At 71.6% G+C, this 55,208-nt stretch carries 56 protein-coding genes, 1 tRNA gene and 3 pseudogenes (2 of these 60 only partly in view); 36 read left to right on the top strand and 24 right to left on the bottom strand.

Annotation, left to right across the window (positions count from 1 at the left end):
• On the bottom strand, nucleotides 1–1,671 hold the 5' portion of the coding sequence (gene polA / locus ACLJQZ_RS09465) for a DNA polymerase I (RefSeq protein ID WP_410619653.1). Its footprint begins 1,071 nt before the window's first position; the window shows 1,671 of its 2,742 coding nt (coding positions 1–1,671); it begins with the start codon at nucleotides 1,669–1,671; the stop codon falls past the left edge of the window.
• Between the two features lie 100 nt (nucleotides 1,672–1,771).
• Between polA and ACLJQZ_RS09470 the strand changes: the two genes are divergently transcribed.
• Complete coding sequence (locus ACLJQZ_RS09470; RefSeq protein WP_410619654.1) at nucleotides 1,772–2,212, top strand: PaaI family thioesterase; 441 nt, start codon at nucleotides 1,772–1,774, stop codon at nucleotides 2,210–2,212.
• 3 nt (nucleotides 2,213–2,215) lie between these two features.
• A complete protein-coding gene (locus ACLJQZ_RS09475; RefSeq protein ID WP_410619655.1) occupies nucleotides 2,216–3,187 on the top strand; it encodes a LysR family transcriptional regulator in 972 nt (323 codons plus the stop codon).
• On the opposite strand, the gene ACLJQZ_RS09480 is transcribed toward ACLJQZ_RS09475, so the two are convergent.
• Entirely contained in the window at nucleotides 3,153–3,965 is an 813-nt protein-coding gene (locus ACLJQZ_RS09480) for an alpha/beta hydrolase (RefSeq protein WP_410619656.1), read from the bottom strand. The genes ACLJQZ_RS09475 and ACLJQZ_RS09480 overlap by 35 nt on opposite strands.
• 538 nt (nucleotides 3,966–4,503) lie before the next feature.
• Here ACLJQZ_RS09480 and ACLJQZ_RS09485 point away from each other — a divergent pair.
• The 5 genes from ACLJQZ_RS09485 to ACLJQZ_RS09505 all read left to right on the top strand — a co-directional run bounded on the left by ACLJQZ_RS09485 (nucleotide 4,504) and on the right by ACLJQZ_RS09505 (nucleotide 9,333).
• Nucleotides 4,504–5,661: a branched-chain amino acid ABC transporter substrate-binding protein gene (locus ACLJQZ_RS09485; RefSeq protein ID WP_326951256.1), complete on the top strand. Its 1,158-nt coding sequence runs from the start codon at nucleotides 4,504–4,506 to the stop codon at nucleotides 5,659–5,661.
• A gap of 112 nt (nucleotides 5,662–5,773) precedes the next feature.
• Nucleotides 5,774–6,736 (top strand): branched-chain amino acid ABC transporter permease, encoded by a 963-nt coding sequence (locus ACLJQZ_RS09490; protein ID WP_326951997.1) that lies wholly within the window; start codon nucleotides 5,774–5,776, stop codon nucleotides 6,734–6,736.
• Complete coding sequence (locus ACLJQZ_RS09495) at nucleotides 6,733–7,860, top strand: ABC transporter permease subunit (RefSeq protein WP_326951258.1); 1,128 nt, start codon at nucleotides 6,733–6,735, stop codon at nucleotides 7,858–7,860. Before ACLJQZ_RS09490 ends, ACLJQZ_RS09495 begins: the two co-directional genes overlap by 4 nt.
• Entirely contained in the window at nucleotides 7,857–8,630 is a 774-nt protein-coding gene (locus ACLJQZ_RS09500) for an ABC transporter ATP-binding protein (RefSeq protein WP_247054223.1), read from the top strand. The genes ACLJQZ_RS09495 and ACLJQZ_RS09500 overlap by 4 nt, the downstream gene beginning before the upstream one ends.
• A complete protein-coding gene (locus ACLJQZ_RS09505) occupies nucleotides 8,620–9,333 on the top strand; it encodes an ABC transporter ATP-binding protein (protein WP_247054225.1) in 714 nt (237 codons plus the stop codon). The genes ACLJQZ_RS09500 and ACLJQZ_RS09505 overlap by 11 nt, the downstream gene beginning before the upstream one ends.
• 41 nt (nucleotides 9,334–9,374) lie before the next feature.
• On the opposite strand, the gene ACLJQZ_RS09510 is transcribed toward ACLJQZ_RS09505, so the two are convergent.
• Nucleotides 9,375–9,920: a DUF4352 domain-containing protein gene (locus tag ACLJQZ_RS09510; protein ID WP_410619657.1), complete on the bottom strand. Its 546-nt coding sequence runs from the start codon at nucleotides 9,918–9,920 to the stop codon at nucleotides 9,375–9,377.
• Nucleotides 9,921–9,953: 33 nt separating this feature from the next.
• Nucleotides 9,954–10,568 (bottom strand): ANTAR domain-containing response regulator, encoded by a 615-nt coding sequence (locus ACLJQZ_RS09515; RefSeq protein WP_247054229.1) that lies wholly within the window; start codon nucleotides 10,566–10,568, stop codon nucleotides 9,954–9,956.
• Between the two features lie 174 nt (nucleotides 10,569–10,742).
• On the opposite strand from ACLJQZ_RS09515, the gene ACLJQZ_RS09520 reads away from it, so the two are divergent.
• Nucleotides 10,743–10,816 (top strand) — tRNA-Leu (locus ACLJQZ_RS09520).
• A 128-nt stretch (nucleotides 10,817–10,944) separates the two neighbouring features.
• Here ACLJQZ_RS09520 and ACLJQZ_RS09525 read toward each other — a convergent pair.
• From ACLJQZ_RS09525 to ACLJQZ_RS09540, 4 genes and pseudogenes are all read right to left on the bottom strand, one after another.
• Entirely contained in the window at nucleotides 10,945–11,085 is a 141-nt protein-coding gene (locus ACLJQZ_RS09525; protein ID WP_410619658.1) for a hypothetical protein, read from the bottom strand.
• Between the two features lie 83 nt (nucleotides 11,086–11,168).
• A pseudogene (locus ACLJQZ_RS09530) lies at nucleotides 11,169–12,419 on the bottom strand (class F sortase); the annotation flags it as partial.
• On the bottom strand, nucleotides 12,314–12,574 hold the full coding sequence (locus tag ACLJQZ_RS09535; protein ID WP_410619659.1) for a ferritin-like domain-containing protein: 261 nt from the start codon (nucleotides 12,572–12,574) through the stop codon (nucleotides 12,314–12,316). The gene ACLJQZ_RS09535 and the pseudogene ACLJQZ_RS09530, both read right to left, overlap by 106 nt.
• Nucleotides 12,575–12,585: 11 nt before the next feature.
• Nucleotides 12,586–12,963, bottom strand: coding sequence for a ferritin-like domain-containing protein (locus ACLJQZ_RS09540; RefSeq protein WP_410619660.1), 378 nt, complete (start codon nucleotides 12,961–12,963; stop codon nucleotides 12,586–12,588).
• 74 nt (nucleotides 12,964–13,037) lie between these two features.
• On the opposite strand from ACLJQZ_RS09540, the gene ACLJQZ_RS09545 reads away from it, so the two are divergent.
• Nucleotides 13,038–14,054 carry a HoxN/HupN/NixA family nickel/cobalt transporter gene (locus ACLJQZ_RS09545; protein ID WP_410619661.1) on the top strand — a complete coding sequence of 339 codons (1,017 nt, stop codon included), beginning with the start codon at nucleotides 13,038–13,040 and terminating at the stop codon, nucleotides 14,052–14,054.
• Nucleotides 14,055–14,094: 40 nt separating this feature from the next.
• Here the strand turns inward: ACLJQZ_RS09545 and ACLJQZ_RS09550 are convergent, their stop codons facing one another.
• Nucleotides 14,095–14,763: a fasciclin domain-containing protein gene (locus ACLJQZ_RS09550; RefSeq protein WP_410619662.1), complete on the bottom strand. Its 669-nt coding sequence runs from the start codon at nucleotides 14,761–14,763 to the stop codon at nucleotides 14,095–14,097.
• 110 nt (nucleotides 14,764–14,873) lie between these two features.
• On the bottom strand, nucleotides 14,874–16,457 hold the full coding sequence (locus ACLJQZ_RS09555) for a molybdopterin-dependent oxidoreductase (RefSeq protein WP_410619663.1): 1,584 nt from the start codon (nucleotides 16,455–16,457) through the stop codon (nucleotides 14,874–14,876).
• Between the two features lie 198 nt (nucleotides 16,458–16,655).
• On the opposite strand from ACLJQZ_RS09555, the gene sigK reads away from it, so the two are divergent.
• The 3 genes from sigK (at nucleotide 16,656) to ACLJQZ_RS09570 (ending at nucleotide 19,898) form a co-directional block, all read left to right on the top strand.
• Nucleotides 16,656–17,273 (top strand): ECF RNA polymerase sigma factor SigK, encoded by a 618-nt coding sequence (gene sigK, locus ACLJQZ_RS09560; protein ID WP_410619664.1) that lies wholly within the window; start codon nucleotides 16,656–16,658, stop codon nucleotides 17,271–17,273.
• Nucleotides 17,270–17,962, top strand: coding sequence for an anti-sigma factor domain-containing protein (locus ACLJQZ_RS09565; RefSeq protein WP_410619665.1), 693 nt, complete (start codon nucleotides 17,270–17,272; stop codon nucleotides 17,960–17,962). The genes sigK and ACLJQZ_RS09565 overlap by 4 nt, the downstream gene beginning before the upstream one ends.
• A 133-nt stretch (nucleotides 17,963–18,095) precedes the next feature.
• Nucleotides 18,096–19,898, top strand: a complete 1,803-nt coding sequence (locus tag ACLJQZ_RS09570; protein WP_410619666.1) for a GAF domain-containing SpoIIE family protein phosphatase — start codon at nucleotides 18,096–18,098, stop codon at nucleotides 19,896–19,898.
• A gap of 20 nt (nucleotides 19,899–19,918) precedes the next feature.
• Here the strand turns inward: ACLJQZ_RS09570 and ACLJQZ_RS09575 are convergent, their stop codons facing one another.
• Nucleotides 19,919–20,227 (bottom strand): hypothetical protein, encoded by a 309-nt coding sequence (locus ACLJQZ_RS09575; RefSeq protein ID WP_410619667.1) that lies wholly within the window; start codon nucleotides 20,225–20,227, stop codon nucleotides 19,919–19,921.
• Between the two features lie 515 nt (nucleotides 20,228–20,742).
• On the opposite strand from ACLJQZ_RS09575, the gene ACLJQZ_RS09580 reads away from it, so the two are divergent.
• The 4 genes from ACLJQZ_RS09580 to ACLJQZ_RS09595 all read left to right on the top strand — a co-directional run bounded on the left by ACLJQZ_RS09580 (nucleotide 20,743) and on the right by ACLJQZ_RS09595 (nucleotide 24,713).
• Nucleotides 20,743–21,414, top strand: coding sequence for a fasciclin domain-containing protein (locus ACLJQZ_RS09580; protein ID WP_410619668.1), 672 nt, complete (start codon nucleotides 20,743–20,745; stop codon nucleotides 21,412–21,414).
• Between the two features lie 872 nt (nucleotides 21,415–22,286).
• Nucleotides 22,287–23,288 carry a ferritin-like domain-containing protein gene (locus tag ACLJQZ_RS09585; protein WP_326951334.1) on the top strand — a complete coding sequence of 334 codons (1,002 nt, stop codon included), beginning with the start codon at nucleotides 22,287–22,289 and terminating at the stop codon, nucleotides 23,286–23,288.
• Between the two features lie 76 nt (nucleotides 23,289–23,364).
• Entirely contained in the window at nucleotides 23,365–23,706 is a 342-nt protein-coding gene (locus ACLJQZ_RS09590) for a Sec-independent protein translocase TatB (RefSeq protein ID WP_410619669.1), read from the top strand.
• Nucleotides 23,707–23,756: 50 nt separating this feature from the next.
• Nucleotides 23,757–24,713, top strand: coding sequence for a beta-ketoacyl-ACP synthase III (locus tag ACLJQZ_RS09595; protein WP_410619670.1), 957 nt, complete (start codon nucleotides 23,757–23,759; stop codon nucleotides 24,711–24,713).
• A 17-nt stretch (nucleotides 24,714–24,730) separates the two neighbouring features.
• On the opposite strand, the gene ACLJQZ_RS09600 is transcribed toward ACLJQZ_RS09595, so the two are convergent.
• From ACLJQZ_RS09600 to ACLJQZ_RS09615, 4 genes and pseudogenes are all read right to left on the bottom strand, one after another.
• Nucleotides 24,731–25,129 carry an ATP-binding protein gene (locus tag ACLJQZ_RS09600; protein WP_410619671.1) on the bottom strand — a complete coding sequence of 133 codons (399 nt, stop codon included), beginning with the start codon at nucleotides 25,127–25,129 and terminating at the stop codon, nucleotides 24,731–24,733.
• A gap of 88 nt (nucleotides 25,130–25,217) precedes the next feature.
• Nucleotides 25,218–25,698, bottom strand: a pseudogene (locus ACLJQZ_RS09605) (dihydrofolate reductase family protein); the annotation flags it as partial.
• Between the two features lie 42 nt (nucleotides 25,699–25,740).
• Nucleotides 25,741–26,634, bottom strand: coding sequence for an alpha/beta hydrolase fold domain-containing protein (locus tag ACLJQZ_RS09610; protein ID WP_410619672.1), 894 nt, complete (start codon nucleotides 26,632–26,634; stop codon nucleotides 25,741–25,743).
• An 8-nt stretch (nucleotides 26,635–26,642) separates the two neighbouring features.
• A complete protein-coding gene (locus ACLJQZ_RS09615) occupies nucleotides 26,643–27,212 on the bottom strand; it encodes a TetR/AcrR family transcriptional regulator (RefSeq protein WP_410619673.1) in 570 nt (189 codons plus the stop codon).
• Between the two features lie 82 nt (nucleotides 27,213–27,294).
• On the opposite strand from ACLJQZ_RS09615, the gene ACLJQZ_RS09620 reads away from it, so the two are divergent.
• Nucleotides 27,295–27,957, top strand: coding sequence for a HEAT repeat domain-containing protein (locus ACLJQZ_RS09620; protein ID WP_410619674.1), 663 nt, complete (start codon nucleotides 27,295–27,297; stop codon nucleotides 27,955–27,957).
• A complete protein-coding gene (locus ACLJQZ_RS09625; RefSeq protein ID WP_410619675.1) occupies nucleotides 27,951–28,970 on the top strand; it encodes a HEAT repeat domain-containing protein in 1,020 nt (339 codons plus the stop codon). The genes ACLJQZ_RS09620 and ACLJQZ_RS09625 overlap by 7 nt, the downstream gene beginning before the upstream one ends.
• On the opposite strand, the gene ACLJQZ_RS09630 is transcribed toward ACLJQZ_RS09625, so the two are convergent.
• Genes ACLJQZ_RS09630 through ACLJQZ_RS09640 form a run of 3 tightly spaced genes read right to left on the bottom strand, consistent with a single transcriptional unit; the run spans nucleotide 28,954 to nucleotide 32,137 of the window.
• On the bottom strand, nucleotides 28,954–29,391 hold the full coding sequence (locus ACLJQZ_RS09630) for a response regulator (protein WP_410619676.1): 438 nt from the start codon (nucleotides 29,389–29,391) through the stop codon (nucleotides 28,954–28,956). The two genes, ACLJQZ_RS09625 and ACLJQZ_RS09630, sit on opposite strands and share 17 nt — an antisense overlap.
• A complete protein-coding gene (locus ACLJQZ_RS09635; RefSeq protein WP_410619677.1) occupies nucleotides 29,388–30,944 on the bottom strand; it encodes a sensor histidine kinase in 1,557 nt (518 codons plus the stop codon). The genes ACLJQZ_RS09630 and ACLJQZ_RS09635 overlap by 4 nt, the downstream gene beginning before the upstream one ends.
• Entirely contained in the window at nucleotides 30,941–32,137 is a 1,197-nt protein-coding gene (locus ACLJQZ_RS09640) for a PP2C family protein-serine/threonine phosphatase (RefSeq protein ID WP_410619998.1), read from the bottom strand. The genes ACLJQZ_RS09635 and ACLJQZ_RS09640 overlap by 4 nt, the downstream gene beginning before the upstream one ends.
• 316 nt (nucleotides 32,138–32,453) lie before the next feature.
• Between ACLJQZ_RS09640 and ACLJQZ_RS09645 the strand changes: the two genes are divergently transcribed.
• The gene (locus ACLJQZ_RS09645) at nucleotides 32,454–32,858 is read left to right on the top strand and encodes a hypothetical protein (RefSeq protein ID WP_410619678.1); all 405 of its coding nucleotides are present in this window, start codon (nucleotides 32,454–32,456) and stop codon (nucleotides 32,856–32,858) included.
• 25 nt (nucleotides 32,859–32,883) lie between these two features.
• Here ACLJQZ_RS09645 and ACLJQZ_RS09650 read toward each other — a convergent pair.
• Nucleotides 32,884–33,120 (bottom strand): annotated as a pseudogene (locus tag ACLJQZ_RS09650) (dehydrogenase); the annotation flags it as partial.
• 90 nt (nucleotides 33,121–33,210) lie between these two features.
• On the opposite strand from ACLJQZ_RS09650, the gene ACLJQZ_RS09655 reads away from it, so the two are divergent.
• On the top strand, nucleotides 33,211–35,253 hold the full coding sequence (locus tag ACLJQZ_RS09655; protein WP_410619679.1) for a cellulose binding domain-containing protein: 2,043 nt from the start codon (nucleotides 33,211–33,213) through the stop codon (nucleotides 35,251–35,253).
• Between the two features lie 119 nt (nucleotides 35,254–35,372).
• Nucleotides 35,373–35,765 (top strand): hypothetical protein, encoded by a 393-nt coding sequence (locus ACLJQZ_RS09660; RefSeq protein WP_410619680.1) that lies wholly within the window; start codon nucleotides 35,373–35,375, stop codon nucleotides 35,763–35,765.
• Here the strand turns inward: ACLJQZ_RS09660 and ACLJQZ_RS09665 are convergent.
• Entirely contained in the window at nucleotides 35,649–36,155 is a 507-nt protein-coding gene (locus tag ACLJQZ_RS09665) for a hypothetical protein (protein ID WP_410619681.1), read from the bottom strand. The genes ACLJQZ_RS09660 and ACLJQZ_RS09665 overlap by 117 nt on opposite strands.
• A gap of 132 nt (nucleotides 36,156–36,287) precedes the next feature.
• On the opposite strand from ACLJQZ_RS09665, the gene ACLJQZ_RS09670 reads away from it, so the two are divergent.
• From ACLJQZ_RS09670 to ACLJQZ_RS09680, 3 genes are read left to right on the top strand one after another with little or no spacing between them, the layout of a single operon-like run.
• Nucleotides 36,288–36,713: a hypothetical protein gene (locus ACLJQZ_RS09670; RefSeq protein WP_410619682.1), complete on the top strand. Its 426-nt coding sequence runs from the start codon at nucleotides 36,288–36,290 to the stop codon at nucleotides 36,711–36,713.
• 12 nt (nucleotides 36,714–36,725) lie between these two features.
• Nucleotides 36,726–37,214: an exo-alpha-sialidase gene (locus ACLJQZ_RS09675; protein ID WP_410619683.1), complete on the top strand. Its 489-nt coding sequence runs from the start codon at nucleotides 36,726–36,728 to the stop codon at nucleotides 37,212–37,214.
• A 21-nt stretch (nucleotides 37,215–37,235) separates the two neighbouring features.
• On the top strand, nucleotides 37,236–37,466 hold the full coding sequence (locus ACLJQZ_RS09680; RefSeq protein ID WP_410619684.1) for a hypothetical protein: 231 nt from the start codon (nucleotides 37,236–37,238) through the stop codon (nucleotides 37,464–37,466).
• A 44-nt stretch (nucleotides 37,467–37,510) separates the two neighbouring features.
• Here the strand turns inward: ACLJQZ_RS09680 and ACLJQZ_RS09685 are convergent, their stop codons facing one another.
• Both ACLJQZ_RS09685 and ACLJQZ_RS09690 read right to left on the bottom strand, forming a co-directional pair.
• Entirely contained in the window at nucleotides 37,511–38,698 is a 1,188-nt protein-coding gene (locus ACLJQZ_RS09685) for a cytochrome P450 (protein WP_410619685.1), read from the bottom strand.
• The gene (locus tag ACLJQZ_RS09690; protein ID WP_410619686.1) at nucleotides 38,695–40,143 is read right to left on the bottom strand and encodes an MFS transporter; all 1,449 of its coding nucleotides are present in this window, start codon (nucleotides 40,141–40,143) and stop codon (nucleotides 38,695–38,697) included. Before ACLJQZ_RS09690 ends, ACLJQZ_RS09685 begins: the two co-directional genes overlap by 4 nt.
• A gap of 162 nt (nucleotides 40,144–40,305) precedes the next feature.
• Here ACLJQZ_RS09690 and ACLJQZ_RS09695 point away from each other — a divergent pair, with 162 nt between their 5' ends.
• The 5 genes from ACLJQZ_RS09695 (at nucleotide 40,306) to ACLJQZ_RS09715 (ending at nucleotide 44,894) form a co-directional block, all read left to right on the top strand.
• Nucleotides 40,306–40,881 carry a TetR/AcrR family transcriptional regulator gene (locus ACLJQZ_RS09695; protein ID WP_410619687.1) on the top strand — a complete coding sequence of 192 codons (576 nt, stop codon included), beginning with the start codon at nucleotides 40,306–40,308 and terminating at the stop codon, nucleotides 40,879–40,881.
• Nucleotides 40,882–41,063: 182 nt separating this feature from the next.
• Nucleotides 41,064–42,086 (top strand): amidohydrolase family protein, encoded by a 1,023-nt coding sequence (locus tag ACLJQZ_RS09700; protein WP_410619688.1) that lies wholly within the window; start codon nucleotides 41,064–41,066, stop codon nucleotides 42,084–42,086.
• A 9-nt stretch (nucleotides 42,087–42,095) separates the two neighbouring features.
• A complete protein-coding gene (locus ACLJQZ_RS09705) occupies nucleotides 42,096–43,007 on the top strand; it encodes an amidohydrolase family protein (protein ID WP_410619689.1) in 912 nt (303 codons plus the stop codon).
• A 22-nt stretch (nucleotides 43,008–43,029) separates the two neighbouring features.
• Nucleotides 43,030–44,385 (top strand): MFS transporter, encoded by a 1,356-nt coding sequence (locus tag ACLJQZ_RS09710; protein ID WP_410619690.1) that lies wholly within the window; start codon nucleotides 43,030–43,032, stop codon nucleotides 44,383–44,385.
• 77 nt (nucleotides 44,386–44,462) lie between these two features.
• Nucleotides 44,463–44,894 (top strand): ATP-binding protein, encoded by a 432-nt coding sequence (locus ACLJQZ_RS09715; RefSeq protein ID WP_410619691.1) that lies wholly within the window; start codon nucleotides 44,463–44,465, stop codon nucleotides 44,892–44,894.
• Between the two features lie 28 nt (nucleotides 44,895–44,922).
• Here the strand turns inward: ACLJQZ_RS09715 and ACLJQZ_RS09720 are convergent, their stop codons facing one another.
• Nucleotides 44,923–45,336 (bottom strand): STAS domain-containing protein, encoded by a 414-nt coding sequence (locus ACLJQZ_RS09720; protein WP_410619692.1) that lies wholly within the window; start codon nucleotides 45,334–45,336, stop codon nucleotides 44,923–44,925.
• Nucleotides 45,337–45,974: 638 nt separating this feature from the next.
• Between ACLJQZ_RS09720 and ACLJQZ_RS09725 the strand changes: the two genes are divergently transcribed.
• On the top strand, nucleotides 45,975–46,382 hold the full coding sequence (locus ACLJQZ_RS09725) for a histone-like nucleoid-structuring protein Lsr2 (RefSeq protein WP_410619693.1): 408 nt from the start codon (nucleotides 45,975–45,977) through the stop codon (nucleotides 46,380–46,382).
• Nucleotides 46,383–46,559: 177 nt separating this feature from the next.
• Here ACLJQZ_RS09725 and ACLJQZ_RS09730 read toward each other — a convergent pair whose 3' ends face one another.
• Nucleotides 46,560–47,144: a TetR/AcrR family transcriptional regulator gene (locus ACLJQZ_RS09730; protein ID WP_328451882.1), complete on the bottom strand. Its 585-nt coding sequence runs from the start codon at nucleotides 47,142–47,144 to the stop codon at nucleotides 46,560–46,562.
• Nucleotides 47,145–47,345: 201 nt separating this feature from the next.
• Between ACLJQZ_RS09730 and ACLJQZ_RS09735 the strand changes: the two genes are divergently transcribed.
• The 6 genes from ACLJQZ_RS09735 to ACLJQZ_RS09760 form a co-directional block, all read left to right on the top strand.
• Nucleotides 47,346–47,798, top strand: a complete 453-nt coding sequence (locus ACLJQZ_RS09735; RefSeq protein WP_410619999.1) for a (2Fe-2S)-binding protein — start codon at nucleotides 47,346–47,348, stop codon at nucleotides 47,796–47,798.
• Nucleotides 47,785–48,747 (top strand): FAD binding domain-containing protein, encoded by a 963-nt coding sequence (locus ACLJQZ_RS09740; protein ID WP_410619694.1) that lies wholly within the window; start codon nucleotides 47,785–47,787, stop codon nucleotides 48,745–48,747. Before ACLJQZ_RS09735 ends, ACLJQZ_RS09740 begins: the two co-directional genes overlap by 14 nt.
• On the top strand, nucleotides 48,744–50,933 hold the full coding sequence (locus ACLJQZ_RS09745; RefSeq protein WP_410619695.1) for a xanthine dehydrogenase family protein molybdopterin-binding subunit: 2,190 nt from the start codon (nucleotides 48,744–48,746) through the stop codon (nucleotides 50,931–50,933). The genes ACLJQZ_RS09740 and ACLJQZ_RS09745 overlap by 4 nt, the downstream gene beginning before the upstream one ends.
• Before the next feature lie 312 nt (nucleotides 50,934–51,245).
• Nucleotides 51,246–52,628: an FAD-binding oxidoreductase gene (locus ACLJQZ_RS09750; RefSeq protein WP_410619696.1), complete on the top strand. Its 1,383-nt coding sequence runs from the start codon at nucleotides 51,246–51,248 to the stop codon at nucleotides 52,626–52,628.
• Nucleotides 52,625–54,064, top strand: coding sequence for a carboxylesterase/lipase family protein (locus ACLJQZ_RS09755; RefSeq protein ID WP_410619697.1), 1,440 nt, complete (start codon nucleotides 52,625–52,627; stop codon nucleotides 54,062–54,064). Before ACLJQZ_RS09750 ends, ACLJQZ_RS09755 begins: the two co-directional genes overlap by 4 nt.
• A 133-nt stretch (nucleotides 54,065–54,197) precedes the next feature.
• Nucleotides 54,198–55,208 carry the 5' portion of a sensor histidine kinase gene (locus tag ACLJQZ_RS09760; protein WP_410619698.1) on the top strand. It continues 267 nt past the right edge of the window, so the window shows 1,011 of its 1,278 coding nt (coding positions 1–1,011); the start codon lies at nucleotides 54,198–54,200; the stop codon falls past the right edge of the window.

Raw genomic sequence — 55,208 nt, forward strand, 5'->3', positions numbered from 1 at the left:
GACCTCGTACGCGGCTTCGGCGGCCTGCGTGACGCGGCTCAGGTAGTGCGCCTCGAGCGTGGTCAGCTGCTCCAGGTCGACGGCGACCCCGGCGACCTCCAGCGCGGTGATCACCTCCAGCAGCGGCAGCTCCAGCTCGGCGAGCAGCTTCGCGCCGCCGATCTCGTCGAGCTCCTTGTCGAGCGCGCCGGCCAGCTCGAAGACGGCCCGCGCCTTGACGAGCTCCTCCTGGATCTCCTTCTGCTCCAAGCCTTCGGCACCGCCGTCGAGCAGCGACAGCTGCCCGTCGCCGCCGTCGGTCTCCGAGCGCAGCTCGCGGTGCAGGTAGCGCAGCGCGAGGTCGTCCAGGTCGAACGTGCGCTGCCCCGGCCGCACCAGGTACGCGGCCAGCGCGGTGTCCATCGCGAGCCCGGCGAGCGCCCACCCGCGGGCGTGGATCGCGTGCAGCGCGACCTTGAGGTCGTGGCCGGTCTTGTGGATCGCCGGGTCGGCGAACCAGGCGGCGAGCGCCGCGTCGTCGGCCTGGTCCATCGCCGTGACGTCGACGTAGGCGCCTTCGCCGTCGGCCGTCGCGAAGGCGACCGCGCGCAGGTCGGAGCGGACCGAGGTGCCCATGGTGCGGAAGGACAGCGCCACCGGCTCGGCCGGGCCCGCGTGCGCGGTGAGCCACGCCGCCAGCGCGCCGGGGGTCAGCGCGTCACCCGAGACCTCGAACCCTTCGTCGGCCTCGGGTTCGGCGCTCTGCAGCGTCGCGAACAGCCGGTCCCGCAGCACGCGGAACTCCAGCTCGTCGAACAGCGCGTGCACGGCCTCGCGGTCCCACGGGCGCAGCTCCAGCCCGCTCGGGCCGATCTCCAGCTCGACGTCGCGGATCAGCTCGGTCAGCTGGCGGTTCAGCTGCACCGAGCTGAGGTTCGCGCGCAACGCCTCCCCCGCCTTGCCCTTGACCTCGTCGACGCGGTCGATCAGGTCGTCGAGCGAGCCGAACTGCTTGATCCACTTGGCCGCGGTCTTCTCGCCGACGCCGGGGATGTTCGGCAGGTTGTCCGAGGGGTCGCCGCGCAGCGCCGCGAAGTCCGGGTACTGCCGCGGGGTGAGCCCGTACTTCTCCTCGACGGCCTCCGGGGTGAACCGGGTCATCTCCGAGACGCCGCGCTTCGGGTAGAGCACGGTGACGTGCTCGGTGACCAGCTGCAGCGCGTCGCGGTCGCCGGTACAGATGAGGACGTCGAAGTCCTCCGCGGTGGCCTGCGTCGTGAGCGTGGCGATGATGTCGTCGGCTTCGAAGTTCTCCTTCGTCAGCGACGGGATGCCGAGCACGTCCAGGACCTCGCGGACCAGGTCGACCTGGCCGCGGAACTCATCCGGCGTCGCGCTGCGGTTCGCCTTGTAGTCGGCGAAGGTCTCCGACCGGAACGTCTTGCGCGAGAGGTCGAACGCCACCGCGAGGTGGGTCGGCGCTTCGTCGCGCAGGAGGTTGATGAGCATCGACGTGAACCCGAAGACCGCGTTCGTGACCTGCCCGGTCTTGGTCCTGAAGTTCTCGGCGGGCAGCGCGAAGAACGCGCGGTAGGCCATCGAATGGCCGTCGATCAGCAGCAGCTTCGGCCGCTCCGCGACTGCAGTCGTTCCTGTGGCGTTGGCAACGGTCGTCTTCTCACTCGGGCTCACGTGCCCGAGTCTAGGCTGGGGGTACGACACTCTTTGGAACAAGGCATCATCGCCATGTTGGCGACGACTCTTACGTGTCGCATCAGCAGAGGAGCAGTGAGTGACGGAACGTCCCGCCCCCATCGACGTGGACCGGTTGGCGGGCATCGACCCGGCGGCGGCCGACCAGCAGCTGAACGACAAGGTCGGGATGCAGCTCATCGAGGTGACGCCCGAGCGGGTGGTCGGCACGATCCCGGTCAAGGGCAACCTTCAGCCCTACGGCCTGCTGCACGGCGGCGCCAACGCCGTGCTCGCCGAGGCGCTGGGCTCCACGGTTGCCGCGCTGAACGCCGGCCCCGGCCGCGCCGCGATGGGGCTCGAGCTGTCCTGCACCCACCACCGGGCCGTCCGCTCGGGCAAGGTCACCGGGGTGGCGACGCCGCTGCACGTCGGCCGCGGCACCATCACCGCCGAGATCGTCCTGACCGACGACGAGGGCCGCCGCACCTGCACCGCCCGGCTCACCTGCGTCGTCCGGGACGCACCCCCGGGCTCCTGAGCCGTGGACCTCGACATCGCCCAGGTGCGGGCGTTCACCGTCACCGCGGAGCTGCGGCACTTCGGCCGCGCCGCGCAGACGCTGTTCCTCACGCAGCAGGCGCTGTCGAAGCGGGTCCGGAAGCTCGAAGACGCCCTGGCGGTGCCGCTGTTCCTGCGCACCAACCGGTCGGTCGAGCTGACCGCCGACGGCGAGCGGTTCCTGCCGCACGCGCTCGAGCTGCTGCGGGTGGCCGACGCCGCCGTCGCCGCGATGGGCGCCGACGACCGGCCGCTGCGCCTGGACGTCGTCGACTTCCGGCTCGCCCCGATGTTCCTGCTGCGCCGGCTCGCCGAGCGCGACCCGGCGCTGCGGATCGACCGGGTCGCCGGCGGCGGGTTCGCGCACGCCGTCGAGCCGCTGCTGTCCGGGGAGCTGGACGTCGCGGTCGGCCGGGTCACCGGGTTCGGCAAGCCCCTGCCGGACGAGCTGGAGCACCGGCCGATCCGGCTGGAACCGCTGGTCGCGCTGCTCGCCCCGGAACACCCGCTGGCCGTGCTGGACGTGCTGCCCCTCGACGAGCTGCGCGCCGACGGGATCTGGCTGCCGGGGCACGGCGGGGCCGCCGAATGGCAGTCGTACGTGGCCGAGCTGTGCGGGACGTTCGGCGTGCCGATCGACGACTCCGGCGTCAGCTACGACCTGCGGCACACCCTCGAGCAGACGCGCTACGGCAAGCGGCGCGTCACCCTCGCCGGGGCGGACATGGAGCTGGCGCCCGACCTCGACCTGAAGGTGCTGCCGTTCGAGCCGTCGCCGCTGTTCCCGTGGTCGCTGGTCTGGCGGCGCGGGAAGGCGCGCCCGGCGCTGCGGCGGCTGCTGACGCTGGCCTGGCGCACCGGCCGCGAAGAGGACTGGTGCGCCTACGACCCGGACCGCGCCTGGCTGCCGGAGGGCGACCTCAGCGTCGCAACCGCGGACCGAACCACGCGCTGAACGCCGCGTCGACCCGGGCCGCGTCCGCGGTCTGCGGTGCGGCGTCGAGCCCCGGTGCCTCGGCGAACGTGTGGCCCATCCCGTCGATCGTCACCAGCTCGGCCCGGTCGCCGAGGCGCTTCCGCAGGGCCGCGGCGGGCTCGCGGACCGCGATGTCGTCGGCCGACCCGGCCACGATCAGCAGCGGCGCCGAGAGCTCGGCCGCCCGGCTGACGTAGTCGTGGTGCGTGGCGACCGCGTGGGACCGCGCGCTCCACGGATAGGTGACGTCGTAGAGCCGTTCGTTGCGCCCGATGACCGGCGCCAGCTGGACGACCGGGCTGACGACCGCACCGGCGGCGACGTCGGCGTCTCCCCGGGCGAGCACCTCCAGCGCCACCAGCGAGCCGGCCGAGCCGCCGAAGACGCCGAGCGGGCCGTCGGCGCCGGGCAGCCAGTCGCGCAGTGCGGCGAGCGCTGCAGGGAACTCCCCCGCGGCCTGGTCGGTCACCGGCCCGAAGACGTTGAGGACGGCGTCCTCGCTCGCCAGCCGGAAGAGCTCGGCGGGCCCGCCTCCGGGCAGCCGCGCCCCGGTGAGCGGGAGCCCGAAGTACACCCGCCAGGCCTGCAGTCCCGCCATCGGCAGCGCCGCCGCCAGCGCGCGCTCGCTCGCGGGCGGCTCCATCAGGTGCCAGCCGGCCAGCAGCGCCGCCGGCGCGGCCGGGTCCGCCGGCGGCAACGCCACGAACGGCACCCCCGCCGCGACTCCTTCGACGACTTCGAGCTCCGCGATCCGCATCTGTTCTCCCTTGTTCTCCTGGTCTGCTCCCAGCGAACCGCGGGACGCCCGCGCGGGTCCAACAGCCTTTCCGGCGTCGACGACAACCGGTGGTTGTGACAAGAGTTCCCAGGCGGGAAGCCTTTCGGGCAGACCTGGGGCGGGGGCGGTTCACCGGGCCGGGCGAACCGGACGTAAGGTGCATCCGGCGACGGCGCCCGGCCCACGTGGGGGAACGGCGGATCGCCCGGGAAACCGGCCACGCACCGGCCCGGGAAATGGGCGACGACATACCGCGGAAACACGGCTGTCATCCATTCGTCCGGTGGACGTGGATAGTTGACTTCTCTGCGTGACCAGCACGACCTTGAAGCGAAACGTTGTTCGGCTTTTCGTGCAATTCGTGTCGGTTGCGATCGTCACGATGTGGACACAGAGTAGTGAGGCCGCCTGTGCACATGACGGGCGAGAGGGATATCTTCCTGCCCTAACCTAGCCCCTGTGTCGGGGGCAACGCCTACCGGCGGTGGTTGGTCATGGGAGGTAGTCGGTGTCAGGAGTGCGTTTTGGACGGGTCCTCGCCCTCGCGGCGGCGACGTCGCTTGCGCTGGCGGGCTGTGCCGGCGGCAGCAGCTCGTCGGGCAGCGGTGACGGCAGCACGCTGAAGATCGGGTTCATGGGCGACCTGACCGGGGAGAACTCCGGGATCGTGATCCCGCCCAACAACGGCGCGAAGCTCGCGATCGACGAGTACAACGCCACGAATCCTTCGGTGAAGCTCGAGCTGAAGAACTACGACAGCCAGGGCAAGCCGGAGCAGGCCACCTCGCTGGTGCAGACCGCGATCGGCACGGACAAGATCACCGCGCTGATCGGCCCGGCCTTCTCCGGTGAGTCGAAGGCCGTCGGCGGCGTCCTCGAGCAGGGCAAGGTCCCGAGCGTGTCGCCGTCGGCGACCAACCCGGGTCTCGCCGCGAACGGCTGGAAGTACTGGCACCGCGTCGTCGCGAACGACAACGACCAGGGCCCCGGTATCGCGAACTTCCTCATCACGGCGAAGTCGCCGAAGAACGCGTACGTCCTCTCGGACGACCAGGAGTACAGCGTCGGCCTGGCCGACGCGTTCGAGAAGACCTTCAAGGACAAGGGCATCACGACCGAGCGCGACAAGTTCGCCAAGGACGCGTCGGACTACTCCTCGACCGTCCAGAAGGTCAAGGCCGCCAACCCGGACGTCATCACCTACGGCGGTTACTACGCCCAGGCCGGCCGGCTGCTCAAGCAGCTCCGCGACGGTGGCGTGAAAGCCGTCTTCGCCACGGGTGACGGTTCGCTCGACCCGCAGCTGGTCTCCGGCGCGGGTGCCGCGGCCGCCGAAGGCGCCGTCGTCGGCTGCCCCTGCAACATCCCCGACGCGGGTGCCCCGGGCAACGACTTCGCCACCAAGTACAAGGCGAAGTTCAACGTCGACCCGGCGATCTACGCGACCGAGGGCTACGACGCCGCGACCGCCATCATCAACGCGGTCAAGGCGGGCAACACCACCGGCGAGAAGATCAACGACTTCCTGAAGACCGAGGACTTCAAGGGCGCGTCGAAGCAGATCAAGTTCAAGGACAACGGCGAGCCGCAGACCAACGCGATCTACGTGTACCAGGTCGTGGGCGGGGTCATCAAGAACCTCGGCGCCTCGACCGAAGCCAAGATCACCGGCTGACGGAGCAGTAGAAACACCTAACGGGAGCGGGGGCGTTGTGGTCGGCCACAGCACCCCCGCTCTCCGCCAATGTGGCGACCATCCTCGCCCCGTCAGGTAAGGCAACTACGTCATGTTCCAAGATCTGCAGAGCCAGTTTCTGGGCAGCACCATCGGCGGCCTGGTAGCCGGCTCCATCTACGCGCTCATCGCCCTGGGCTACACGATGGTCTACGGCGTGCTGCGGCTGATCAACTTCGCGCACTCCGAAATCTTCATGATCGGGACGATGACGTCCCTGTTCATCCTCATCACGATCGCGCCGGCGGCGCCGTTCACGATCTTCTCGATGATCGGCATCCTGGTCCTGCTCATCGTCGTCTCGGCGCTCGTGTCGGGCGGTTCGGCGATCGTGCTGGAGCAGGTCGCCTACCGGCCGCTGCGCAAGAAGGGCGCGACCCGCCTCGCTGCCCTGATCTCGGCCATCGGCGCGTCGCTGTTCCTGCAGGAGCTGTTCGCGCTCATCGTCATCCCGGACGTCTTCGGCAAGTCCGGCCGCGTGCAGCAGTCCGCGCCCCGGTTCATCCCGCACGAGGAACTGTTCCGCATCGGCAACGGCGTCGTGCGCACCGACCACGTCTTCGTCATCATCGGCGCGGTCATCGTGATGGTCGTGCTCGACCAGCTGGTGCGCCGCACCCGGATCGGCCGCGGTATCCGCGCCACGGCGCAGGACCCCGAGGCCGCCGTCCTGATGGGCGTGAGCATCGACCGGATCGTCCGCATCACCTTCCTGCTCGGCGGGGCCATGGCCGGCGTCGCCGCCGCCCTGTTCGTCATGGAATACGAGAACACCGACTACCGCATCGGGTTCCTGCTCGGCATCAAGGCGTTCACCGCCGCCGTGCTCGGCGGTATCGGCAACCTGCGCGGCGCCCTGCTGGGCGGGATCGTGCTGGGCCTGGTCGAGAACTGGAGCTCCATCTTCCTGGGCTCGGCCTGGAAGGACGTCACCGCTTTCGTGATCCTGGTGCTCGTGCTCATGTTCCGGCCCACCGGCATTCTCGGTGAATCGCTGCAGCGGGCACGCGTATGAAAGGCGACGAAGTGGTAGACGGAAACGAATCGCCGGCCCGCCGGGGGTTCCACCCGATCGACGGCACCCGGGACTGGTGGGCCGACGCGCCCCAGTGGCAGCGCTACGGCGTCTACCTGCTGGTGATCGTGTTCGCGTTGATCCTGCCCGCGCCGTGGATCGGCTCGTTCATGTCCCCGGACTCGGACTGGACGACGGTCCTGATCTTCCCGATCGGGACGTACATCCTGCTGGCGGTCGGCCTCAACATCGTGGTCGGCCACGCCGGCATGCTGGACCTCGGGTACGTCGCGTTCTTCGCGATCGGCGCCTACACGTGGGCGGCGATCGGCACGAAGTACGGCTGGTCGTTCTGGCCCACGGTGGTGCTCGGCATCTTCCTGGCCTCGGTGTCCGGCGTCATCCTCGGCGCCCCGACACTACGGCTACGGGGTGACTATCTGGCCATCGTCACCCTGGGCTTCGGTGAGATCGTCCGGATCACCGCGAACAACACCGACGCCATCGGCGGCGCGCGCGGCATCACGAACGTCCCGCACCCGGAGCCGCTGTTCGGCATGGAGTTCTTCCTCGACCCGGCGCCGTACTACTACCTGATGCTGTTCGCGATCGTGCTCGTCGTCGTCTTCTCGATCCGGCTCAACAAGAGCCGCGTCGGGCGGGCGTGGGCGGCGATCCGCGAGGACGAGGACGCGGCCGAGCTGATGGGCGTGCCGACGTTCAAGTTCAAGCTGCTCGCCTTCGCCATCGGCGCCATGATCGGTGGCTTCGCCGGCACGATCTACGCGAGCAAGGCGGTCTTCGTCGAGCCGAACAACTTCCCGTTCATCCTGTCCGCGACCATCCTGGCCGCGGTCGTGCTGGGCGGGGCGGGCAACCTGCCGGGCGTCATCCTCGGCGCGTTCGTCGTCGCGTGGCTGCCCGAGCGGTTCCGGGACTTCGCCGACTACCGCATCTTCGTCTTCGGCGCCGTGCTGGTGCTGATGATGGCGCTGCGGCCGGAGGGCATCCTGCCGTCCCGGCAGCGGAAGGCCGAACTACGGGAAGGAACCGGCGGCATGGGCGCGATGGGTGCCGAAGTGGCCGGCCCCGACTCCGAGGCGTCGGCGGAGGTGACCAAGTGAGCCCCTTGCTCGAGTTCGACAACGTGACCATGCGGTTCGGCGGCGTCACCGCCCTGCGCGAGGTCAACATCAGCATCAACGAGGGCGAGATCTTCGCCCTCATCGGCCCGAACGGCGCCGGCAAGACCACGGTGTTCAACGTGGTGACCGGCGTCTACTCGCCGACCGAGGGTGAGGTCCGCTTCGACGGCGACCGCATCGACGGCATGAAGCGGTTCAAGGTCGCCAAGCGCGGCGTCGCCCGGACGTTCCAGAACATCCGGCTGTTCCACAACATGTCGGCGCTGGAGAACGTCATGGTGGGCGCGGACGCGCACCACAAGACGGGTGCCATCGGCGCGGTGCTCGGCCTGCCGACGCACCGCAAGGAAGAGAAGCACGGCCGGGACCGGGCTCGTGAGCTGCTCGACTTCGTCGGCATCGGCCGGGTCGAGCACCACGTCGCGAAGAACCTCTCCTACGGCGATCAGCGCCGGCTGGAGATCGCGCGGGCGCTCGCCACGGACCCGAAGCTGCTGCTGCTCGACGAACCGGCCGCGGGCATGAACCCGGCGGAGAAGATCGCCCTGCAGGAGCTGATCCGCAAGATCCGGGACGACGGCCGCACCGTGCTGCTGATCGAGCACGACATGGGCCTGGTCATGCACATCAGCGACCGGCTGGCCGTGCTCGACTTCGGCCAGAAGATCGCAGAAGGGCTGCCGCACGAGGTGCAGAACAACCAGAAGGTGATCGAGGCGTATCTGGGGGTGTCCGAAGATGCTTCTTGAGGTCGAGGACATCAACGTCCACTACGGGAAGATCGCCGCCCTCAAGGGCATGAGCATCCAGGTCGACGAGGGCGAGATCGTCTCCCTCATCGGCGCCAACGGCGCCGGCAAGACCACGACGCTCAAGACGATCTCCGGCCTCCGCCCGCTGACCAGCGGCCGGATCGTGTTCAACGGCCAGGACATCTCGAAGACCCCGGGGCACAAGCGCGTGCTGCTCGGGATCGGACAGTCACCGGAAGGCCGGGGCGTGTTCCCCGGCATGACGGTGCAGGAGAACCTCCTGATGGGTGCCTACACCCGCAAGGACGAGCTCCAGGGCGACCTCGACGAGGTCTACGAGCTGTTCCCCCGGCTCAACGAGCGCAAGACGCAGTTCGGCGGCACGATGTCGGGCGGCGAGCAGCAGATGATCGCCATCGGCCGCGCGCTGATGACGAAGCCCAAGGTGCTGTTGCTCGACGAGCCGTCGATGGGCCTGGCGCCGATGCTGATCGCGCAGATCTTCGACATCATCCGCGAGATCAACAAGCGCGGCACCACGGTGCTGCTGGTCGAGCAGAACGCCCAGCAGGCGCTGAAGCTGTCGGACCGCGCGTACGTGCTCGAGACGGGCCGTGTGGTCCAGAGCGCCCGCGGGGCCGACCTGCTGAACGACCCGAAGGTGCGGGCCGCCTACCTCGGTGGCGACCTCGGCGTCTGAGAGTGTTTTTGAGGGGCCCGGCTTCGTGCCGGGCCCCTTTCTCACAGCTTGATATCGGTGCCGTTGACGTTCTTCATGTCGGTGATGGTGGGGCCGCCGAAGGCCCTGACGCTCATCGGCTTCCGGTCCTTCGGGATGTCCCAGTAGAGGTCGAACTCGACGCGCACGCTGTGCCCGAGGTCGAACTGGGCGGGCTGGCGCTTGATCAGCATGGCCTGCTCGTCCGGCGGGTGGGTGGCGCCCTGGTCGTCGACGAGCAGCTGGCGCATCGTGTCGAACAGGACGCTCGAGGTGCCGGTGTTGGTCACGACGAGCCGCAGCCGCACGTACTGGCCCTTGGCGGGCATTTCGGTGTGGCTGCCGGTGATGCTGGGCAGCCCCGCTGCGAAGCCGATCAGGTCGAATTCGGTGTCGCCGTTCTTCGCGGGCGGCACCTTGAGCGCGGTCTCGTCCGGCCGCACCTGACGCGGCGGCAGCTCATAGGTCGTCGGCGCGGGGGCGCTCGGCTCGGCGGCGGTGCAGCCCGCCGTCAGTCCCAGCACCAGCACCAGTCCCAGGACGACGAAGGCCGGCAGGCGGAGTTTCACTCACGTGATTCTGCCTGCCGGCCGCCGTCGTTTCTAGGTCCCGATGCTCTCCACGACCGCCTCGGCGACGGCCTTCATCGTGGTCCGGCGGTCCATTGCGGTGCGCTGGATCCACCGGAAGGCATCCGGCTCGGTCAAGCCCTGCCGGCTCATCAGCAGGCCCTTGGCGCGGTCGATGACCTTCCGCGTCTCGAGCCGGTCGGTGAGGCCGGCGACCTCCGCTTCGAGGGCCTGCAGCTCGGAGAACCGGCTGACGGCGAGCTCGATGGCCGGCACGAGGTCACGCTTCGCGAACGGCTTGACGAGGTAGGCCATGGTGCCCGCGTCCCGCGCCCGTTCGACGAGGTCACGCTGGCTGAAGGCGGTCAGGATCACGACGGGCGCGATCCGATCGCCGGTGATCTTCGACGCGGCCTCGATGCCGTCGAGCTTGGGCATCTTGACGTCGAGGATCACGAGGTCGGGCTTGAGATCGGTGGCCAGCGCGATGGCCTGTTCGCCATCCCCTGCCTCACCGACGACCTCGTAACCCTCTTCACGCAGCATTTCGACGAGGTCCAGCCGGATGAGCGCCTCGTCCTCCGCAACGAGCACCCGACGCTGCGGCACGGTGGCGGCACCGTTGGCCTCGGTAGCCTGATCGGTCACCGGGGTCCTCCTGAAGACTCGGCGGAACGTTCGGTTTCGCGGCGTTCCGCGAAGCCTGAAGCCTACCGGGAACGATCCAGTTCAAGAGATGGCGTTCACCACGTAGTGGCCAGCACGACACCCCGCCCCCGACCACGGCCCGCGTGCGGTGATCCCGTAGAGTCACCATGCCACGCCCCCGTAGCCCAACTGGCAGAGGCAACGGATTCAAAACCCGTCCAGTGTGAGTTCGAATCTCACCGGGGGCACCCGCGAGCACCAGCAGAAAACGGCCCCTGACCAGGCACTATCTGGACAGGGGCCGCACTTGTCTGGTCCGGGGCTGTCCGGCCGTCTACGGCCCTCCACCCCCCATGCGCCCTCCAGCTGCCGGGCGTCAGCTCTCCCAGTCGAGAGAGATGCGGTCGTGGGACGCCGACTCCGGACCGGCGATGACCTTGGCGTAGGTCTGGTCCAACACCGCAACGGAGTGCCCGGCCCACTCCGCGCCCTCCCCCGCGGCCAGCCAGTTGGACACAGGCGTGCCGGAGGTCCTTGTTGTCGGAAGCGCTTCTTTGCGCAGCCGGTGGTCTGCTCAGCTCGTGCCCGTGGGTGTGCGTAGGCGACGATGGTGTCCAGGTAGCTGCGCGCCGCTCGGTCGAATTCGCCGCCGCAGGTGACCAGGCGTAGGCCTGCGTACTCGACCGCGCGGTAGACGTCCTCGGCCGGGAATCGGCTCTTCGGGTACTGCCGCAGGGCGTCGACCGTGACCGTTGCCGTTTTGCCGTCGCTGCGGCGGACGTGGATCTCTGCCCCTGGCGTGAGTTTGGACAGCCGGTAGAACACGGCCGGGCCGCGGTAGGAGTCGATGTGGCCCAAGATGACCGATGCGCCCGCCTCGCCCGGGGTCGGGCCGTAGTCGTACCACCCGGCTCTGCTGAAGTCCTTGGGCGACTCGACGGTCCGGTCGGGGTTGAGGCCCAGTGACAACAGCGAACTGTCCACGCCGATGCTGGGTACCTGGATCGAGACCGGTGTCGATCGGGGCAACGGCACCGTCGGGCGGGGGTCCGAACGGCCGGTGGGCGGCGGGGACTTCGTGGTCGGTGCGGGGATGCTGCCGGCCGCGGCGACGGGGTCCGGGCCGGGCTTGTGGGTGACGCCGGCCCAGACCAGGCCGCCGCCGGTCAGGGCCAGCACCACCGCGAGCGCTGGCAGGAGCGCGCGCCGGCGGGCGTCGACGCGACGCCCGCCGGGCTCAGGAACCTGGTCAGCCATGGGTTTCTTCGTCGTCGCCGGGACGGCGATGGCGACTGACGGCGACCGCCGCCGCGCCGGCGACCAGGACCGCTCCGGTGGCCGTGAGGGCGACGCCGGTCTTGTCGTCGCTCGCACCGCCCGCCCCATCGCCGGCGCGCCCTTCGGCACGGTCGGCGCGGCGACCAGGAACGGCGCGACGGCGGCGAGCACGGTGGCCTTGTCCTTCGGGGTCTCGGTGTTGCCCATGAAGACCCCGCCCTTGGCGGGCAGGCCGAGCAGGTTCCCGACGACCGCCGCGTGCCGGGCTTCGACACCGAAGATGCCCGCCGCGGCCTGCAGGATGGTCTTGTCCTTGACGAAGCCGGCCGCACCGAGGTAGGCGCCGACGCCGACGTTCTCGAAGGTGTGGCTGGCCGTCAGGAAGCTCATGCGGTTGTCGAACGCGGCCCCGAAGTTCACCATCGGTGCTTCGACCGGGGTCCCGCCCAGCTTCTTGATCGTCGCGGTCAGGGTCGTGACGTGCGACTCCTCGTCGGACTGGATCTGCTTGAGGTAGTCGGCTTCCGCCCCTTCGAGGGAGACGGCCTGTTGCCCTGGACGTAGAACGCCGATTCCAGGTACTCCAGCGTCAACGCGTAGTTGAGGACGTCGAGGTCGCTCCCGAAGTCGCCGGCCTGGGCCAGCGCCCAGCGGTTGTTGAGCGCGCCGAGTGCCAGCTGGGGCGAGACGTCGGTGGCCTGCCCGTGGATGAGATCACGCCTGTTCATGAGTGCTTTCCTTACGAGGTCGGGAAGTCAGGAGAGGAACGGCTTGACGATGGCGAGGACTTCGTCCTTCGGCCGACTTCTTCGAAGGTGGACGCCGCTTTCAGGAAACCCGCTTTGTCCTTGAACGTCTCGTCCGGGTACTTGATCACCGGCTTCGCGACCGGAGTGCCGCCGAGCTGCTTGATCAGCGCCGTGACCGCCGTGACGTGCGCGCTCTCGTGGTCGGCGATCTCGGTGATCAGCTCGAGCTCACGGCCGCTGACGGGCTTCTTCGCCAGCCCCATGGTGTAGAAGTCCGACTCCAGGTACTCGAGTGTCAACGCGTAATTGAGGATCTCGAGGTCGCCCGCGTCACCGGCGGCGGGCGCGGCGATCGCCGAGGTCACCACCGACCCAGGCCGTCCGCGACCAGTGTCGCGCCGACCCCGACCAGACCCGCCATCCGGAGGAAGGCCCGGCGGTCGTGCTCGGCCTGGTCGTCGCACCACGTCACTACGCACTCGGGACGTCCGGGGTGTTCGGCCTGGGACTGGGGGTCACGGCGTTCACGCTCGGCATGCGGCACGCGTTCGACGCCGACCACATCGCCGCGATCGACAACACCACCCGCAAACTGATCGCCGACGGGAAACGGCCGTTGTCGGTCGGTTTCTGGTTTTCCCTCGGCCATTCGACCGTCGTTTTCCTGCTGTGCCTGCTGCTCTCACTCGGGGTTCGCGCGCTCGCCGGCCAGGTGGGCGACGACGGATCCGCCCTGCACCGGACGACCGGCCTGATCGGCACGTCGGTCTCCGGCGTGTTCCTGTACGTGATCGCGATCCTGAACCTCGTGGTGCTGGGCGGGATCCTCCGCGTCTTCCGCGGCATGCGACGCGGCGACTTCGACGAGGCGGAGCTGGAGCGGCAGCTGAACAAGAGGGGGTTCCTGAACCGGATCCTCGGTGGCGTCACCAAAGCGGTGCGCAAGCCGTGGCACAGCTACCCCGTGGGTGTCCTCTTCGGACTCGGCTTCGACACGGCCACCGAGATCGGCCTGCTGGTGCTCGCCGCGGGCGCGGCCGCGTTTTCGCTTCCCTGGTACGCGATCCTGGTGCTGCCGGTGCTGTTCGCCGCCGGCATGACCCTGTTCGACGCCATCGACGGGTGCTTCATGAACTTCGCTTACGCCTGGGCGTTCGCGCGGCCCGTCCGCAAGATCTTCTACAACCTCGTGATCACGGCGCTCTCGGTGGCGGTCGCCCTGATCGTCGGCACGATCGAGCTGCTGTCCCTGCTCGTGGACAAGCTGGGCATCACCGGCCCGGTCGCCGTCGTCGCCCACGTGGATCTCGACCACATCGGCTTCCTGATCGTCGGGCTCTTCGTCGTCACGTGGCTGGTTGCCCTGGCCGTCTGGCACTTCGGCCGCATCGAAGAGAAGTGGAGCCCGCCCGCTTCCCCAGTGCTGCCGTCGAACGCGAAAAACCGGTCGTCGCCGTAGCCATGAAGAAATCGGCTACGGCGACGACCGGGTGAAGAGCTTACTTGTTGGTGCCCGGGGTCAGCACCTTGTCGATGACGAAGACGGTGGCGTTCTTGGTGGGGATGTTGCCGCAGAGGATCTTCGCGCCGTTGACGGTCATGTTGTCCCCGGTGCCTTCGATCTTCAGCGGCCCACCGGCGGTGTTGAGGCTGTCGAGGGTGCCGGCGGCGGCGAGGCCCTTGGCGTCGTAACGCTTGCCGACGACGTGGTACTGCAGGATCGGCGACAGCTCGGCCGGCTTCCCTGCGAGTTCGTTGAACTTGGCGTCACCCAGCGCGGCGAAGGCCGGGTCGGCGGGGGCGAACACGGTGATGGCGGGGGCGCTGTTGAGGGTGTCGACCAGGTTGGTGGCCTTGACCGCGGCGACCAGCTTGGTCAGCAGCGGGTTGGTCGAGGCGGCGGAGGCGACGGGCTGCGGGCCCATGGAGTCCAGTGAGCCGGGTGCGGAGCCCTGGGGCAGCTGGGAGCAGGCGGGGCCGAAGACGTCGGCGTTGGTGGTCATGCCGTCGGCGGCGGCGGCCGCACTGGTCGAGGGGGCGGCCATCGAGGACGACGGGGCCGGGGCGCTGGAACTGCCCGACGACGCGGTGTCGCTGCCGCTGCACGCAGTCAGGGTGAGCGCGGCGGCCGCCGTCAGACCGATTCCGGCAATACGAAGCTTGCTCATGAATTCACTCCAGAGGATTACGCGGTGGAAACGGAAATTCAGCGGTTTCCGTCTTGTTGCTGGTGATTCGGAACCCCCGGGGAACCGGATTGGTTTCGGGGAAGTTTTTCTCAGGCGGCCGTGAACGTGACGTTGTGCCAGCCGGTCGCGCCGTCGGGAACGGTGCCCGCGCGCATGTCGGTCTGGGTGTAGCCGGACTTGTCGGTGGCGCGGCAGAACACCTGGTGCACCCCGGCGGGCAGGTCGACCTCGGTCCACCACATCCGCCAGGTGTTGAGGTTGACCTCCTGCGACAGCATCGTTTCCTGCCACGGGCCCTGGTCCACACGCACCTCGACCTTCTCGATCCCGGTGTGCTGGGCCCACGCCACTCCCGCGACGCGCGTCTTTCCCTTGGGGACGCTGGCGAAACCGCGGTGCGAGTCGAACCGCGACTCCGTCTTGATCGGCGCTTCCTTGCTCCAGCCCCGCTTCAGCCAGTACGCCTGACGCGCGGCCCACGTCGTGACCTCGATGTCCACGACCCACTTCGTCGCCGACACGTAGCCGAACAGGCCGGGCGTGACCAGCCGGGCGGGGAAACCGTGTTCCAGCGGGAGCGGCTCGCCGTTCATGCCGATGGCGAGCATCGCGCCGCGGCCGCGGTCCTGGGCCGCCGCGACGGGCGTGCCCGACGTCCAGCCGTCGACGCTGGTGCAGAACAGCTGCTCGGCACCGGGTTTCACGCCGGCTTCCTGCAGCAGGTCGGCCAGGTCGACGCCGATGAAGTTCGACGTCGACACGTAGTCGCCGCCGACCTCGTTGGACACGCACGTCATGGTGACGGTGCGCTCGACCAGCGGCCGGTTGCGGATGTCGTTGTAGCTGTAGCGGATTTCGCGGCCGACCATGCCGTGCAGCCGCAGGCTCCAGTCCTCGGTCCGCACCTGCGGCACCGACAACGCCGTGTCCACGCGGTAGAACTTGTCGTTGGGCGTCAAGAACGGCGGCGTGCCCAGCTTGGCGAAGTCGGCGTCCGCCGGGATCATCGGCGCCGTCCGCGCCGGGACGAGCTTGCCGACCGCCTCCCGGGACGCGGTGGCGTCGCGGGACGAGCTGATCAGCTGCCCGCCGAGACCGGCCGCGCCGGCGCCCACGACGACACCCGCGCCGCCGATCAGGAACCGCCGCCGGGACGTGCCGGTCTTCTCGTCCGTCTCCGGGTCGCGCCACACGCGCGGCGCGATCCGGTTCAGGATAAGGAAAACCGCGACGCCGGCGATCAGGCTGGCGACCGGGGCCAGCAGCGCGACCGCGCTCAGGTCCGGGCGCTGGTAGACAGCGAACGCGCCGACCAGGCCGAACACGGCGATGAGCACGGTGCCCGGCACCGGCGACCGTCGCGAAAGGACACCCGCGAGCGCGGCGACTCCCACCATGACCACGGCCATGCTGCCCAGCAGCACGAGCTTGTCGTAGGTGCCGAACGTGCGGACGGCGAAGTCCTTCAGCTCGATCGGCGTGAGGTCGATGGCGCCGTTGCCCACCGCCAGGTAGGGCGAGGCGTTGATGCTGATGAACCCCGCGACCAGGTGTCCGACCGCCAGTGCGGCGGCCAGGGCGAGGACGCCGGTGAAAGCGGCCGCGAAAAACCGCAGCCGCGTCTTCCCCGGTGGTGCGGGTGTCTCGGGGCGAGCCAGTTCCGTTGCGGTCATACCCGGCGTTCGGCTCTGCCCCGCCCAGCGTATTGGTGCCGTGACCTTCCCGACACCCGCGATCACCCGAAAGGGGCGCCCGCAGCTCAGCTGGAACAACGACCAATACGCACCGGGGTCGACCTCGAACATCTGAAGACAGGCCGCTCGCAGTGATCCACTGCGTCACAGGCTCGGCTCCGGCCGGGAAGGATTTTCATGGCCGCCGCCGCACGCGCCACCACCGTAACCCTCCTCCATCGACCTACCGGCACCCACCCGGACAACGCGCCCGCCACGCCCGAAGAGCTCCTCCGGCGATCCGCGCTGGGCGACGAGCAGGCTTTCGCGCTGCTCTACGACCAGCTCGCGAGCCCGGTCTTCGGCACCGTGATGCAGGTCCTGCGCAGCCGCGCGCAGTCCGAAGAGGTCACCCAAGAGGTGCTGCTCGAAATCTGGCGCAAGGCCGCCCAGTTCGACTCCGCGCGGGCGAAGGTCAGCACGTGGGCGCTGACGATCGCCCACCGCCGGGCGATCGACCGGGTCCGCTCCGAGCAGTCCGCCCGCAACCGGCAGGAACGATCCGACCTGCTCGACATGCGACGCCCGTACGACGACGTCGCCGAGTCGACGATGTCCACTGTGGACCGCGACCTGGTCCGGCAGGCGCTGGGCGTGCTCACCGATCTGCAGCGGGAATCGATCCTGCTCGCGTATTTCCACGGACTCACCTGCCGGGAGGTCGCCGAAAAGCTCGGCGTCGCGATCGGCACCGTCAAAACCCGCATGCGCGACGGCATGATCCGCCTGCGGGACGCGTTGGGAGCGACTCGATGACCACCGCCGAAGCCCACACCCTCACCGGTGCGTACGTCCTCGACGCCGTCACCGACCTCGAACGCGCCGCCTTCGACCGCCACCTGGCCGAGTGCGGGACCTGCGCCGCGGAAGTCCGTGAGCTCCGGGAGACCGCCGCGCGCCTCGGTGCCGCGATGACCGCCGTCCCCGGCAACGGTCTGCGCAGCCGGGTGCTGACCGCGGTCGCCGAGACCCGGCAGCTCCCGCCCCGGGTGGCACCCGCCGCCGCGCGCCGGACGTGGCGCAAGCGCGCCACGATCGTCACCGCGTCGATCGCGGCCGCCGCCGCGATCCTGGTCGGCGGCGTCGGCATCGGCCTGTCGCAGACCGGCACCACACCGGTTCCGGTCGCCGGCTCCGCCCAGGTCCAGAACGCCTCGGACGCGGTCACCGTCCGGGCCGGCGCGGCCACCGCGACCCTCTCGCGGTCGCTCGGCCGGGTCGTCGTGACCGCGTCGGGGCTGCCCGCGCTCGACGCCGGGCACGCCTATCAGGTCTGGCTGATCGGCCCCCGCGGTCCGCAGTCCGCCGGTCTGCTGCCGGCGGGCGACCGGACGCTCGGCGCGGTCCTGCCGGGCGACACCGACCGGGTCGCCATCACCACGGAGCCCGCCGCGGGCTCGCCGCAGCCGACCACCGCCGCCGTGGCGAGGCTCCCGCTGGCCTGACCGGACCCGTCACCACCGTGACGCGGCGGAGCGGGGTACCGCGATCCGGTGCCCCGCTCGCCCGGTCCACCCGGGCCCACCACTTACGCTGTGCTGGTGCTCCGGACCGCCCGGAGACGGGGAGGCGAGCCCGGTGCCGGACGGCAGACCCGACCTGGTCCTCTGCGACCCGGGGCGGACGGGCGCGTTGCACGACAGCGGGCTCTCGGCCCGCGCGGACAGCGCGATGGACCGGTTCGCCGCCATGGTCCGGGTGCAGCTGCGGGTCCCGGTGGCGCTGGTGTCCCTGGTCGAGCCGGACCGCCAGGTCTTCCCCGGCATGCAGGGGCTCCCCGAGCCGTGGGCCACCGCCCGCCACACCCCGCTCAGCCACTCGTTCTGCCAGCACGTCGTCATCACCGGGGAACCGCTCGTGCTCACCGACGCCCGCACCGTGGAGCTGACCAGCGACAACCTGGCCATCCCCGACCTCGGCGTCGTCGCCTACGCGGGCATACCGCTGACCGACACCGACGGCCACGTGCTCGGCTCGCTGTGCGCGATCGACACCCGGCCGCGGACCTGGACCGACGACGAGATCGCCACCCTGACGGACCTGGCGACGATGTGCGCCACCGAGATCCGCCTGCGCCTGGCCACCCGGCAGGGCAAGCGCGACCGCGACCGCCGGGACGAGCTGGCCACCCAGCTCGACCGCGCCCACGCCCGCAACGAGATCCTGCTCAGCGCCGCACAGGCGCTGGCCGGGAGCCGGACGCTGGAGCAGATCCGCCACGAGATCAGCTGGTTCGTCTCCGCCGAGCACCGGCCGACCTACATCGGGCTGGTCGTCGCCGAGCCCGGCGGGATGCTGCGCCGGGTGCCCGAGCCGGGCCGCCCGGCCCTCGCCGACACCGAGGTCGGCGTCTTCCGGGCCGACGCCGCCCTGGCCACGGCGAAGGCGTTCCGCGAACGACGGCTGCTGTGTTACGAGGACCCGGCGGCGATCGACGCGGAGTTCCCCGACGCCGTCGGCCGGCTCTACCGCGACCTGCGCCTGCACGCGACGGCCTGCGCGCCGCTCGTCGGCAGCCGGGACGTCCTCGGCGTCCTCACCCTCGGCTGGGACCGGCCGCACACGCTCGACAGCGCCGAGCGCGTCGTGATCACCACCCTGGCCACCTACACCGCCCAGGCGCTCGAACGCGTCCGCCAGCTCGAGCGGCGGATCAGCGTGGCCCGCGAGCTGCAGGAAGCCATGCTCACGGACCTGCCGTCGGTGCCCGGCCTGCGGCTCGCGGCCCGCTACCGGCCGTCCGAGGTCGACGAAGCCGTCGGCGGCGACTGGTACGACGCCGTCCCCGTCCCCGGCGCGCCCGCCCTGGCCGTGACGGTCGGCGACATCACCGGCCACGACGTCCACGCCTCCACGCTGATGGGGCAGGTCCGCAGCATGATGCGCCAAACCGCGTGGAACCTGCCCGAAGCCGGGCCCGCCGCGACTGTCGAAGCCCTGGAAACGGCCCTGATCGGGCTGGGTATCCCGGCGAGCGGCACGCTCCTGCACGCGCACCTGAGCCCGCGCCCGGACGGCTCCGGCCGCTGGGAGCTGACGAGCACCAACGCCGGCCACCCGCCCCCGGTCCTGGTCCACGCCGACGGCCGCACGGAGCTGCTGACCGAGCACGACGCGCTCTTCAGCCACCTCGGCTTCCGGACCCGGGACCGCACGGACCAGCGGCGGACCCTGGAGCCGGGCGACCTGGTCTTCCTCTACACCGACGGGCTCATCGAACGCCGCGGCGAAGACCTCGACCAGGCCATCGACCGCCTCCGCACGCTGCTCTCCCGGCTCGCCGGGCAGCCGCCGGAGGCCGTGGCCGACGCCGCGCTGGCGCACATGGTGGAGCCCGGCGGGCACGAGGACGACGTCGTCCTGCTGGCGATCGGCACCTGACAGCCGCACCGTGCCCGCTGCTAGCGGGTCAACACGCCCCAGAGGGTGACCTTGTACCCCGTCGGACAGTCCCGCTCGGACCACAGCGCCGGCGAGTACCGCACGAACGGGCCGGCGTAGGCCAGCCCGTCGGTGCACTTGATGTAGGACGCGTACGTGGTCCCAGGGCCGCTCGTGCACGTGACCGTCGAGTACGTGGCGCCGATCCCGCCGGACCGGGCGGGACGGACGGGACCGGCTTCCGTGCCCGCCGATGCCGTGCCCGCACCCGCCAGTGCCGCGGAGCCGATCAACGCGGCCACCGTCATGAGCTTCGCGATAGTGATCACTTCGTATGCCTCCCTCGTCGGGAGCCGGGTCGTACCGCACGCGGGTACTCCGGGCTCAGATCACCACCTACACACGCGGCCGGCGGGACCGGTTGACGGCAGTGAGCCACTGGCACCCATTCGGAGTAGCCGAGTCCGGCGGATGGCGACCACGGCTCCAGGGCGTCAGTGCCACCAGGTCACCGGCGGCGAAGACGCCGTCCAGGTTCGCGCAGGAGCTGCGGCCCTGGATGATTGTTGTCGCCGACGACGCCGGTGATCGACGGGCGCAGAGCGGATCTGCGGAGATCCCGGCGAGCACCGTCCACACCGGACGCCGTGGTCTCGGCGGCGTGCGTTCCGGAAGCACTTCTGTTCACCTGATCGGGTTAATCGTGCGGCCGGACCCGTCCGCCGCCGCGGTGGCCGCGAATCCCAGTACGACGAACCGCCGAACGTTCCGGCGGTCGTGCCGGACCACCGGTACCAGGTAGTCCACAGTGGACTGCTTCAGCCGCTCAATAGGAGTGATCTTTGTGACCAAGCTTCGTGTCGCCGGCATCGGCCTCGCCGCGGTTGCCGCCCTGACCCTGACCGCGTGTGGCAGCAGCGACACCGCGTCCTCGGGCAGCTCCAGCGCCCCGGCCCCGTCGTCCTCGATGGCCGCCCCCTCGACCAGCGCGGCCGCCGCCGCCGACGGCATGACCACCAACGCCGACGTCTTCGGCCCCGCCTGCTCCCAGCTGCCCCAGGGCTCCGCGCCCGGCTCGCTGGACTCGATGGGCCCGCAGCCGGTCGCGTCGGCGGCGTCGACGAACCCGCTGCTGACCAAGCTGGTCGCCGCGGTCAAGGCCACCAACCTGGTCGACACCCTCAACAGCGCCCCCGCCATCACCGTGTTCGCCCCCGCCGACCCCGCCTTCGCCGCGCTGGGTGACGCCAAGTTCAACGAACTCGCCGGGAAGCCGGCCGAGCTGTCGCCGATCCTGCAGTACCACGTCGTCGGCAAGCGTTACGACGCCAAGGGCCTCGCGTCCGCCGGTTCGCTCGACTCGCTGAACGCCGCGGGTGGCCCGCTGAAGATCGAGGGCACCGGGGACAACATGACCGTCAACGGCGCGAAGATCCTCTGCGGCAACATCCCCACCAAGAACGCCACCGTCTTCGTCATCGACAAGGTCCTCACCCCCGGCACCAACAAGCAGTAAGCACTTCCGGGCCTCCACTACCTCCCTTGCGGGTGGCCCGGTGACAACGACCGCCGCAGCCCGGTGATGACCGGAGCTGCGGCGGTCGCGTTGTGCGCGCTGGAGAAGCGCGCACGAAAGCCTGGCGGCGGATTGCACGAGTCCGCCGCCGGGGGACGCCGAAGCGGCGGCGTTCCGCCGGTCGTCGCCACCGCCGGATCACTCCAGGGCCGTGGCGGCGACCGGCCCTCCCCGACACGATTTTCCGCACCCGGCAAGCGGTCAGACCGTCTCGCCCGGCATGCCGCGCAGCAACGTCGCGATCGTGCGCTGGTCGGTCACCCCGTGCTTGCCGCGGATGCGGGCCATGTGGTGCTCGACGGTCTTGCCCGAGATGCGGAGCCGAACGCAACAACGTCATCGCGGTGCCGCCGAGCACCGCGAACCATGTTTCACCGGTCACGACCGCGGCGTCTCCGACGTCCACGACGCCGTCGGCAACATCGGCGACGGCGCGCTGAGCGGCGCCGGCCTGAGCCACCTGTCCATCGGCTCCGGCAACGACTTCCGCCTGCCCACTGACCTTTTCGGTCACCCCACCAGGCCTTCCGGTGCGCCGGAGGGCCTCGTGCCGTTGGGCACCGCGGCAGCAGCGAGAGCCTGCTTCATCGCGGCGACCTCGGACAGCGATCGACGCTCGCCCGGATTGCCGCTGGTGTACCTCGTCTTCCCGGTCCGGCACCTCGGTGGAAGACGATCACCCGATCCGGCGATCCACACCAATCCGCGATCGGCGCGGCCCCGAAAGGGAAAGGTCCACGAAGGATCCGCCCAGCGCCGGGAATCCGACGGTGGGTTACGCCCGCCGTGCGCGGGCGGGGAGGAGTTCGTCCGTGTTTGGCAAGCGTTACGCCGCTTCGATGATCAACCGGAGCGCGGAGAACGACCAGGACCGCCGCCGCTTCCTCAAGGCCGCCGGGATGACCGGCCTCGGCGTCGTCGGCGCCGGTGCGCTCGGCGGTCTCACCGCCGGGACCGCGTCCGCGGCCACCGCGCGACCGGCCGCCGCCGCAGCGGCCGCGGCGAGCGGGGTGAGCGATGGGGCGGTGCTCAACTTCGCCCTCAACCTCGAGTACCTCGAAGCCGAGTTCTACCTGCACGCCGTCACCGGCAAGGGCCTCGCCGACGCGATGACCACCGGCACCGGCACCCGCGGCGGCGTCACCGGCGGCCGCGCCGTGAAGTTCAAGACCAAGGCCGCCAAGCAGTACGCGCAGGAGATCGCCGGCGACGAGAAGGCCCACGTCCAGTTCCTGCGTTCCGCCCTCGGCTCCGCCGCCGTCAGCCGGCCCGCGATCGACCTGCAGTCCAGCTTCACCGCCGCCGCTCAGGCGGCCGGTCTGGTCAAGCCCGGCCGCAGCTTCGACGCCTTCGCGTGCGAGGAGAACTTCCTGCTCGCCGCGTTCCTGTTCGAGGACGTCGGCGTCACGGCCTACAAGGGCGCCGCGCCCTTGATCACCAACAAGACCTACCTCGAAGCCGCCGCCGGCATTCTCGCCGTCGAGGCTTATCACGCGGCCAACATCCGCAGCGCGCTCTACCAGCACAGCGAAGGCATCCTCGGGCTCGGCCTGCTCGGCCGCGACCTCCGGGAAGCCAGCGTGAAGCTGTCCAACGCGCGAGACAGCCTCGACGGGCCCACCGACGACGACCAGGGCGTCATCGACAGCCACGGCAACGCCAACATCGTCCCCACCGACGCCAACGGCATCGCCTACAGCCGCTCACCCGGCCAGGTCCTCAACATCGTCTACCTGACGAACAAGGCCGCCACCTCCGGCGGGTTCTTCCCCAAGGGCGTCAACGGCGAGGTGAACACCAGCGCCGCCAACTGATCACCGGCCGCGGCGGGTGCCGGGTTCCGTCGGGGAATCCGGCACCCACCGCGTCCTGCCGGGAAAGGAGACCAGAATGTTCGGACTCAGCGCCGAGCACCTGCTCGTCCTGCTCGTGGCCGCGCTGTTCATCATCGGCCCCGAACGGCTGCCCGGCGCGCTCACCACCGTCCGCAAAGCGGTAATGAAGGGCAAGAACGCCCTCGGCGCGCTGCAGCAGCAGATCACCGACGAGGTCGGGCCCGAGTTCGAGCAGCTGCGCAAACCCTTGCGGGAGCTGAACCAGCTGCGCGGCATGGATCCACGCGCCGCGTTGACCCGGTTCGTCCTGGATCCGGCGCAAACTCCGGTCGAGCCGGCCGTGACATCCGTGCCTCGTACGCCCAAAGTGTCCGGTGTGGACATGGAAGCCACCTGATTCCCGGCCGGGCAACGCAAACCGTTCCGCTCGCCGTCACGAACCACCTCGTGACCGCCCCCCACCCCGGCACCAGAGCCGTGTCCTTCGGACACCACCAACCCGTCCGCCGCGTGCCCAACGACGAGCTGAGTGCCGACCTGGGCACCTCCGACGCCTGGATCACCGAACGCGTCGGCGTCCGCACCCGGCACCTGGCCGCCCCCGGCGAGTCGGTCGCCGACATGGCCACCGCCGCGGCGAGCGACGCGCTGCGCCGAGCCGGGCGGACCGCCGCGGACGTCGACCTGGTGATCGTCGCGACCTGCACCGCCTTCGACCGGATGCCCAGCGTCGCCGAGCGGCTCGGGATCGCCGAGCCCGGCGTGTTCGACCTCAACGCCGCGTGCTCCGGCTTCTCCTACGCCCTGGCCGCCGCCGACCACGCCATCCGCGCGGGAGCGAGTCGGCGCGCGATCGTGGTCGGCGTCGACAAGATGAGCGACTTCCTCGACTGGACCGACCGCTCCACCTGCGTTATCTTCGGCGACGGAGCCGGCGCCGCGATCGTCGAAGCGGCCGACGTGCCCGGCGGGATCGGGCTGGTCGTCTGGGGCTCGAACCCGGCCAAAGGCCCGTGCATCACCCTCGGCTCACCCGGCCCGCACAGCCTGCCGGCGACCTTCCGTCAGGAAGGCGCGGCGGTCTACCGCTGGGCGACGACCGCACTCGCGCCGATCGCCCGGAAAGCCTGCGCCCGCGCCGGGATCGACCCGGGCGACCTCGGCGGCATCGTCACCCACCAGGCCAACACGCACATCATCGCCGCCCTCGCCCGCGACATCGGCGCCCGGGACGCGGTCGTCGCGACCGACGTCGCCGAATCCGGCAACACCTCCGCCGCCAGCATCCCCCTCGCCCTCTCGAAACTCCTCGAACGACGGGAAATCCCGGCCGGCGCACCGGTGCTGCTGTTCGGGTTCGGCGCCGGCCTGACCTACGCCGGCCAGGTCATCACCTGCCCGTGATTTCCGGAGCCGGCTGCTCAGCCGGCGACGACGTCGGCCCACACCGTCTTGCGGGCGGTGCCGTGCGTGACGACACCCCACCGGCGGCTGATCGCGTCGACGAGCCGGAGCCCCCGCCCCCGCGAGTCGTCCGGCGACGACCCACTGAGCCGGAGCCCGAGATCCGGCCGCGGGTCGTCGACCTCCAGCCGGACCGGGGAACGGCGCGCCCGGTACCGGACGCGCAGCGCCTGCACGCCGTGGGCGTGATCCAGCGCGTTGGTGACCAGCTCGGTCGCCAGCAGCAAGACGTCCTGGACACCGTCGGGCGAGACGCCGTCGAGCACGCGTCGCAGCCACCCCCGCATGGCCGCCAGGTCGGGTACGGCACCGGCCTCGAAGCGGTATTCACGAGTGGATTGGTCCGGGTCGTCCATGAGGTCCTTTGCCGAGCGATGGGGAGCCGACGACTGCGTCTACCCCGGGGTTACCCGGACGACCGGCGATTACTCGCGAACCGGGCCGTCACCGCGAGCCGGCGTGCACCGTGGGCCGGTAGATCAGCTCCTGCGTGCGGCCGTCCAGGGTCCGGGTTTCCAGCAGTTCCAGATCGAAGTCGGCGATCCACCAGGCCGGCCGCCAGAAGAGTGCGGTTCAGCGACAGGCTTCCGTGGGACCGCAACGGGACATCAGACTCCTCCTTGAGCCGGGTGACGACGTCGACCGCGTCGCCGGTCACCACCGTCGCGTCCGGCCAGTCCAGGGGCTCTCGCAGGGTGCTCGACAGGACCGTCGCCGGGAAGTTCCGCATCCTCGTGACCCACGGGTCGGAGACCTCCGCGGGGCTCGCGGCCAGCATCGCCGCGTGCTCCCGGAACGTGTCGGCGCCGAAGACCATCCGCTGCTTCTCCTCGTACAAGGCGTGGCGGCGGGCGAGCAGCTCGGGGCCCTGCTTGCCCCAGTAGCCACCCCAGTCGCCGTGGTGCGAGCCGAAGCCGTCGAGGGTGAATCAGCGGATGGCGACGAAGAGTCCACCGAGGGCCACGGCTCAGGCCGTCACCGCGCGTTCGACGTGCAGGGCGAGGAACGCGTAGACCCGCCGGACCAGCTCGGGGTCGCCGCCCATGAGGTCGTACCCGTGGTCGACGCCGCGGATGTCGTAGTGCTCCACCAGCGCGCCGGCTTCCGCGAGCTTGCCCGCGTAGGCGACGGCTTCGGCGCGCAGCCGGTCGTACTCGCAGGTGAGCACGAGCGCGGGTGCGAGGCCCGCCGGCACGGCACCGCCGCCGGCCCACGCCGGCGACGCCAGCGGGTCGGTGCGGCGGGCGGCGTCGGGGATGTAGGCGGTGTCGAAGACCTCGCCCATCCACGGCCGGATCACCGCGCCCCGCGGCGCGGGCTTGGCCGCGGCCGGGGTGACGAGGTCGAGCGGCGGGTAGTGCAGCACCTGCAACGCGATCGCCGGACCGCCGTCGCGCAGCGCGAGGCGGGACGCCGCGGCCGCGAGCGAGCCGCCGGCGCTCTGCCCGCCGACGCACAGCCGCCCGCCGGCCCACTCGCGCTCGGGCGCGGCCGCCCACGTCAGCGCGTCGTGGACCTGTTCGCACGGCACGGGGAACCGCCGGGCCGGCGCGAGCGCGTAGTCGAGGTTGACCACGAACACCCCGGCGTGCTCGGCGAGGTACCGGCACAGCGGGTCGTCGCCGATCGGGGCGCCGATCACGAACCCGCCGCCGTGGGCGTTGACGTAGACGCCGCGGGCGTCTCCCGGCGGGCGGTACAGGGTGGCGGGCAGCGGGCCGTGCCGGGTCGGGATCGTGATTTCGCTGGTGCGGCCGGGAATCTCGGGGAACAGCGGACGCGGTGTGATCGCGCGCGCGGCGGCGGCCCCCAGCAGGCGGGCCACCCCGTCGGCGACGAACGGCTTCGACAGGATCGACATGGACGACCTCACTCTTCGCGGACCGGCGGAAGGCCGCCGAGGGTGTGCAGGATGCGGCCGAGGCGATCGGCCAGGTCCTCGGGATCGAGCGTTTCCTCCGCGCCGAGCAGCCAGGCGTTGATCACCGCGCCGGCGCCCCCGGTGAGGAACACGGCGAGGTCGTCGACCGTCCCGGCCGGCACCCGGTCGCCGAAGAGCGCCCGGACGGCGTGGCGGTTGACCGGCGCGAGCAGCTCACCCAATGCGGTGGTCAGCGCGAACGCGCACGGGCCGGTGAGCAGGGCGCGGTAGAACGCGCGGTGCGCGGCGAAGTGCCGGGCCGTGGCGAGCACCGCGGCGCGCCCGGACTCCCGGGCGGGCAGCAGCTCGCGCCGCGCGAGGTCGAGCGCCGCGGCGACCAGCAGCGCGTCCCGGTCGGCGAAGTGCAGGTAGACGAGCTGACGGCTGACCCCGGCGGCTTCGGCGAGGTCGGTCACCGGGACGCTCGCGCTGCCGCGGCCGGACACGAGCCGCACGGCCGCCGCGTACAACGCCGCCCGCGACCGGGCGGCCCGCGGGTCACGGCTGTCGATGCTCACCCGCACTTTATAGACACCTGTCAAAGAACTGGCAAGCGCCTTGACCTTGACACCGTGACAAGGTCTTCACTGGGCGCAGGAGGTGATCACCGTGAACCCGACCCTGTTCGACGCGCTGGGCGCCGGGAACTCGTCGACGCGGCTGCAGGCGGCCCTGGAGGCCGGCACGCGCGCCGAGCCCGGCTTCGCCGGCGCGCTCGTGGCGCGGTCCGCGATCGAGCCGGACTTCTTCGTGCGCGACATGCTCACCTGGGCCCTGACCCGGCTCCCGGCGGACGTCACCGTGCCCAGGCTGCTCGGGGAGCTCCGGTCCGGGCGCGCGCAGGCCCGCAGCCAGGCGCTGCACACGCTGTCCAAGATCGGCGACGGCGCGACGTGGCCCGCGATCACGCCGGCGCTGCTGCGCGACGCCGACGACGAGGTCGCGCGCAGCGCCTGGCGCGCCGCCGTCGTCCTCGTCCCGGACGGCGACCGGGACGCGCTGGCCGCGGAGCTGGTCACGCAGCTCGGTCGCGGCGACCGGACCGTGCGGCTGAGCCTCAGCCGGGCGCTCGTCGCGCTCGGGGACGGCGTCGAGCCGGCGCTGCGGCCGGGCCTGGCCAGTACCGACCCGGCGGTGCGGGCGCACGCCCGCGCCACGGAACGGCTGCTGCGCGACCCGGACGCCGCGTTCGACCCGGGCGTCGACGAGGCGAAGCGGATCGTCGCGCTCGGCCCGGAGCACTCGGGCGGGACGTCGTGCTGATCGGCGAGGTGGCGCGCCGCTCGGGGGTGAGCAGCCGGATGCTCCGGCACTACGACACCCTCGGGCTGGTGCGCCCCACCGGGCGCACCGTCGGCGGCTACCGCGAATACGCGGCCCGGGACATCCGCCGGATCTTCCACGTGGAAAGCCTGCGGTCCCTGGGGATGTCGCTGCGCCAGATCGGCCGAGCGCTGGAAGATCCCGCCTTCGCACCGGCCACTCTGGTCGGCGACCTCATCCGGCGGACCGAAGACCGGCTGCGGCGGGAGCGGGAGCTGCTCGACCGGCTCCGCGCGGTCGACGCTTCGGCGCCCGAGGGCTGGCCGGACGTCCTGGGCATCATCGAGCTCCTGCGCGGGCTCGACTCGGCCAATGCCGCGCGCCGGCAGCAGGCCGTCCTGGCCCCGGCCGACGACGTGCCGCTGCCGACCGACCTGCTGGCCGGCGCGGTCCTCGCCGAGTCCGACCCGAACGTCGCCGGCGCCCTGCGGTGGGCGCTCGCGCGGGCGGGCGGCGACGGCGTCGCGAGCCTGGCGCCCGGCATGACCTCGGCGGACGTCGACGTCCGGCGGCGCGCGGTCCGGGCGATCGCCGGGTTCGCCGGCGCCGAGGCGACCGCGCTGCTCGCGGAGGCGCTCGGCGACCCGGACCCGGCCGTGCGCCGGCACGCCGCGCTGGCGTCGGCCGCGCGCGGCGAGACCGCGGCCGTGCCGACGCTCGTCACGATGGTGGTCGAGGGCACGAACGACGTCGAGGCGGCCGAGCTCCTCGGAGCGCTGTCGCGGGACGCCGGCCGCGCGGACCGGATCATGAGCGCGCTGACCGCCGAGCTGGCCGCGCCCACCGCGGACTCCGCGGTGCGGATCCGCCTGACCCAGGCCTTCGCCGAGATGCCGCCGACGCTCGCGAAGGACGTCCTGCGGCGGCTGGCCGGCGACGAGGACCGGGCCGTCGCGCTCATCGCCGCGGCCCTCGCGGGCGTGCTCGAAGAGCGGCTCAGTGCGGAAGCTTGACCACCGAGACGAAGAAGCTGTCGATCTGGCGGACGGCCTCGACGAAGCTGTCGAAGTCGACGGGCTTGGTGACGTAGGCGTTGGCGTGCAGGTCGTAGCTGCGCGCGATGTCCTCTTCGGCCTCGGACGTCGTCAGCACGACGACCGGGATGCTCCGCAGCTCCGGGCTGGCCTTGATCTCGGCGAGCACCTCACGGCCGTCCCGCCGGGGCAGGTTGAGGTCGAGCAGGATCAGGCCGGGCCGCGGCGCGTCCTCGTAGGGCGGCTCGCGCCGGAGGAACTGCAGCGCCTGCTCGCCGTCGGAGACGACCGACAGGGTGTTGCGGATCTTGTGGTGCTCGAACGCTTCCCGCGTCATCAGGACGTCGCCGGGGTCGTCCTCCACGAGCAGGACGTCGATCGGTTCCGGGGGCTGGGTCATGCCGCGTCCTGTTCTTCGTCGACGGCACCGGCGAGTTCCGGGGCCACGAGTGCGGGGAGGGTGAAGCGGAAGCACGTGCCTTCGGTGACTTCGGTGTCCAGCCAGATGCGGCCGCCGTGGTGCTCGACGATCTTGCGGCACATCGCCAGGCCGATCCCGGTGCCCGGGTAGTCGCCGCGGCCGTGCAGCCGCTGGAAGATCACGAAGATCCGCTCGGCGTACTGCGGGTCGATCCCGATCCCGTTGTCCGTCACGGAGAACACCCAGTCCGCGCCGTCGGGCTCGGCGCCGACGGTGATCTCGGGCGGCCGCTCGCCGCGGAACTTGACCGCGTTGCCGATCAGGTTCTGGAACACCGCCGTCAGCAGCGACTGCTCACCCCGCACCGGCGGCAGGCCGTCGGCGACGGTCACCCGCGCGCCGGCGTCGGCGAGCACGCTCTCGAGGTTCACCGTGGCGGTGGCCACCAGCGCCGCGGTCTCGACCGCCACCGGCTCGCCACCGCGGCGGCCGACGCGGGAGAACGCCAGCAGGTCGTTGATCAGCACCTGCATCCGCTTGGCGCCGTCGACGGCGAACCCGATGTACTGCTCGCCGCGCTCGTCGAGCTTGTCCTGATAACGCTTCTCCAGCAGCTGGCAGAAGCTCGTCACCTTCCGCAGCGGCTCCTGGAGGTCGTGCGAGGCGACGTAGGCGAACTGCTCCAGGTCGGAGTTCGACCGTTCCAGGGCGTGCGTCCGGGCCTCCAGCAGCGTGTGGGCCCGCTCCAGCTCGGCCACCTCTTCGAGGATGCGCCGGCGCATCACGTCGACGTCGGCGCCGAGCTGGCGCACCTCCCGGGGCCCGGTCGCCACCACCGGCCGGTGCAGGTCGCTCGCGGCCGTGTCGCACACCGCGGCGGCCAGCTGCTGGATCGGCCCGACCACGGCCCGGCGCAGGCCCGCGAACAGCAGCACGAACGCCGCCGCGATCACCACGGCGATGGTGACGAGGATCCAGGTCAGCAGGGTCATCGCGGCCGCGAGGTCCGCGCGGGCGTCCATCCGGGCGGCGTCGAGGTGCGCGTCCTGCTCGGCCAAGCGGACGCGCAGCGCGTCGAACAGCTTCTTGTCCTGCTCCACCTGCCCCGCCGTCGGCGCGGGCACGCCCGGCGCCGCCTGGGCGAGGGCCACCCCACGCCACGCGTCGGCGCCGGTCAGGACCGCGGCGAGGTCCCGGCCCGCCGTGGTGTCCGGGGTCGCGCCCAGCCGGCGCAGCTCCGCCACCGCCCGGTCCTGGTCGGCGAGCCCGGCCCGGTACGGCTCGAGGAACTCCTGCTGCCGGGTCAGCAGGAAACCGCGGATCCCGGTCTCCTGGTCGACCAGCGCCGTCGAAAGGGCCTTGGCCTGCAGCAGCTGCGGCCCCACCACGTCGAGCAGCCGGCTCCGGGCGTCGTCGAGGCGGGAGAGCGCGATCGCGCCGCCGGCGAGGGCGCCGACGAGCAGGACGGCCTCGACGAGCGCCAGCACCCCGGCCCAGCGCCGCAGCGGCCAGGACGCGCGCTCCCGCGTCATCGGGCTCCGCCCGCGGGCCGCTGGGTGAGCAGGACCAGCGCGATGTCGTCGTCCACCGGGCCGTCGTTCAGCTGCTGGACGCGGCCGATCAGGGCGTCCAGCGCCGCGCCGGCGTCACCCGGCCCGGTGAGGAGCTCGCCGGCCAGCGCGGCCATCCGCGTGCGGCCGAGGCGATCGCCGCCGCCGGACCGGCCCTCGAAGATGCCGTCGGTGTAGAGCAGCAGGGACCAGCCCGGCGCCAGCGCGACCTCGGTCTGGCGCCGGGGTCGCTTCAGCGGGAGGCCCAGCGGCGGGCCCAGGCCGTCGGAGGACAGGAACTCCGCCGGCCCGGGCCGGGCCAGCAGCAACGGCGGCGGGTGCCCGGCGAGCACCATCCGCGCGGACGTCCGGTCCGGAGCCACGGTGACCATGCACGCCGTGGCGAACAGCGGCTCGATCCGCTCGTTCACCAGGACCCGGTCCACCGTGGCCAGCACCTCGGTGGCCGGCAGCCCGGCCAGCACCAGGGCCCGCCACGCGATCCGCAGCGCCACACCCAGCGCGGCTTCGTCCGGGCCGTGCCCGCAGACGTCCCCGATGATCACCTCGACGGTGCCGTCAGCAAGCTCGACCGTGTCGTAGAAGTCGCCGCCCAGCAACGCGCCGTCGCGGCCCGGGCGGTAGCGGACCGCCAGGCCGAGGTCCTCGTCGGCGAGCAGCGGGGTGGGCAGCAGGCCGCGTTCGAGCCGCGCGTTCTCCCCCGCGAGCAGCTGCTGCTCCAGGAGCCGCTGTTCGGCGCCCTCGGCTCGCCGCCGCTCCCAGGCGTACCGCATGGCGCGCATCAGCAGCGGGCCGTCGACCTGGTCCTTGCCGAGGTAGTCCTGGGCGCCGGCGGCGACGGCGGCCACGCCGGTGGCGGTGTCGTTCTGCCCGGTCAGCACCACGATGGCGCTGCCCGGGCTGTGCCGGCGCAACGTCGTGAGGGCGGTCAGGCCGGACGCGTCGGGCAGCTGCAGGTCGAGCAGCACGCAGTCGACGCCCCCGACGTGCGGCAGTGCGGCCGCCAGCGTCGCCACCCGCAGCAGCGTGATCCGCTCGGCCTCGACCGGGACGTCGGCGAGCATCTCCTCGACCAGCAGCGCGTCGCCGTCGTCGTCCTCGACCAGCAGCACCGAGAGCCGGTTGACCGCGAGCGGCAGCGAAAGCGCTGGCACCGTGACGCGGGTGGAGCCGACCGAAGGAGCGGTCACGACATCGAGCCTCTCTCGAATGAGGCCTCACCAAGCCGCCCGCACACAGGCCACCGGATCAGGCGTAACGGCGCCCGCACAGGCAGGGCCACCGGTGGCTGCGTTCTCAACCGCGCGCACTGTATCCCGCGGTGATCCAGCGGAACCAGACCGGTGGCGCGCATGGGACGCGGCCCCGGTCGCCCGCCGCGTGGCGTGCTCGCTCGATGCGGTGAACGACCCCGCCGGGGCTCGTCGCGGCGCGGTGCGCGGGTGCCCCACCCGAAACGAGGAGGCGGCCATGGCCGGCAGCGATCTGCTGGGGTTCCTGAAAATCGGGCTGATCTTCGTGGTGGCGGACGGCCAGGTCCTCCACCGCGACGGCCGGCGCTACCTGCGCGGCCCGGACGGCGGCGGCGGGCCGACGGCGTCGATGGTGGTGACGGTCTTCCACCTCGTCGCGCTGGGCCTGCTGGCCCTGCTCTCGGTGATCGGTCCCGGGTGGTCGGGCTCGGCGGCCGCGCTCGTCGGCCGGGTCGGCGTGTTCCCGCTCCTGCTGGCCGTCGCGCACGCGGCGACCCTCTCGGTGCTGGTCCGCCGGCGGCAGGACGCTCGCGCGCGGACCCGCTTCCCCGGCAGCGACCAGGACGCCGCCGGTCCGCACGTCAGCCCGGACCTCGGGAACCACGGCCCGTACCGCACCTGACCCGACGTCGGGCTGGACCCGTTCGCTACCAGGGCACCACGCCGTCGTCGTCGAAGAAGTCGCCCGTCGGGCCGTCGGCCGGCAGGGTCGCCAGCCGGATCGCCGTGGCCGCGCCCTGTTCGGGGGTGCGTACGCCGCGGAAGCCGTTCAAGTCCGTCGCGACGTAACCCGGGCAGGCGTTGTTGATCAGGATGTTCGTGTCGCGTAGTTCCTTGGCGTACTGGACGACGACGGCGTTGAGGAACGTCTTCGACGGGCGTTGACTTCCGGCAGCACCGGTGGTTCGCTTTCTGGGAGCGCTCTCAGCCATCTGCATTCTGTTCGATCCGGACGAGTGAGGGATGGACTCTTCATGACAGCTCGACCACTTCGCCGCGCCGTCACGGCCGCGGCCGTCCTGCTCGCCGCGGGCCTGGCCGGGGCCGCCCCCGCCACCGCGGCCGAGCCGGACGTCGCCGTCACCGTGAACGCGCGGGCCGGCCTGGCCACCGTGGCGGACACCGCGCTCGGGGCCAACCACGCCGTCTGGGACAGCCAGCTCGGCACCGACACCGTGGCCGGGCTGCTCGGCGGCGCCGGCGTGCGCATGCTGCGCTACCCCGGCGGTTCCTACGGCGACATCTACCACTGGAAGGACAACACCGCGCCGGGCGGCTACGTCGCGCCCGGCACCGACTTCGACACCTTCATGGGCGGCGCGCGGCGCACCGGGGCCCAGCCGATCATCATCGCCAACTACGGCACCGGCACGCCGCAGGAAGCGGCGGACTGGGTCCGGTACGCCAACGTCACCAAGGGCTACGGCGCCCGGTACTGGGAGATCGGCAACGAGCTGTACGGCAACGGCCACTACGGCGCGAACTGGGAAGCCGACAACCACGCCGACAAGAGCCCGGCGGCGTACGCCAACGGTGTCGTCGCCTACGCCGAGGCCATGAAGGCCGTCGACCCGTCGGTCAAGATCGGCGCGGTGCTGACGACCCCGGCGAACTGGCCGGACGGCATCGTCGGCGACGGCGACACCGCCGACTGGAACCGGACGGTGCTGTCGATCGCCGGTCCCCATGTCGACTTCGTTGTCCTGCACTGGTACCCGGGCGGCGCTACGGCGGCGGAAGCGCTCGCCAAGCCCGAGCAGGTGGACGACATGATGTACGTCGTCCGGCGCGAGATCGCCCAGTACGCGGGTGCGAACCCCGGGCGGATCGGCGTCGCGCTGACCGAGACCAACACCTCGGTCGGCATGGACACCCAGCCCGGTGCGCTGTTCGCCGCCGAGACGTACAGCACGATGCTGGAGAACGGCGTGTTCACCGTCGACTGGTGGGACACGCACAACGGCGCGTCGCAGGTGTCCACAGTGGAGGGTCAGACCGACTACGGGGACATGGGGATGCTCTCCAGCGCGACGTGCTTGGGCGACGTCTGCGAGCCGCCGCTGAACACGCCGTTCGCGCCCTACTACGGCTTGAAGATGCTGAGCCTCTTCGCCCGGCCCGGCGACCAGCTGATCCGCGCGGGTACGAGCGAGCCGCTGGTCACCGCGCACGCCGCCCGCCGGCCCGACGGCGATCTTTCGGTGCTGCTGATCAACAAGGATCCTGGGAACGCCCACACGGTGACGCTCGGCTACGCCGGTTACGCCCCGGCCGCCACGGCGTCGAAGGTGTACACCTTCACCAACGGCGCGACGTCGATCGCGGAGAGCACCGGCGGCAGCAGTACCGGCCGGACCCTGCCGCCGTACTCGCTGACCACCCTGGTGCTGCACCCGGCGACCGCGGTCACCGGAGCACCGGCCGCACCCGGCCCGGTCGCCGCCGGCCAGATCACCGACCGTTCGGCGACGCTCACCTGGCCCGCGGCCGCGCCCGGCGGCCACCCGGTCGCGAAGTACGAGGTCTACCGGACCCTCGGCACGACCAGCGAGGCGTGGGGCGAGACCGCGGGCACGTCGTTCACCGTCGGCAACCTCGTCCCAGGCAGCCGGTACACGGTCAACGTGCTGGCGCGGGACACGGCGGGCACCGTCTCCTGGGCGTCGCCGTCGCTGACGTTCACCACGGGCGCGCCGGCGCGGAGCACGTGCGCGGCCACGATGTCCGACGTCACCGACTGGTCGAGCGGCTTCGTCGGCGGCGTCCACCTCACCAACACGGGCGCGAAACCGGCGCCGAACTGGACGTTGACCTTCACCTGGCCGACCGCGCGGCAGCACCTCACCGGCGGCTGGAACGGCACCTGGACCCAGACCGGGACAACCGTGACGGTCACCTCGGCCACGGCGCTGGCCCCGGGTGAGAGCGCGGACCCGGGCTTCACGGCCGACTACGGCGGCCCGAACATCCTGCCGACGGCGTTCACCCTGAACGGCACCCTCTGCAGCGCGTCGTAACCACCGGTGCCGGGCGGTACGACCGCCCGGCACCGCGGCTACGGCGAATGCCCGATGGTCGACGGCGCCGGTTTCCGGCACGGTGGGAGGTTCCGGATCGCTGGAGCGGAGGGCTCGCCGTGCCTCGTCGTCGTGTGCCCGAACCCGCCACCGGCGGCACCGCCGGGCGGGTCTTCCTGCCGGTGATGCTGGTCCTCTTCGGGCTGGGCACGGCCGTGGTCCTGGTCCTCCAGATCGCCGTCCTGGCCGACGAAATCGACCACGGTGCCGAGACGTCGCCGTGGCTCGTGCTGGCGTTGCTGGCCTCCGCGGTACAGCTGGCCGGCGTGGTCGCCGTCGGCTTCCGGCGGCGCTGGGGCGCGAAGGTCTTCGCCGGGGCGGTCCTCGCCGGGGTGCTACTGGACCTCGGGCAGGTGACCGGCGCGAGCGCGCTGCTGATCATCGGGAAGATCGTCGTGGCCGGCCTGCTCGCCGCCGCGATCCTCCTCCGCTGGGACGACTTGGCCGAGTGACGCGCGGCGCGCCCACGGCCGGGCTTTGCGCCAGGCCAGGTACCCGGCGAAGATCGCGGCCGTGCCGCGCGCCTCGGATCGTGTCTCGAGGAATTCGTCCAGCAGCGTGAAGAGCAGGTCGACCGCGACCTGACGGCCGTCCCCCGCCGCTTCGTCGTGCCAGCCCGAGGTGCGGCCGGGGAAGGCCAGGTACAGCACCAGCGACGTCCAGGTCAGGTTGTCGCCGGTGCCGACGCGGGGCACGAGCGACTCCTTGAAGCCGGTCAGCAGCCCGCCGTCGTTGCCCGCGTCCACACCGAGCAGGTACGTGCAGTAGTCGTGGTAACTGCCGTCCAATCCGTACAGCTGGGGACGCCGGTGGATGTCGGCGAAGTGCTTCCGGTGGTCCACGGTCCTCCTCGCGAGCGCTCGGGTTCAGCGTAGTCCTTGACGAACCGCGCACCGTCTCCCTAGGTTGTCGGTCATAGGACGTCGGACATCCCATGTCCTACCACCCATCCCCTCAGCGAGGAGGCGGAACCGGTGTCATCGAAACGCCGAGCGGGCGCGATCCTGCTGGCCGCGGCTGTGATCTGGCTGCCTTTCACCCCGGCGGCCTCGGCCGCCGACCGACGATGCGCGTCCTCGGTGCCGTTCACCTCCGGCACCGAGGGCTACGACACCTTCCGGATCCCCGCGGTGGTGCGCGCCGCGAACGGGTCGCTGGTGGCGTTCGCCGAAGGCCGGCGCGACTCGGCCGGCGACTCCGGCGCCATCCAGACGGTGTCACGCTCCTCCCGCGACGGCGGCTGCACCTGGGGCCCGCTTTCCGTCGTGACCGCCAACGGCGACGCCACCGCGGGCCACCCGACGCCGGTACTGGCCCGCGACGGCGACCTCGTCCTCCTGACCGTCCACAACGGACTCGTTTCGGAGAAGCAGATCATGACCGGCGCGGCGTCCGAGTAGGACACCCGCCGGGTGTTCGTCCAGCGCAGCGGCGACGACGGCCGCACCTGGAGCGCCGCACGCGACATCACCGCGGACACGAAACGGCCCGGCCGGCGGTGGTACGCCACCGGTCCCGGGCACGCCACGCTCCTGCGGCACGGCCCGCACGCGGGCCGGATCGTCGTGCCCGCCAACCATTCCACCTCGCCGCCGGCCGGCTCCACCGACGTCGGCACCGAGGCGAAGTACTACGGCGGCCACGACCTCTACAGCGACGACGACGGCCGCACCTGGCACATCGGCTTCACCGACGACCGCACCGGCGGCGTCGTCGCCGCGAACGAGACGTCGGCGACCGAGCTGCCCGACGGCACGCTCTACTTCTCCAGCCGCAACCAGGGTTCCGCGGCCGAGCACCGGGTCGACGGCTACAGCGTGGACGGCGGGAAGACGCTCGTCCGGCCGTACCGGGCGCAGCCGTCGCTGTCCGGGACGAAGGTCGAGGGCAGCGTGCTGTAGACGACGATCCCGTGGCTCCTGGTGTACTCCGGCCCGGCCGACTCCGCGACGCGCGCGGTGATGCAGCTGCGGCTGAGCACCGACCGCGGACGCACCTGGACCCCGGGCCGGACGCTGACCACCGGGCCCGCCGCGTACTCCGACCTCGTGCAGGCCGACCCGCTCACCGCCGGGCTGCTCTACGAGACCGGCACGGCCGGTCCGAACGAAACCATTGTGTTCCAACGCATTCCGCTCACGCGGGTGCGCTGATCCCGTCCCGCACCCGGCGCGCGCCGGGTGCGGGACCGGGTCGCTCAGCCCCAGGTCAGCGGCAGCTGCAGCGGCCCGCGCGTCGAGAGGCCCAGCTTCCAGCCGATGCCGGCCTCGCCGTCGGCCAGCCGCAGCTCCGGCAGCCGCCGCAGGAGCGTGTCCAGCGCCACCTGCAGTTCCATCCGGGCCAGCGGCGCGCCCAGGCAGTGGTGGGCGCCGTGGCCGAAGCCGATGTGCGTCGCCTCCCCGCGCAGCAGGTCCAGCACCTCCGGGTCCGAGTACACCGAGCCGTCGCGGTTGGCCGACGCCAGCGCGGGCAGCACCGGCTCCCCGGCCCGGACGGTCACACCGCCCAGTTCGACGTCCTCCGTCGCGTAGCGCGCGATGCCCGCGCCGGTGCCGAGCGGGACGAACCGCATCAGCTCCTCCACCGCCTTGGGCACCAGGCTCAGGTCCGCGCGCAGCAGCGCCAGCTGGCCCGGGTGCGTGAGCAGCGCGTACACGAAGTTCGGGATCTGGGACGCGGTCGTCTCGTGGCCGGCCACCAGCAGTGTCTGCGCCAGCGACAGCAGCTCCTCCTCCGAGAGCCGGTCGTCTTCGTCGCGGGCCACGACCAGCGCGCCGAGCAGGTCGTCGTGCGGCGTCTCCCGGCGCTGGGCGATCAGGCCCGCCATGTATTCGTTCATCTTCGTCATCGCGTCGAGGACTTCGTCCGGCGTGAACTTCGTCGTCGAGAGGAACGCGTCCGACCAGACGCGGAAGTCGCCGCGGTCCTCGAACGGGACGCCCAGCAGCTCGCAGATCACCGTCACCGGGAACGGCAGCGCGAAGGCCTCCACCAGATCGGCGGGCGGGCCCTGGGCCAGCATCGTGTCGACGAGCCCGTCGGCGATCTCCTGCGCCCGCGCCCGCAGCGCGTCGATCCGGCGCATGGTGAACGCCTTCATCACCAGGCGCCGCAGCCGGCTGTGGTCCGGCGGGTCGAGGCTGAGGATGTTGCCCGGCGGCGGCAGGTGCGGGCGCAGCCGCGGCTCGTCGCGCCCGGTCGCCGCCGCGCGGCTGAAGCGCGGGTCGCCGAGGACCACCTTGACGTCCTCGTAGCGCGTCGCCAGCCAGGCCGGTTCGCCGTAGGGCATGGTGACGCGGCTCAGCGGTTCTTCGGTGCGCAGCTGCTCGAACAGCGGCTCGATGTCGAGCTTTTCCGGCTCGCTGAAGGGATAGGCCCTCGTCATGACGACTCCTCGGCGGTGTTGACGGCACGGTGCCGGTACGGGACGAACACAGCGGCGACGACCGCGAGGACGCAGATCGCGCCGGACACGGTGAACGCGGTGGTGTACGCGCCGACCGTGGGCAGGGAGAGGCCCGGCAGCAGGGTCGCGGCCAGGATCGCCGACGCCACCGCCGTGCCGATGGAGCCGCCGATCGAGCGCAGCGTCTGGTTGACGCTGTTGGCGACGCTCGTCTGCGCGGGGGTGACGCCGCTGTTGAGCAACGTCGGGATCGCGCCGAACGCCAGCCCCAGCCCGAGGCCGAGCAGGCCGGTCGCGACGTAGAAGTGCCAGTGCTCGGTGTGGAAGGCGATCAGGAAGGCGAACGTCGCGGTCGCGACGACCGTGCCGATCACCATCGGCCACTTCGGGCCGACGCGGCGGATCAGCACCGACACCGCGCCGGCGGCGAGCAGGGTTCCCGCGGTCATCGGCAGCAGCGTCAGGCCCGCGCCGAGCGCGTCGGACCCGAAGCCGTAACCGAACCGCCCCGGGGTCTGCACGAACTGGATCACCAGGATGAACGCGCCGTACATGCCGGCGCCGGTGAGGAAGGTGGCGATGTTGGTGCCCAGCACGACCGGCGTGCGCATCATCGCGATGTCCACCAGCGGTTCGCGCACGCGCCGCTCGACGACCACCCACGCGACCAGCAGCACGACGGCACCGGCGAACAGGCCGAGCACGGTGGCCGAGCCCCAGCCCCACGCCGGGCCGCGGTTGATGCCGAGCACCAGGCAGACCAGGCCGCCGGCGAGCGTCAGCAGGCCGAAGACGTCGACGTAGAACTTGCCGGCCGTCTCCGGCAGCCGGATCAGCGCGGCGGTGCCGAGCAGGCCGAGGGCGGTGACCGCCGCCGAGATCCAGAACATGCCCTGCGCCGACACGCCCGCCTGCACCAGCAGCCCGGACACGAGCAGGCCCGCGCCCGCGCCGATGCCGGTGAGCGCGCTCAGCAGCGCGATGCTCGAGGGCACGCGTTCCGGCGGGAAGATCGACCGGACGATCCCGATCGCGAGCGGCATCGCCGCGAAGCCCATGCCCTGCAGGGCGCGGCCGGCCAGCACGACGCCCATCGACGTCGAGACGGCCACCAGCACCGAGCCGAGGGTGGTCAGCGCGAGCGTCGCCATGAGGACGCGCTTGCGGCCCAGCTTGTCGCCGAGCGAACCGAGCAGCGGCGTGAACACCGCCGCGGACAGCATGTTGACCGTCACGACCCACGAGACGTCGGCCAGCGAGACGTTCAGCGACTGAGCGAGGCCGGACAGGATCGGCATGACCATGCTCTGCATGACGACGATCGCGAACGTCGACAGCGCCAGCACCAGCAGCACCGCCGTCGGATGCGACTCCGCGCGCCGGCCGGGCCGCGCGGGTGCCGGGGCGGTGAGGGTGTCGGACACGAGGAACCTCCATGAGATGACTTTGTAGTCAACTGACGACTTCCACGGTAGCCAGGTGCCGGAAGCTAAGTCAACGAGTGACTACTTAACCGCCCGGTGATCACGCTCACAGCGCGTTTGCGCTGGTCTACACTGCGGAGACCGACGAAACGGAGGCCGGCGATGGACACGGCGACACCTCGTGCCCGCCGCCGGGACGCGGCGGCGACCCGGGAAGCGCTGCTGGCCGCGGCCCGGACCCTGCTGGGCGAACACGGCGTCGAGGGCACCAGCACCCGCGACGTCGCGGCGCTGGCCGGGGTGAACCAGGCGCTGGTCTACCGCTACTTCGGATCGAAGGAGAAGCTGTTCGCCGAGGCGGCGGGCCGCGGCCTGGACGCGGCCGACACCATGGCGGCGGACGTCCCCCTGAAAGACCTCCCGCGCGCCTTGCTGGAGCGCGCCCTCGACGTCGGCGCGGAGCACCCGAGCCACCTCTCGGGCCTGGTAACGGCGGCGAACGACGACATGATCCGGGCCGTCGTGCGCGAACGGATCGAGCGCGCCTTCGACGAGCAGCTGGCCCCGCGCCTGAGCGGCCCGGACCGCGAGCTGCGCGCGGAACTGCTGGCCGCGGTGATCACCGGGATCGCCGTGCTGCGCGGCAAAGTGGGCACGAAGGCCCTGACCGCGGCCGACCGCGAGGCCCTCGGCGCGTACGTCGACCGCATGGCCGCCCCCCTGCTCGACCTCCCCTGAACCACCCTCCCCAGTCACCAGAGCCCAGTCACCGCCCACCCCCCAAACGCCACTTTCGTTACGAAAGATGCGAGGTTGTGGAGGGATTTCGGGGGATGTGGACAACTGAGCAGCGGCAGGCGCGGGGGAACTTTTCGTCGTAGATATTGTCAACAATTTCATCGACGATTAGGGTGCGAGTCATGCTCATCGACTGCCACGGGCACTACACCACCGCGCCGGCGGCGCTGGCCGCCTGGCGCGAGCGGCAGGTCGCCGCTCTGTCCGGCGGGCCCGCGCCGGCCGGCGCCGACCTGCGGATCAGCGACGACGACCTGCGGGCGACGATCGAGCCGAACCAGCTGCGGCTGATGGACGAACGCGGCATCGGCCTGACGATCTTCTCGCCCCGCGCGTCCTTCATGGCCCACCACGTCGGGGACTTCGCGACGTCGTCGGCGTGGGCGGCGCTCTGCAACGAGCTCTGCTACCGCGTCAGCACGCTCTACCCCGGGCGGTTCGCGCCGGCCGCGATGCTCCCGCAGTCCCCCGGCGCCGACCCGGCCACCTGCATCCCGGAGCTGACGCGGTGCGTCGAGGAGTACGGCGCCGTCGCGCTGAACCTCAACCCCGATCCCTCCGGCGGCCACTGGACGGCGCCGCCGCTCACCGACCGGTCGTGGTACCCCGTCTACGAAAAGATGGTCGAGTACGACGTCCCGGCGATGGTCCACGTCAGCACGAGCGTGAACCCGGCCTTCCACACCACCGGCGCGCACTACCTCAACGCCGACACCACCGCGTTCATGCAGCTGCTCCAGGGTGACCTGTTCGCGGACTTCCCCACGCTGCGGCTGATCATCCCGCACGGCGGCGGCGCGGTGCCCTACCACTGGGGCCGGTTCCGCGGCCTGGCGCTGGCCCTGGGCAAGCCGCCACTCGAAGAACACCTGCTGGGCAACGTCTTCTTCGACACCTGCGTCTACCACCAGCCCGGCTCGGACCTGCTGTTCGACGTCATCCCGGCGAAGAACATCCTGTTCGCCTCGGAGATGATCGGCGCCGTCCGCGACGTCGACCCGGACACCGGCCACCACTTCGACGACACCCGGCGCTACGTCGAAGCCGCGAAACTGTCCGAAAAGGACCTGTCCGCGATCCGGGAGCACAACGCCCGCGCCGTCTACCCCCGCCTCGACGCCCTGCTGACGCGTCAAGGCCGGTGAGGAAGTCCCATGACCGAACCGAAAACCCCCGGCTGGCTCGACTGGTACGCCCACCCGTCGACGCCGGAGTTCCGGCTGCCGCCCGGCACCGTCGACGCGCACTGCCACGTCTTCGGCCCGCAGGCCGAGTTCCCCTTCGCGCCGGAACGCAAGTACACCCCGTGCGACGGCGGCAAGGACGACCTCTTCGCCCTGCGCGACCACCTCGGCGTCACGCGCAGCGTGATCGTCCAGGCCACCTGTCACGGCGCGGACAACTCCGCCATGGTCGACGCCGTCCGCGCGGCGGGCGGCCGGGCGCGCGGGATCGCGACCGTCCGGCCGGACGTCGGCGACCGCGAGCTGCGCGAACTGGACGCCGCGGGGGTGCGCGGCGTGCGCTTCAACTTCGTGAAGCGCCTGGTCGACGCCGCCCCGCACGAAGCATTGAGCACCATCGCGCGGAAGATCGCCCCGCTCGGCTGGCACGTCGTCCTCTACTTCGAGAGCGTCGACCTGCCCGAGCTGGAGGGGTTCTTCGGCGCGCTGCCCACCCCGCTCGTCGTGGACCACCTCGGCCGGCCGGACGTCACGCAGCCGGTGGGCGGGCGGGAGTTCGGCCGCTTCCTGCGGTTCGTCGAGCGCAACGACGTCTGGGTGAAGGTCAGCTGCCCCGAGCGCCTGACCGTGACCGGCCCGCCCGCCCTCGGCGGCGAGCAGCACGCCTACCGCGACGTCGTCCCGTTCGGCCGGCGCGTCGTGGCGGAGTTCCCCGACCGCGTGCTGTGGGGCAGCGACTGGCCGCACCCCAACCTCCTGGGCCACATGCCGGACGACGGCCTGCTGGTCGACTACGTGCCGCACGTGGCGGTCACCGCCGAACAGCAGCGGAAGCTCCTCGTGACCAACCCGGCGCACCTGTACTGGCCCGGCAATGACTGACGCCTGAGCGACAGGAACTCCCATGCAGCAAGCCAACTCCCTGAACCGGCTGAACCGCCTGCCGATCTCCCGGTTCCACAAGATCACCCTGCTCGCCGTCTCGTTCGCCTACTTCTTCGAGTTCGCGGACATCAACAGCTTCGCCACCACCGCGCCCAAGCTGATCAAGCTGTGGGGCGTGACGGTCGACCAGGTCGCCTACGTCACTTCGCTGTCGTTCGTCGGGATGTTCTTCGGCGCGGTCATCGCCAGTGGCCTCGCCGACCGCTGGGGCCGCAAACGCGCGTTGCTGTGGACGACCTTGTGGTTCGGGGTCTTCTCGTTCGCGGCCGTCTTCTCGTGGGACGTCGTTTCCCTCGGCGTGTTCCGCGTCCTGACCTCGGCCGGGCTTTCGGCGATGACCGTCGTCGCGGTCATCTACGTCAACGAGCTCTACCCGGCCACCAGCCGCGGCAAGTACCAGGCCTACGCGATCGTGATCGGCATCTGCGGCACCCCCGTCACCAACCTCATCGCCAGCGCGGTGGTGCCGATCAACGACTGGTCGTGGCGGCTGGTCTACCTGTGGGGCGCGCTCGGCGTGCTGCTCGTCTTCTTCACCCGGCGGCTGAAGGAGTCACCGCGCTGGCACGAGAGCCGCGGCGACCACGCCGAGGCGGACCGGATCCTGCGGGAGATCGAAGACCAGGTCGCGGCGGAGAGGGGGCCGTTGCCCGAGCCCGAACCGCCCGTCGAAGAAGCTCCGGTGACGAAGGCGCCACTGCGCTTGCTGCTGCAGAAGAAGTACCTGTACCCCACCTTGCTGCTGACCGTCGTGTGGGTGACGCAGACGATCGGCTTCTTCGGCTACTCGAGCTGGGCGCCCACGCTGCTGGCCCAGGAGGGCTTCAGCGTCGAGAAGTCGGTCTTCTACGTGGCGCTGACGACCGTCGGCGCGCCGCTCGGGTCGTACCTGGCCGCCCTGGTCACCGACCGGTTCGAACGCAAGTGGTGCCTGGTCGCCTTCGGCGCGGTCATCGCGTTGTGCGGCCTGCTCTACGGGCTGACCTTCAACCCGGTCCTGATCGTGGTCTTCGGGTTCCTGGTGAACCTGTTCGAACGCGGCTACACCGCCCTCGGCTACGCCTACTCCCCCGAGCTGTTCGACACGCGGAGCCGGTCGCTGGGCACCGGTGTCTCCTACGGGCTCGGGCGGCTGTCGAACGCGGCGGGTCCCCTGATCGTGGCCGCGCTCTACACCGGCAGCGGCTATCGGAGCGTGTTCCTCTTCATCGCCGGCACCTGGCTGGTCGGCGTGGTGGTCCTGGCGGTGTTCGGCCCGCGGACCCGCCCGTCGGCCGTCACCCCGGTGGAACCCGATGTGCCGATTCGCGGGTAACCGGCGCCGGTCCGGGTAACCCTCCCCGGTAGAGGACGTCGCACCCTCGGGTGCGCGCCCTCGGGAGGAGTCACATCGTGCCTGTGAACTGGACCACGGCGGACCAGCCAGGCTGGCAGACCCTGGACGTGGCCGGCACCGACCCGTCCGGTCTCGCCGATGCCCGGATGTGGGCCGAGTCGCGGATGAGCGCGCTCGGGGACCCGCATCGGCTGGACGCGCTGTTGATCGTCGGAGAACTGCTGGACAACGCCTACCTGCACGCGGGCGGGCCGGTCGAGCTGCGGCTGCGCTGCACCTGCGGGCCGTGCGAGGTGACCGTCGCCGTCGCCGACGTCGGCACCGGGGAACCGCGGCTGCGGGTCCCCGGCCGGGACGGCGGGCGCGGCCTGCGGGTCGTCGACCGGCTGTGCCTCGCGTGGGGCGTGAGCCACCACGACGACGGCAAGCTCGTGTGGGGCCGCCTGCGCTGCGCGGAGTCGGAAGAGCCCTGCCCGCGGGCGAGCTAGCGAGCCGAACCCGCGGGTGGGCCCCGAGTTAGCCGGTCGTGAGGCCCGGCAGGAGCGTCAGCCAGGCCAGGGCCTCGGAGAGGTCCGCGTGCAGCGGCAGGACGCGCTCCAGCCCGAGCACGCTCAGGGGGCGAAGCACCGCGCGGCTGCGGGTGACGACGGCGAAGGGCACGCCGGCGGCGTGCGCGTCGGCGGCGGAGTTGAGCAGGACGGTCAGCGCCCGGGCGGCGCAGAACGTCACGGCCGAGGCGTCGACGACCAGGGCGCGCGGCCGGAAAGCGAGCTCCCGCTCGATGAGCGCGGTGAAACGATCGATGACGCTGATGTCGAGCTCGCCGGTGACCGAGAGCACGGCGGCGTCGGCGGTGGTGAGCACGTCGAAGCTCGCGATGGCCGCGTGACCTGCGAGGTCTCTGGGCCGGGGCAGCGGAATCGTGGTCATAGGCGAAGCCTCCTGGGGGAACCGTGAGGACAAACCGCTCGTGCACCAGTCCAGTCCCACACCGGCCCCTGACGGGGTCGTGGGTCTCGGGGTGCGACGGCTGCCGGTTGAACCGCTGCCGACCGACCGTACCGCACTCCAGGGCCCGCGGCGGTGTCGCCCGTTCGGCGCAACAGCTCACAGTGGCGTGTCGCCGGGCCCTTGCGCAGGCCGGTGCTACGCGCCGGGTTGGGAGGTTCACCCTCCGTTCACCGCGGTGACATCAGCGGAAATCCCCGGCGCCGGCTGCTCACCCGCCCGGCGCCGCCGATTCCGGACCACGACGGCCCGGTGGTCCACAAAGGATTGTGAGCACTCGCTCGGCCGCGGCAACCGGCCGAGGCCCGCTTCGAGTTCGACGGACCGAAACGACGTCCTCCGGTCGTCCTCGTCGTTTCCCCGGGGCCGGGCCACCCGCTTCCCGGCAAAGTGCGGCCGGAACGGAGACAAAGAGCGAATTATATCGACACTTGATTAGCTCATTCGATCGACAACGTACGCGTCGGTATGTCGACTGCTACGCTCCACAGTGGATCGGGCATTTATCGTGCGTTCGGTCACAGTCGCACTACGGACACCAACGTTCAAGGAGCAGCCCCATGGCCCAGAAGGTCCTCGTCGAAATGCTGGACGACATCGACGGCAGCCCGGCCAGTCACACCGTTCCGTTCGGCCTCGACGGCGTCAGCTACGAGATCGACCTTTCCGACGAGAACGCCGCCGCGCTGCGCGAGGAGCTCTCCCGGTTCATCGCGGCGGGCCGCAAGACGGGTGGCCGCAAGGTGCGCGTCGCGACCGGCCAGTCGACGGCGGCGAGCTCGGCCGACCGCGAGCGCTCGCGCGCGATCCGCGCCTGGGCCAGCGAGAACGGCTACGACGTCTCCGAGCGGGGCCGCCTGTCCTCGGAGATCGTCAACGCCTACGACGAGGCGCAGCTGCAGGCCGCCGCCCCGGCGCCGGCGCGCAAGCGGGCGCCGCGCAAGAAGGTCGCCGCCGCGAAGAAGTAGTGCCGTGCCGGCCGATCCCTGGGGAGCGATCACGAAGGCCGATCCACCGGCGGCGAGGACACTGCTCACTCGCCGCCGGTGGATATCCTTCGCACCGGACCGGCCGATTTCCCGGAAACGCGAACCGGACAGCCGTTGTCATTCCGCAGCTCACCGCGTCGGAAATACCGCTGGGATTCAGCAGCGGCGTCCGTCGCCGGGCGCGGCCATTCCCCGCCACAGCAGATCCGCCAGGTCCGCCGCGTGCCGCCGCCACTCCCCGTTCGGGTCGAGGTAGAGCAGGCCGCCGAGGCCGCGCAGCACGGTCACCGGGTCCAGGTCCGCGCGGACCGCGCCCGCCTCGGTGTTCGCCTTCAGCAACGTCGTGACCGCGCCGACCATCGACTCGTACGCGCTCGCCGGCAGCTCGCCGCGGGACGCCGTCGCGGTGCGCAGGGCGTCCGCCAGGCCGCGCTTGGTCATCATGTAGTGCGCCAGGTGGTCGGTCGCCCAGACGCGGAACGCCTCGTGCGGCGCGTACTTGTCCAGCAGCACCGGCACGACGTCGACGAGGTGCCGCACCTCACGCTCGTAGACCGCCAGGATCAGCGCCTCCGGCGTCGGGAAGTGCCGGTACACCGTGCCGACACCGACTTCGGCGCGCTTCGCGATCGCGTTGAACGAGACGTCGCCCGTGGCGGCGAGGGACTCGGCGGCCGCGACGAGGATGCGTTCGTGGTTGCGCCGGGTGTCCGCGCGCCGGGGGCTGACCGATCCCGTCATCGTCCCTCCCGGTGGTCGTCCGTCTACGCTGAATGTAGTGCAGTGCGGCCCTGACCTGGAGCAACTCCAGCTTTCGGGCTCGTTGCGAAGCGGATTGTAATCCGCTAACCTCGCGAAAAGGTGAAGCGGATGAGTATCCGGTACACCACGCTCCCACCACGCCGCCAGCTCCCCACCCGGACGATCCGCGGAAAGAGACCAGTGGACATCTCACTCGAAGTCAATGGCAGTACCGAGCACCTGGACGTCGATCCCGGCGTGACCCTGCTCGACGCGCTGCGCGAGCGCCTCGACGTCACCGGCCCGAAGAAGGGCTGCGACCGGGGCCAGTGCGGCGCCTGCACCGTGCACGTCGGCGGCCGGCCCGTCCTCTCGTGCCTCACCCTCGCCGCCACCGTGAAGCAGCCGGTGACCACCGTCGAAGGACTGTCCACAGGGGACGACCTGCACCCGGTGCAGCGGGCCTTCGTGGACCAGGACGCGCTGCAGTGCGGGTTCTGCACCTCCGGCCAGATCATGTCGGCGGTCGCGGCCGTCGAGCAGGACGTCACCGACGTGCGCGAGTTCATGTCCGGCAACCTCTGCCGGTGCGCGGCCTACCCGAACATCGTCGCGGCGGTCCAGCAGGCGAGGCGGGTCGATGCGTCCCTTTGAGCTGACCGCGCCGACCACCCTCGACGACGCCCTCGCCACGCCCGGCACGTTCCTCGCCGGCGGCACGACGCTCGTCGACCTGATGAAGCTGAACGTCCTCACCCCGCGCCACGTCCTCGACATCAACGACGTCCCGCTGCGCGGCATCGACACCACCGACGGGCTGCGCTTCGGCGCGCTCGAGCGGATGAGCGACATCGCCGCGCACCCCGGGGTGTACCCGGCGATCTCCCGCGCGCTGCTGCTGAGCGCGTCGCAGCAGCTCCGGAACATGGCCAGCATCGGCGGGAACCTGCTGCAGCGCACGCGCTGCTCGTACTTCCGCGACGTCGCCACGCCGTGCAACAAGCGCGTGCCCGGCAGCGGCTGCCCGGCGCTCGAAGGCGCCAACCGGATGCACGCGATCCTCGGCAGCAGTGATTCCTGCGCGGCGACGCACGCGAGTGACGTCGCCGTCGCGCTGGTCGCGCTCGACGCCGAGCTGCGGCTGGCCGGCCCGGACGGCACCCGCACGGTGAAGCTGGCCGAGTTCTACCGGCTGCCGGGCGACACGCCCGAGGTGGAGAACGACCTGCGCACCGGCGAGCTGATCACCGAGGTCGTCGTCCCCGAGCTGGCCTGGGCGGCGAACTCCACCTACGTCAAGGTGCGCGACCGGCAGTCCTACGAGTTCGCGCTGTGCTCCGCCGCGGTCGCGCTGGACGTCCGGGACGGCGTCATCGCCGACGCCCGGATCGCCGCGGGTGGCGTCGGCACGGTGCCGTGGCGGCTGCCCGCCGTCGAGGACGCCCTGCGCGGCGAGCCCGCCACGCGGGCCACCTTCGAGGCCGCCGTCTCCGGTGCGGCCGACGGGGCCCGGCCGCTGTCCGAAAACGCTTTCAAGGTGCCGCTGCTGAAGCGGACCCTGATCCGCGCCCTGCTCGAGCTGACCGAGGGGACCGCCCGATGACCGCCGCCCGTCTCGACGCGCCGGTGAAGGTCACCGGCCGGGCCAAGTACGGCGCCGACCACAACGTCCCCGGCATGGTCTACGGCTACGTCGTGCTCAGCACGGTCGCGCACGCCGAGCTCGAAGCCATGGACGTCACGGCGGCGAAGAGCGCGCCCGGCGTGCTCGGCGTGTACTCCCCGTTCGACCCGCTGGAGCTGCGCACCCCGGTCTCGCCGCTGTTCGGTGAGACGTGGGTGCCCATGCAGACCAAGGAAGTCGCCTACTACGGCCAGGCGATCGGCTTCGTCGTGGCGGAGACCTTCGAGCAGGCCCGCGACGCGGCGATGCTCGTCGAGGTCACCTACCGCGCCAAGCCGGCGCTGACGTCACTGGAAGACGGCCTCGCCGCGGCGGAGGACGCCCCGCCGGGCCGGGACGGCACCCCGTCGACGTTCGAGGTCCTCGACGACGGCGTCGAATCCTTCGACGACGCGCTGGCGGGGAGCCCGGTGATCGTCGAAGCGACCTACCACACGGCGACCCAGAACCACGCCGCGATGGAGCCGCACTCGGCCGTCGCGGTCTGGGACGACGGCGAGCTGACCGTCTACAGCGGAAACCAGGGCGCGCACCTGCAGGCCCAGGAACTGGCGAGCGCGCTGCAGCTGGACGCCGCGGCCGTGCACGCGCTGAACCCGTACGTCGGCGGCGCGTTCGGCGGCAAGGGCCGCACCTCGGCGCCGGCGTTCCTGGCCGCCGCCGCGGCCCGGGCGCTCGACCGGCCGGTGAAGGCCGCGCTCACCCGCGAGCAGGTGTTCACCGCGACCGCGGGCCGCGCGGCGACGGTCCAGAAGATGACGCTCGGCGCCGAACGCGACGGCACGCTCGTCGCCCTGCGCCACGACTCCTGGTGCAGCACCGACATCCACCGCGCGTTCGTCGAGCCGACGTCGCACGGCACGTCCCGCGAGTGGTACGCCACCCGCAACCTGCACATCAGCCAGAAGGTGGTGCCGCTGAACATCCCGCCGACGACGTTCATGCGGGCCCCCGGCGAGGCACCCGGGTCGTTCGCGCTGGAGAGCGCGATCGACGAGCTGGCCGTCGCGCTGGCGATGGACCCGATCGAGCTGCGCATGCGCAACAACTCGACCGCGCCGCCCGGGCACGACCTGCAGTGGTCGAGCAAGCACCTCGACGAGTGCTTCCAGATCGGCGCACAGCGGTTCGGCTGGGAGCACCGCAAGCCGCACGGGCACACCGACGGCGACTGGGAGGTCGGCCTCGGCACGGCCACCGCGATGTTCCCGGCCCTGCGCTTCCCGACGACCGTCGGGATCACCCTGCAGGCCGACGACACCGCCGTCGTCGCGACGAGCGGCGCGGACCCCGGCACCGGCCTGCTGACCGTGCTTTCCCTGGTGGGCGGCGAATCGCTGGACATCGCGCCGGAGAAGATCGTGCCCAAGCTCGGTGACTCGTCGCTGCCGCCGGGCGGGCTGTCCGGCGGCTCGACCGCGACGGCGAGCGTCGGCACGGCCATCATGATCGCCGCGGCCAAGGCCATCGACGAGCTGGTGGCGCTGGCGGCCGACCCGGGCGCGCCGTTCGCGGGCGCCGAGGTCACCTACGCCGACGGCCGCGTGCTGGCCGACGGCAAGTCGATGACGTTCGGCGAGCTGCTGCGCGCCGTCGGCCGGACTTCCCTCGAGGTGACGGGCTCGTCGGCTCCCGGCGAGGAGCTGACGAAGCACTCCTTCAGCTCCTTCGGCGCGCAGTTCTGCGAGGTCCGCGTGCACAAGTGGACGCGCGAGGTGCGGGTGTCGCGGATGCTCGGCGTCTTCGACACGGGCCGGATCATCAACGCGCGGGCGGCCCGCAGCCAGCTCATGGGCGGGATGATCTGGGGTGTGTCGGCCGCGCTGCACGAGGGCCTGGAGGTCGAGGCGAACGGCCGGCTCGCCAACGGCGACTTCGCGAGCTACCTGCTCCCGGTGAACGCGGACATCCCGGAGGTCGACGTCCACTTCGTCGAGTACCCGGACACGCTGCACAACGCCGTGGGCGCCAAGGGGCTCGGCGAGATCGGCACGGTCGGGATGGCCGCCGCCGTCGCCAACGCCGTGTACAACGCCACCGGCGTCCGGGTCCGCCACATCCCGATCACGATCGAGGACCTGCTGGCGGAGGCTCAGTCCAAGTAGCGATCCCGGCGGCCGCTCCCCGATGACACGCTCGACGTCATCCGGGAGCGGCCGCCGTCGTTTCCGCGGTGCGGCGACGAGTGTGTCCACAAAGGACACATTACGGCCGGGCGCCGGTCCGGCGACCTCGCGTGGTGTCACCGAGCGGTGCCGGAAAGTCACGTCCATCTGCCGAGTTGCGCATGGGGACTCACCTCCCCGGGACACCCGGGCCCGCCGTTACCCTTCCGCGACGATCACGGGCCGATTCGCCCATGACGCGGCCCCTCCACAGTCCTAGGCTGACGGGCGACACCGAGGAGTCCCCCGAGAATGCTGATCGACGACCTGGCCGCCGCCCTGCCGGCCGACCGCCTGGTCCGCGACCCGGACGTGCTGCGCGGCTTCGCCCACGACGAGGCCGAATGGGCGCCCTGCGCGCTGCCCGTCGTCGTGGTCCGGCCGCACACCGCCGAAGAGGTCCAGACCGTGGTGCGCCAGTGCATCCGGCACGGCGCGCCGCTGGTCACCCGCGGCGCCGGCACCGGGCTCTCCGGTGGCGCGAACGCCGTCGAAGGCTGTGTGGTGCTGGTAACCGACCGGCTGCGCGCGATCAAGGAGATCGACGAGCAGGAACGGCTCGCGGTCGTCGAGCCCGGCGTGGTCAACGACGACCTGCGCGCGGCCTGCGCCGAGCGCGGGCTCTGGTACCCGCCGGACCCGGCGAGCTCGCCGTGGTCGACGATCGGCGGCAACGTGGCGACCAACGCCGGCGGCGTCTGCTGCGTGAAGTACGGCGTCACCCGCGACTACGTCCTGGCGATGCAGGTCGTCACCGGCACCGGTGAGCTCGTCCGGCTCGGCCGCCGCACCGCGAAGGGCGTGGCGGGCTACGACCTGACCGGGCTGATGGTCGGCTCCGAGGGCACCTTGGGCGTCATCACCGAGATCACCGTGCGGCTGCGTCCGGCGCGGGCCGCCGAGCGCACGGTGGCCGGCTACTTCGACACGACGGTCGCGGCCGGGGAGGCCGCCGCGGCGGTCGCGGCCCGCGGCGTGCTGCCCTCGGCGCTCGAACTCGTCGACCGGCACTGCCTCGCCGCGGTCGACGCGTGGAAGAACATGGGCCTGAGCACGGATGCGAACGTCGTGCTGCTCGGGCGCACCGACGCACCCGGCGCGCAGGGCGAGCACGAAGCCGCCGTGCTGCTCGAATGCTTCGAACAAGCGGGCGCGACGTGGGCCGCCCAGTCGACCGACCAGGCCGAGGCGGACGCGCTGTTCGACGCCCGGCGCCTGGCCTACCCGGCGCTGGAACGGCTCGGGCCGGTGCTCACCGAGGACGTCTGCGTGCCGACGCGGGCCGTGCCCGAGATGCTCGCGCGGATCGACCGGGCCGCGCTGCACCACGACGTCGTGATCGCCAACATCGCGCACATCGGCGACGGCAACCTGCACCCGCTGCTGGTGACCCCGCCCGGCGACGAGACCGCGCGCAAGAACGCCCAGGCCGCGTTCGACGACATCATCGCCGACGCGCTCGACCTCGGCGGCACGGTCACCGGGGAGCACGGCGTCGGCCTGCTCAAGCAACCCGGCCTGGCCCGCGAGCTCGGCCCGGCGGTGCTCGGGCTGCACCGCGCGGTCAAACGGGCACTGGACCCGCACCAGATCCTCAACCCCGGCAAGGTTTTCCACGAAGGGACCCCCGCATGACCGAGCCCGTCGTCCCCACCACGTCCGGCGCGGTCCGCGGGGAGCTCACCGCCGCCGGCGTCGCCCGGTTCCGCGGCGTCCCGTACGCCGCCGCGCCCGAGGGCGAGCTGCGGTTCGCCGAGGCCGTGCCGGCGCCGCCGTGGGAGGACGTCCGCGACGCGCGCAGACCGGGGCCGACCGCCCCGCAGCGCCACCGCGACTTCCCGGGCATCGACCTCGGCCCGGTCGTCGGCCCCGGCTGGCGGCCGGGACCGGAGTACCTGACGGTCGACGTCTGGACGCCGGACCCGGGCGCGGCCGGGCTGCCGGTGCTCGTGTTCGTGCACGGCGGCGCGTTCATCGGCGGCACCGGCTCGGCCTCGGTCTACGACGGCACGGCGTTCGCGCGGGCCGGGGCGGTCCTGGTGACCGTGCAGTACCGGCTCGGCGTCGACGGGTTCCTGCCGCTGGACGGCGGCGTGACGAACCTGGGCCTGCGCGACCAGCTGGCGGCACTGCGGTGGGTGCGGGAGAACATCGCGGCGTTCGGCGGCGACCCCGACAACGTCACCCTGGCCGGCGAGTCCGCCGGCGCGGTGAGCGTCGCGTGCCTGCTCGCCTCGCCGCTCGCGACCGGGCTGTTCCGCCGGGCCATCGTCCAAAGTGGACACCCCGACATGGTGCGCGGCGTCGTCGAGGCGCGGCGGCTCGCCCGCGTCGTCGCCGACGAGCTGCGCGTCGAGGCGACCGCCGAGGCGTTCCGCAAGGTGTCGACCGAGCAGCTGCTCGACGCCCAGGACGCGGTGCTGCGCCCGGGCGGCGCGCCCGACCTGCGCGACGCGCTGGGCTACGACCGCGGCTACGGGATCAGCCCGTTCCTGCCGATGGTCGGCGACGACGTGCTGCCGCAGCACCCGGGCAAGGCGATCAAGGCGGGCGCGGGGGCCGGCGTCGACCTGATCGTCGGCAGCTGCCGCGAGGAGATGCGGCTCTACCTGGTGCCGACCGGCGTGCTCGAAGCCGTCACCGACGACCAGGCCGTCGCGTCGCTGGCCGTGTCGCACCCCGACCCGGCCGGTGTCCTGCAGCGCTACGGCCTCGGCGGCGACCGCGTGGCGGGCGAGGTGCTCGTCGACGCGCTGACCGACCTGGTCTTCCGCGACTCGGTGCGGGACCTGGCCGAGAACCACGCCGGGCGCACCTACCGCTACGAGTTCGAGTGGCGCTCCCCGCTGATGGACGGCCGGCTGGGCGCGTGCCACGGCCTGGAGCTGCCGTTCGTCTTCGACGCGCTCGACGTGCTGTCCGGGCCGCGTGGCCTCCTCGGCGAGCACGCGCCGCGGCAGCTGGCCCACGACCTGAACGGCGCCTGGTACCGCTTCGCCACCACCGGCTCGCCGGGCTGGCTGGCCTACACCGGCGAGGACACCACATTCCACGCGGGGTCCACCTACTGATCACGCCCCGGCCGCCCGCTCGTACGGCGGGCTTTGGTCCACCAGGGCAGACTTGTCAGCCGGACGGTTGACTGTGCCCTGGCCGCGCTGTCAGGCTCAGGCCGCCCGGACGGCCGGATGAATGGGGACATCGATGCCCGAGGCGGGCTTTGGCGCGCCGCCGCGCGCGTACGTCCGCACGCTGCTGCGCAACGGCACGCCCGTGGAGACGACGGACCCGGACGCCGACGGGGCCGACCTCGCCGCGGTCGGCGCCGCGACGCTCGCGCGGGCCTCGCGCTACTGGGTCGTCGTGCCGCTGGCCTACCGGATCGCGACGTTCATCAAGGTGTTCGTCGGGTACACCGCCGCCAACGGCAGCCTCGGGCTGGGCCCGGTGCTCTCGGCCACGGTGTTCGCCGTCGTCGTCAACACCGCCGCCGTGGTGTGGGTGCTGCGGACCGGCGGCCTGCGGGGCCGCGTCACCGGCCGCGCCCTCGCGCTGGACCTGGCGATCGGCGTAGCGCTCAACTTCGCCGTCGCGGTGAGCGCCCCGGCCGCGGTGCAGCCGTTCGCCGTCGACGTCACCTGGACGTGGCTGGTCGGCGCGGTCGCGATGTGGGCGGGCACCTCCGGCATCCCGACGGCGCTCTGGCTGTTCGCCGCGGCCCTCCCGCTCCGCTCGGCGCTCACCCTGGCCGGCGGCCTCCCGCTGGACGACCCGCTCGCCCTGACCCGGTCGGTCGGCTGCATGATCGCGCTCGCGGTCGCCATCGTGCTCGGCGCGGGCATCCTCATCCTGCTCGGCGTCGGCACCCGGTTCGCACTCGACATCGGGCTGCGCCGCGGGCGCGAGGCCGAGCGCCACCGGACCCGGCGCATCATGCACGACAGCGTCCTGCAGACCCTCGAAGCGCTGGCGATCTCGGCCCCCGGCGACGACGCGCAGGCCGTCGCCCGGCTCAAGGAGCTGCGCTCGGTCGCCAAGGCCGAGGCGGCCGAGCTGCGCCGGAAGATCACCGAGCCCGTCCAGTCCGGTTCGTCGCGCGGCTTCGCCGTCGAGCTCGCCGACGTCGCGACCGAGATGGCCCGCGACGGCCTGCGCACCCAGCTGGTCGCCGCGGACTTCGCCGACGACGACCAGCTGTCGCAGGACCGCCGGACC

This window comes from Amycolatopsis sp. cmx-8-4 (assembly GCF_046548675.1).
Classification (GTDB): Bacteria; Actinomycetota; Actinomycetes; order Mycobacteriales; family Pseudonocardiaceae; genus Amycolatopsis.

Coding starts and splice junctions, on each gene's coding strand:
- ACLJQZ_RS09480 (WP_410619656.1), bottom strand. CDS start 3,965: ATGCGGATCGCGGAGCTCGAAGTCGTCGAAGGAGTCGCGGCGGGGGTG.
- ACLJQZ_RS09490 (WP_326951997.1), top strand. CDS start 5,774: ATGTTCCAAGATCTGCAGAGCCAGTTTCTGGGCAGCACCATCGGCGGC.
- ACLJQZ_RS09495 (WP_326951258.1), top strand. CDS start 6,733: ATGAAAGGCGACGAAGTGGTAGACGGAAACGAATCGCCGGCCCGCCGG.
- ACLJQZ_RS09505 (WP_247054225.1), top strand. CDS start 8,620: ATGCTTCTTGAGGTCGAGGACATCAACGTCCACTACGGGAAGATCGCC.
- ACLJQZ_RS09535 (WP_410619659.1), bottom strand. CDS start 12,574: ATGAACAGGCGTGATCTCATCCACGGGCAGGCCACCGACGTCTCGCCC.
- ACLJQZ_RS09550 (WP_410619662.1), bottom strand. CDS start 14,763: ATGAGCAAGCTTCGTATTGCCGGAATCGGTCTGACGGCGGCCGCCGCG.
- ACLJQZ_RS09555 (WP_410619663.1), bottom strand. CDS start 16,457: ATGACCGCAACGGAACTGGCTCGCCCCGAGACACCCGCACCACCGGGG.
- sigK (WP_410619664.1), top strand. CDS start 16,656: ATGGCCGCCGCCGCACGCGCCACCACCGTAACCCTCCTCCATCGACCT.
- ACLJQZ_RS09565 (WP_410619665.1), top strand. CDS start 17,270: ATGACCACCGCCGAAGCCCACACCCTCACCGGTGCGTACGTCCTCGAC.
- ACLJQZ_RS09590 (WP_410619669.1), top strand. CDS start 23,365: ATGTTCGGACTCAGCGCCGAGCACCTGCTCGTCCTGCTCGTGGCCGCG.
- ACLJQZ_RS09600 (WP_410619671.1), bottom strand. CDS start 25,129: ATGGACGACCCGGACCAATCCACTCGTGAATACCGCTTCGAGGCCGGT.
- ACLJQZ_RS09610 (WP_410619672.1), bottom strand. CDS start 26,634: ATGTCGATCCTGTCGAAGCCGTTCGTCGCCGACGGGGTGGCCCGCCTG.
- ACLJQZ_RS09630 (WP_410619676.1), bottom strand. CDS start 29,391: ATGACCCAGCCCCCGGAACCGATCGACGTCCTGCTCGTGGAGGACGAC.
- ACLJQZ_RS09635 (WP_410619677.1), bottom strand. CDS start 30,944: ATGACGCGGGAGCGCGCGTCCTGGCCGCTGCGGCGCTGGGCCGGGGTG.
- ACLJQZ_RS09645 (WP_410619678.1), top strand. CDS start 32,454: ATGGCCGGCAGCGATCTGCTGGGGTTCCTGAAAATCGGGCTGATCTTC.
- ACLJQZ_RS09655 (WP_410619679.1), top strand. CDS start 33,211: ATGACAGCTCGACCACTTCGCCGCGCCGTCACGGCCGCGGCCGTCCTG.
- ACLJQZ_RS09685 (WP_410619685.1), bottom strand. CDS start 38,698: ATGACGAGGGCCTATCCCTTCAGCGAGCCGGAAAAGCTCGACATCGAG.
- ACLJQZ_RS09695 (WP_410619687.1), top strand. CDS start 40,306: ATGGACACGGCGACACCTCGTGCCCGCCGCCGGGACGCGGCGGCGACC.
- ACLJQZ_RS09700 (WP_410619688.1), top strand. CDS start 41,064: ATGCTCATCGACTGCCACGGGCACTACACCACCGCGCCGGCGGCGCTG.
- ACLJQZ_RS09705 (WP_410619689.1), top strand. CDS start 42,096: ATGACCGAACCGAAAACCCCCGGCTGGCTCGACTGGTACGCCCACCCG.
- ACLJQZ_RS09710 (WP_410619690.1), top strand. CDS start 43,030: ATGCAGCAAGCCAACTCCCTGAACCGGCTGAACCGCCTGCCGATCTCC.
- ACLJQZ_RS09720 (WP_410619692.1), bottom strand. CDS start 45,336: ATGACCACGATTCCGCTGCCCCGGCCCAGAGACCTCGCAGGTCACGCG.
- ACLJQZ_RS09725 (WP_410619693.1), top strand. CDS start 45,975: ATGGCCCAGAAGGTCCTCGTCGAAATGCTGGACGACATCGACGGCAGC.
- ACLJQZ_RS09730 (WP_328451882.1), bottom strand. CDS start 47,144: ATGACGGGATCGGTCAGCCCCCGGCGCGCGGACACCCGGCGCAACCAC.
- ACLJQZ_RS09740 (WP_410619694.1), top strand. CDS start 47,785: ATGCGTCCCTTTGAGCTGACCGCGCCGACCACCCTCGACGACGCCCTC.
- ACLJQZ_RS09745 (WP_410619695.1), top strand. CDS start 48,744: ATGACCGCCGCCCGTCTCGACGCGCCGGTGAAGGTCACCGGCCGGGCC.
- ACLJQZ_RS09750 (WP_410619696.1), top strand. CDS start 51,246: ATGCTGATCGACGACCTGGCCGCCGCCCTGCCGGCCGACCGCCTGGTC.
- ACLJQZ_RS09755 (WP_410619697.1), top strand. CDS start 52,625: ATGACCGAGCCCGTCGTCCCCACCACGTCCGGCGCGGTCCGCGGGGAG.